Origin of the sequence: Shewanella sp. SM32 (genome assembly GCF_025654235.1) — a bacterium.
In the GTDB taxonomy this organism is placed as follows: Bacteria; Pseudomonadota; Gammaproteobacteria; order Enterobacterales; family Shewanellaceae; genus Shewanella; species Shewanella oncorhynchi.
Genome location: NZ_JAKKRO010000040.1, coordinates 1 through 45,968 on the forward strand (window position 1 = coordinate 1; position 45,968 = coordinate 45,968).

At 44.6% G+C, this 45,968-nt stretch carries 37 protein-coding genes, 1 other RNA gene, 4 pseudogenes and 1 other annotated feature; of the genes and pseudogenes, 20 read left to right on the plus strand and 22 right to left on the minus strand.

The genetic code is table 11. The annotated features are described in order from the left end of the window. The coding region (locus L5M10_RS15575; RefSeq protein ID WP_263179589.1) for a transposase at positions 1-238 on the plus strand (238 nt) is incomplete at its 5' end. Here the strand turns inward: L5M10_RS15575 and L5M10_RS15580 are convergent. Genes L5M10_RS15580 through L5M10_RS15590 form a run of 3 tightly spaced genes read right to left on the minus strand, consistent with a single transcriptional unit; the run spans position 230 to position 1,646 of the window. Further along, on the minus strand, positions 230-577 hold the full coding sequence (locus tag L5M10_RS15580; RefSeq protein ID WP_263255539.1) for a hypothetical protein: 348 nt from the start codon (positions 575-577) through the stop codon (positions 230-232). The two genes, L5M10_RS15575 and L5M10_RS15580, sit on opposite strands and share 9 nt — an antisense overlap. A gap of 6 nt (positions 578-583) precedes the next feature. Further along, positions 584-796, minus strand: a complete 213-nt coding sequence (locus L5M10_RS15585) for a hypothetical protein (protein WP_105249796.1) — start codon at positions 794-796, stop codon at positions 584-586. 58 nt (positions 797-854) lie between these two features. Next, positions 855-1,646, minus strand: coding sequence for an SAM-dependent methyltransferase (locus L5M10_RS15590; protein ID WP_028760726.1), 792 nt, complete (start codon positions 1,644-1,646; stop codon positions 855-857). A gap of 430 nt (positions 1,647-2,076) precedes the next feature. On the opposite strand from L5M10_RS15590, the gene L5M10_RS15595 reads away from it, so the two are divergent. Further along, positions 2,077-2,568, plus strand: coding sequence for an outer membrane protein assembly factor BamE (locus tag L5M10_RS15595; protein ID WP_028760727.1), 492 nt, complete (start codon positions 2,077-2,079; stop codon positions 2,566-2,568). A gap of 89 nt (positions 2,569-2,657) precedes the next feature. On the opposite strand, the gene L5M10_RS15600 is transcribed toward L5M10_RS15595, so the two are convergent. Both L5M10_RS15600 and L5M10_RS15605 read right to left on the minus strand, forming a co-directional pair. Then, on the minus strand, positions 2,658-2,990 hold the full coding sequence (locus tag L5M10_RS15600) for an RnfH family protein (protein ID WP_106651167.1): 333 nt from the start codon (positions 2,988-2,990) through the stop codon (positions 2,658-2,660). Continuing rightward, positions 2,980-3,417 carry a type II toxin-antitoxin system RatA family toxin gene (locus L5M10_RS15605; protein ID WP_028760728.1) on the minus strand — a complete coding sequence of 146 codons (438 nt, stop codon included), beginning with the start codon at positions 3,415-3,417 and terminating at the stop codon, positions 2,980-2,982. The genes L5M10_RS15600 and L5M10_RS15605 overlap by 11 nt, the downstream gene beginning before the upstream one ends. 278 nt (positions 3,418-3,695) lie before the next feature. Between L5M10_RS15605 and smpB the strand changes: the two genes are divergently transcribed. Both smpB and ssrA read left to right on the plus strand, forming a co-directional pair. Further along, a complete protein-coding gene (gene smpB / locus L5M10_RS15610; protein WP_006080832.1) occupies positions 3,696-4,187 on the plus strand; it encodes an SsrA-binding protein SmpB in 492 nt (163 codons plus the stop codon). Between the two features lie 71 nt (positions 4,188-4,258). Then, positions 4,259-4,614, plus strand: a transfer-messenger RNA (tmRNA) gene (gene ssrA, locus L5M10_RS15615). A gap of 185 nt (positions 4,615-4,799) precedes the next feature. Here the strand turns inward: ssrA and L5M10_RS15620 are convergent. Continuing rightward, positions 4,800-6,038: a DEAD/DEAH box helicase gene (locus L5M10_RS15620; protein ID WP_263255540.1), complete on the minus strand. Its 1,239-nt coding sequence runs from the start codon at positions 6,036-6,038 to the stop codon at positions 4,800-4,802. 99 nt (positions 6,039-6,137) lie between these two features. After that, entirely contained in the window at positions 6,138-8,621 is a 2,484-nt protein-coding gene (locus L5M10_RS15625) for a putative bifunctional diguanylate cyclase/phosphodiesterase (protein ID WP_411569343.1), read from the minus strand. A gap of 744 nt (positions 8,622-9,365) precedes the next feature. On the opposite strand from L5M10_RS15625, the gene L5M10_RS15630 reads away from it, so the two are divergent. Next, positions 9,366-11,783 (plus strand): Lon protease family protein, encoded by a 2,418-nt coding sequence (locus tag L5M10_RS15630; protein ID WP_131523009.1) that lies wholly within the window; start codon positions 9,366-9,368, stop codon positions 11,781-11,783. Between the two features lie 76 nt (positions 11,784-11,859). Here the strand turns inward: L5M10_RS15630 and L5M10_RS15635 are convergent, their stop codons facing one another. Further along, a complete protein-coding gene (locus tag L5M10_RS15635; RefSeq protein ID WP_263160782.1) occupies positions 11,860-12,927 on the minus strand; it encodes an alkene reductase in 1,068 nt (355 codons plus the stop codon). 133 nt (positions 12,928-13,060) lie between these two features. On the opposite strand from L5M10_RS15635, the gene L5M10_RS15640 reads away from it, so the two are divergent. Beyond that, positions 13,061-13,642 carry a TetR/AcrR family transcriptional regulator gene (locus tag L5M10_RS15640; protein WP_263222420.1) on the plus strand — a complete coding sequence of 194 codons (582 nt, stop codon included), beginning with the start codon at positions 13,061-13,063 and terminating at the stop codon, positions 13,640-13,642. Between the two features lie 176 nt (positions 13,643-13,818). On the opposite strand, the gene L5M10_RS15645 is transcribed toward L5M10_RS15640, so the two are convergent. Both L5M10_RS15645 and L5M10_RS15650 read right to left on the minus strand, forming a co-directional pair. Next, positions 13,819-14,043: a TIGR02922 family protein gene (locus L5M10_RS15645; RefSeq protein WP_028760777.1), complete on the minus strand. Its 225-nt coding sequence runs from the start codon at positions 14,041-14,043 to the stop codon at positions 13,819-13,821. Positions 14,044-14,375: 332 nt separating this feature from the next. After that, the gene (locus L5M10_RS15650) at positions 14,376-15,944 is read right to left on the minus strand and encodes a methyl-accepting chemotaxis protein (protein WP_263255542.1); all 1,569 of its coding nucleotides are present in this window, start codon (positions 15,942-15,944) and stop codon (positions 14,376-14,378) included. Positions 15,945-16,379: 435 nt separating this feature from the next. On the opposite strand from L5M10_RS15650, the gene L5M10_RS15655 reads away from it, so the two are divergent. After that, complete coding sequence (locus L5M10_RS15655; RefSeq protein ID WP_028760779.1) at positions 16,380-17,102, plus strand: YebC/PmpR family DNA-binding transcriptional regulator; 723 nt, start codon at positions 16,380-16,382, stop codon at positions 17,100-17,102. A gap of 65 nt (positions 17,103-17,167) precedes the next feature. On the opposite strand, the pseudogene L5M10_RS15660 reads toward L5M10_RS15655, so the two are convergent. Continuing rightward, positions 17,168-18,379 (minus strand): annotated as a pseudogene (locus L5M10_RS15660) (carotenoid oxygenase family protein); the annotation flags it as partial. Here L5M10_RS15660 and L5M10_RS15665 point away from each other — a divergent pair. Continuing rightward, positions 18,379-18,834, plus strand: a pseudogene (locus L5M10_RS15665) (sensor histidine kinase); the annotation flags it as partial. The pseudogenes L5M10_RS15660 and L5M10_RS15665 overlap by 1 nt on opposite strands. Before the next feature lie 29 nt (positions 18,835-18,863). Next, positions 18,864-19,514 carry a response regulator gene (locus L5M10_RS15670; RefSeq protein ID WP_263180823.1) on the plus strand — a complete coding sequence of 217 codons (651 nt, stop codon included), beginning with the start codon at positions 18,864-18,866 and terminating at the stop codon, positions 19,512-19,514. 93 nt (positions 19,515-19,607) lie between these two features. Here L5M10_RS15670 and hpf (L5M10_RS15675) read toward each other — a convergent pair whose 3' ends face one another. Then, entirely contained in the window at positions 19,608-19,964 is a 357-nt protein-coding gene (hpf, locus tag L5M10_RS15675; protein ID WP_028760784.1) for a ribosome hibernation-promoting factor, HPF/YfiA family, read from the minus strand. A gap of 248 nt (positions 19,965-20,212) precedes the next feature. Continuing rightward, positions 20,213-21,781 (minus strand): methyl-accepting chemotaxis protein, encoded by a 1,569-nt coding sequence (locus tag L5M10_RS15680; RefSeq protein WP_263255545.1) that lies wholly within the window; start codon positions 21,779-21,781, stop codon positions 20,213-20,215. 428 nt (positions 21,782-22,209) lie between these two features. Between L5M10_RS15680 and L5M10_RS15685 the strand changes: the two genes are divergently transcribed. The 5 genes from L5M10_RS15685 (at position 22,210) to L5M10_RS15705 (ending at position 25,792) form a co-directional block, all read left to right on the plus strand. Beyond that, on the plus strand, positions 22,210-22,584 hold the full coding sequence (locus L5M10_RS15685; RefSeq protein ID WP_263255546.1) for a DUF3649 domain-containing protein: 375 nt from the start codon (positions 22,210-22,212) through the stop codon (positions 22,582-22,584). Position 22,585: 1 nt separating this feature from the next. Then, positions 22,586-24,256 (plus strand): PepSY-associated TM helix domain-containing protein, encoded by a 1,671-nt coding sequence (locus tag L5M10_RS15690; protein WP_263255547.1) that lies wholly within the window; start codon positions 22,586-22,588, stop codon positions 24,254-24,256. Continuing rightward, positions 24,253-24,603 carry a DUF3325 domain-containing protein gene (locus tag L5M10_RS15695; protein ID WP_113940646.1) on the plus strand — a complete coding sequence of 117 codons (351 nt, stop codon included), beginning with the start codon at positions 24,253-24,255 and terminating at the stop codon, positions 24,601-24,603. The genes L5M10_RS15690 and L5M10_RS15695 overlap by 4 nt, the downstream gene beginning before the upstream one ends. A gap of 87 nt (positions 24,604-24,690) precedes the next feature. Continuing rightward, entirely contained in the window at positions 24,691-25,128 is a 438-nt protein-coding gene (locus tag L5M10_RS15700; protein ID WP_028760789.1) for an OsmC family protein, read from the plus strand. A gap of 223 nt (positions 25,129-25,351) precedes the next feature. After that, positions 25,352-25,792 (plus strand): hypothetical protein, encoded by a 441-nt coding sequence (locus L5M10_RS15705; protein WP_263255548.1) that lies wholly within the window; start codon positions 25,352-25,354, stop codon positions 25,790-25,792. A 106-nt stretch (positions 25,793-25,898) separates the two neighbouring features. On the opposite strand, the gene L5M10_RS15710 is transcribed toward L5M10_RS15705, so the two are convergent. The 6 genes and pseudogenes from L5M10_RS15710 to thrA form a co-directional block, all read right to left on the minus strand. Next, positions 25,899-29,183, minus strand: a complete 3,285-nt coding sequence (locus L5M10_RS15710; protein ID WP_263255549.1) for a S41 family peptidase — start codon at positions 29,181-29,183, stop codon at positions 25,899-25,901. A gap of 346 nt (positions 29,184-29,529) precedes the next feature. Then, entirely contained in the window at positions 29,530-30,387 is an 858-nt protein-coding gene (locus L5M10_RS15715; protein ID WP_263211185.1) for a substrate-binding periplasmic protein, read from the minus strand. A 280-nt stretch (positions 30,388-30,667) separates the two neighbouring features. Then, positions 30,668-30,962, minus strand: a pseudogene (locus L5M10_RS15720) (hypothetical protein). Positions 30,963-31,246: 284 nt separating this feature from the next. After that, positions 31,247-32,530, minus strand: a complete 1,284-nt coding sequence (gene thrC, locus L5M10_RS15725) for a threonine synthase (protein WP_263255551.1) — start codon at positions 32,528-32,530, stop codon at positions 31,247-31,249. A gap of 70 nt (positions 32,531-32,600) precedes the next feature. Further along, positions 32,601-33,563: a homoserine kinase gene (gene thrB / locus L5M10_RS15730; RefSeq protein ID WP_263255552.1), complete on the minus strand. Its 963-nt coding sequence runs from the start codon at positions 33,561-33,563 to the stop codon at positions 32,601-32,603. Beyond that, positions 33,560-36,028, minus strand: coding sequence for a bifunctional aspartate kinase/homoserine dehydrogenase I (gene thrA / locus L5M10_RS15735; protein ID WP_263211179.1), 2,469 nt, complete (start codon positions 36,026-36,028; stop codon positions 33,560-33,562). The genes thrB and thrA overlap by 4 nt, the downstream gene beginning before the upstream one ends. 641 nt (positions 36,029-36,669) lie before the next feature. Between thrA and slyD the strand changes: the two genes are divergently transcribed. Together slyD and L5M10_RS15745 are read left to right on the plus strand one after the other, a co-directional pair. Next, on the plus strand, positions 36,670-37,326 hold the full coding sequence (gene slyD, locus L5M10_RS15740; protein WP_028760797.1) for a peptidylprolyl isomerase: 657 nt from the start codon (positions 36,670-36,672) through the stop codon (positions 37,324-37,326). A gap of 237 nt (positions 37,327-37,563) precedes the next feature. After that, positions 37,564-37,935: a hypothetical protein gene (locus tag L5M10_RS15745; RefSeq protein WP_028760798.1), complete on the plus strand. Its 372-nt coding sequence runs from the start codon at positions 37,564-37,566 to the stop codon at positions 37,933-37,935. Positions 37,936-37,999: 64 nt separating this feature from the next. Here the strand turns inward: L5M10_RS15745 and trpR are convergent, their stop codons facing one another. Beyond that, on the minus strand, positions 38,000-38,275 hold the full coding sequence (trpR, locus tag L5M10_RS15750) for a trp operon repressor (protein ID WP_028760799.1): 276 nt from the start codon (positions 38,273-38,275) through the stop codon (positions 38,000-38,002). Positions 38,276-38,465: 190 nt separating this feature from the next. On the opposite strand from trpR, the gene L5M10_RS15755 reads away from it, so the two are divergent. Further along, the gene (locus L5M10_RS15755) at positions 38,466-38,915 is read left to right on the plus strand and encodes a c-type cytochrome (protein WP_028760800.1); all 450 of its coding nucleotides are present in this window, start codon (positions 38,466-38,468) and stop codon (positions 38,913-38,915) included. A 73-nt stretch (positions 38,916-38,988) separates the two neighbouring features. Here L5M10_RS15755 and L5M10_RS15760 read toward each other — a convergent pair whose 3' ends face one another. After that, the gene (locus tag L5M10_RS15760; protein WP_263211177.1) at positions 38,989-39,681 is read right to left on the minus strand and encodes a cytochrome b/b6 domain-containing protein; all 693 of its coding nucleotides are present in this window, start codon (positions 39,679-39,681) and stop codon (positions 38,989-38,991) included. Between the two features lie 299 nt (positions 39,682-39,980). On the opposite strand from L5M10_RS15760, the gene hpf (L5M10_RS15765) reads away from it, so the two are divergent. Both hpf (L5M10_RS15765) and L5M10_RS15770 read left to right on the plus strand, forming a co-directional pair. Next, positions 39,981-40,337 (plus strand): ribosome hibernation-promoting factor, HPF/YfiA family, encoded by a 357-nt coding sequence (hpf, locus tag L5M10_RS15765; RefSeq protein WP_028760802.1) that lies wholly within the window; start codon positions 39,981-39,983, stop codon positions 40,335-40,337. Between the two features lie 1,650 nt (positions 40,338-41,987). Beyond that, positions 41,988-42,104 (plus strand) — a sequence feature (Phe leader region). A gap of 41 nt (positions 42,105-42,145) precedes the next feature. Then, positions 42,146-44,140: a chorismate mutase gene (locus L5M10_RS15770; protein WP_263255553.1), complete on the plus strand. Its 1,995-nt coding sequence runs from the start codon at positions 42,146-42,148 to the stop codon at positions 44,138-44,140. Between the two features lie 174 nt (positions 44,141-44,314). Here L5M10_RS15770 and L5M10_RS15775 read toward each other — a convergent pair whose 3' ends face one another. Further along, complete coding sequence (locus L5M10_RS15775) at positions 44,315-45,685, minus strand: cation:proton antiporter (protein WP_411569344.1); 1,371 nt, start codon at positions 45,683-45,685, stop codon at positions 44,315-44,317. On the opposite strand from L5M10_RS15775, the pseudogene L5M10_RS15780 reads away from it, so the two are divergent. Next, positions 45,603-45,968, plus strand: a pseudogene (locus tag L5M10_RS15780) (transposase); the annotation flags it as partial. The gene L5M10_RS15775 and the pseudogene L5M10_RS15780 overlap by 83 nt on opposite strands.

Consider the following 45,968-nt stretch of genomic DNA (forward strand, 5'->3'; position numbering starts at 1 on the left):
TTCGCACAATATTGAGTTGCATTATTTACCGCCTTACAGCCCGAACCTCAATCCGATAGAAAGACTGTGGAAGGTCATGAATGAGCACGCGAGGAACAGCGTGTACTTCAAAAATAAGCGAGATTTCAGGTCCGCACTGGATAAATTTTTCAAAGAAACATTACCCGATATTGGTGAAAGTTTAGCGTCGCGGATCAATGATAATTTTCAGCTCTTTACCCACGCATCTTCAGGTTGATTGGGTATATACCGTGGCTTTGTAACTATAAACTGACGCCAATAAATCAGTATTTGGCACTAAGGTTTCGGCTTGGTGTAGATCATCTAACGCTTTAGTGTATTCACCAGTGAAAAAATAACCTATCGCTCTATCTATCCTCAGTCGTCCTTGTTGTATTGTAGTTAAACGACTGAATTCTTTCTCATATTCGGCAAGTTTTTTCTGCGCAGCACTAAGATCAGATTGCAGTAATACATCAAGCTCATTGAGTGCCTGATCAAAATAGAGAGAGTTAGCCATCAAAGCTGTCGAACACAAGGCGAAGATGGCTAATAGGGCACAACGTAACCGTTTCAAGATGAGTTAATTATTACCATGATTGACTAAAACAAATGTTTGATAATTTTGGTCGCCACTCAAAACTTTTAGTTTTGTCATATCCCCTGTCATTACAGCGCTAATTTCTTCATCAGTTAACCCATGGGCGCGCATTACGGCCTCCGGGTCCTGTTGATACGCTTCCATCAGTTGTGCATCTTGACCTAACTGGGTAAAAAAATCCGATAATGCAGACATACCTTTCCTTATTTATATGATGACTCCCGAATTCAGCTCAGAAGTACAGCACTCACAATTAGCCTAAATCTTCAGGTCTAATGCCTAATTTAGTTAAAATAGCATAGTTGTATTCGAGTTTTTTTGCTGGCGGGATCAGTAAAGTACTGATCGGAGACAAGTTTGCCTCGGGCAGCTTACTCAACGGCAAATACTCAATTCTAGGGGCTTGAACTGGCAGATTAGCAGCTTCGTAGATCACCACTTGATGATCTCGCGGATACCATTGATTCAGTTGTTCAACCAAAATCTGCAGCCTGTCACTCGTAGTATGAAACTGAGTTAAGGTATGTTCACCAGCAATCGCAATTTGCCATAACAATAAATGGGTTGTCGGATCGGGCACATGATTAAAAAACATAAACTGGCTAGCTTCAAAGCTTTGATGCCCAGAGCTGCCGGGGTCAATACCCAGATCAGCCCATAAACACGCCTCGGCCGAAATCCCCGGCTCCATCTTCGCTGAAAACCCTTCTGCCCTCGCCCGTGTAATCGCCATATGGGAAACACAGGCAAAGACTCCAGGATGACCATAGAGCGCACAAACGGTTTTTTTGCCAGCCCTTACGGCCTCCAATATAGAATTAACCATTTGTTCGTAGGTTTCTCGGCGATTTTTAACTTCACCATTTTGTGCATAAAACGGCTGTAAATTGATGACATTGGGATTAATGTTCTGGATCCAACGCTGCGAAAAACCATCGGGCAAGAGTGAAAACACGACATCAGCGTGCTCAATATAACTACGACTCATCACACTGATCTGTCCGGCCAGTTGTAAACCCGTACCTACGCAAACTAAAGAACCCAATGCATCTATCCCACTATTTTATTTCGAACACTGCAAACTTACGGCAAAAAAGCCACAGTACAAGAACACAATAAAAACATATCGGTAACTTTAATCTGATTTTAATGAGATTACTATGTTTATCGCCACACATACTGTCTATCGACTTACTAACTAATTGCTTGGCTTTAAAGAAGAAATCGCTCACATTTACTCTTTTCCCAATCCAGCCAACAGTAAACCTGTACGGCTCTAGAAGCCGAAAATCATACTCATAGCCCCATATGACTTTAGCGAATAAATATCCTTAAAGATTGAGAACTAAAGCCAACATACTGGGTCGAAAAGTCACACAATTCGATCTATGACGGTTGCAAAGCCCGATTGCCCTTGTCATGAGGGGGAATGCTTGGGTATTATGGCCGCCAGATTTTCAGAAGTAGCGCATACAATGATCAATAAAAAGCAAAGTCTTACCCTACTGGGCGCTGTGGCGCTCTCTGTTTCGCTCAGTGCCTGTAGCGTGTTCGATTGGTTGATTTATAAGCCTGACATTCCACAGGGCAACTACATGGAACCGCAACAAGTTGAAAAGTTGCGCATTGACATGACCAAAGAACAAGCCGAATACATTCTCGGCCGTCCGGTATTACGAGATAGTTTTGCCGACGATACTTGGTACTATGTGTATCACTACAAGAGTGGGCGTGATGCCAGCATTACGCATAAAGAACTCATACTGCACTTTACGGGCGATAAACTTACCTCAGTGAAAGGCGATTATGAACTGAGCAAAGAATTTAGTACGCCGCTAGAACAAAGCAGCTTGCCAACAGGTAATAAAACTGAGCTAGTGCCACAAATTCCAGCACAGCGCGCCGATGAAAAGCCATTAGTGAAAGAAAATCAAGCTGAAGCGCAAGTTCAAAAACCAATTAAGTAATATCCTAAACTTTGCTTATGCTCTTCTCAGTCAATCAAATACAAAAAAGCGCCCAAGGGCGCTTTTTTATTGAGCAATGATGTCAGTATTTAAGCCCGTCCGCCCGTCACTTTATTCGCGCGGCCTTCATCTTTAGCTTTATCTGCTCGGCGACGACGCACATCCTTAGGATCAGCAATCAAAGGACGATAAATCTCAACCCTTTGCCCCGGTAAAATCACTTGGTCATGCTTAACCACATTACTAAACACACCGAGCTTAACCGTCTCTAAATCGATCTCAGGAAAAAAACTCACTATGTTACTTAAACGCACCACCTCAATCGCTGACGTGCCGGGATTCACATTCACCGAAATCACTTTTTGCTGTGTAGGCAAGGCATAAACCACATCAACTACAAACTTATCTGTCTCATTTGTCACTGTAAATCACCTTAGCGCGACTCGTAAATGCCGTCACCATTGATACCATAAGATCATTAAACACTTTACCAAAGGCCATATCGGCTAACGAACTTGAAAACTCAAAACTCAGCTCGAATTCTACCTTGCAGGCCTCTTCAGTCAGCTCAGTAAAACGCCACTGCCCCAATAAATGCTTAAAGGGCCCATTTTCCAATGTTAAATCAATACTCTTACCAGGAACCACTTGGTTGCGAGTCGTAAATGTCTTACGGATCCCCGCTTTACTCACATCAACAGATGCCAGCATAGTCTTGCCATCAAATTCTAAGACTTTGCCACCCACACAACCGGGTAAAAACTCCTTATACGACTCGACATCATTCACTAAGTCATACATTTGCATCGCACTAAAACGGACTAACACACTTCGAGAAATTTGCGGCATAGGACTTAGTACTCTTCACTAACGTATTCACAGCGACCTAAGCAAACTCAAACGCACGAAAAGAACGCACGTGCAATAAACAACTTAGGCCAGCAATCAAAATTTGCACGGATTTTATCACGATACGTAAAAAACGCACCCCTTGTGCACTTAAGCTGATACTCAACACCCTAATCACGTTCAAAAAAACAGCAACAACACGATAGAGGCTTGAAATTAACTAAATAAACCCTTATATCAATACCAAATTGATTCACCGTGCGTATAATGGCGCCACTATGGTAAAGAAAAATTCAAGCAAAGCCGCGCCTGCGACTATCGCACGTAATAAGCGCGCAACCTTCGAATACCGTTTCGAAGAGAAAATGGAAGCCGGCCTATCCCTCATGGGATGGGAAGTGAAATCTATCCGTATGGGTAAGGTCAACTTGTCCGACTGTTACGTATTCCTGAAAAATGGCGAAGCCTTTATGCATGGCTGCACCATTATTCCCTTGAATACGGCATCGACACACGTTGTCTGCGATCCCCTACGTTTGAAAAAACTGCTACTCAGCCGTAAAGAGCTAGATAAACTAGCGGGCTTAGTTGAGCGCCAAGGCTACTCTATTATTCCTATCTCAATGTACTGGCGTAAAGGTGCATGGGTAAAAGTGGAAATTGGCCTAGGTAAAGGTAAGAAAGATCACGATAAGCGCGAAGATACTAAAGCGCGTGAATGGGAAGTTGAAAAAGCCCGCGTGATGAAAAAAGAAAAAACGCACGGATAATGAACAAACGATTGAACTTGAAGCAAATGATGCTAGGTGATCATAGTGCTACGGGTTACAATCAAATTCTTGGGGGCGATTCTGGATTCGACAGGATTCACGAAACCCTGGGAGCATGCCGAGGGGCGGTTGGCCTCGTAAAAAGCCGCACAGTTATAGTTGCAAACGACGATAACTACGCTCTAGCAGCTTAGGCTAGCTAGCCATCTGACACAGGTCTCTCAAATGGGCGGTGTATACAGATGGTCATCTTACATTTGATAGCGAGGGAACTCCGTCCGGGGGTGAACCGCGAAATAGTACCGGACTCGCCCGATGAAATCCTGTCTTTCGGAGTTTATTCGGGTTAATTAAAAGAGAGACTAAGCATGTAGTGCCTTGGATGTAGGTGTTCTGGACGCGGGTTCAAGTCCCGCCGCCTCCACCAATTTTACCAGAAGGGCTTAACCGCAAGGTTAAGCCCTTTTTGTTTGAACTTTCATGCGATTACTTATTTCGAGTTATCGATTCAAATGCGGCGGCGGGAACTGAACTGGCGTCGATAAATGAATCATGTCGCCACTTGATCTAATCTCTATTAGATTCAGCCATTCAGATGCCGCACCTAAAAAACTACCTTTTTCCCTTTCCACCCAAAGCGCGCTTTTTAGCACGTTGTTTTTGCGCCGCTTTGCCGTTACGTCTAGGTTCGGTATCCATCTTATTAAAGTCGGGTTCAAAGCCAAGTAACCATTGTTGTGGTAGACGCTTGTCGAGCACAACTTCAACTTCTTCCAATAATAGGGCGTCCTCTTGACTAAAGAGGGTGATAGCAAGCCCTGCACTACCCGCTCGACCTGTGCGACCAATACGATGAATATAATCTTCAGCAATAAAGGGTAGCTCAAAGTTGATCACATATTTAAGCTCGACGATATCTAGGCCTCTGGCGGCGACATCCGTTGCCACTAGCACTTGAATTTTGCCTTGTTTAAATTCCTGCAAAACTTTCTCGCGCGCGCCTTGAGACAAGTCACCGTGAAACGCCTGAGTGATAATATCGGCTTTATTGAGTTGCTGAACCAGTTTATCGACGCCTTGCTTGGTGCGGCTAAAAATCAACACTTGATGCCAGTTTTTACTGCGTACCAGATGGCTGACGAGTTCGGTTTTACGGTCGGCGTCGACGGCATAAACCACTTGTTCAATTTCGGCAGCGGTCGTGTTGCGCTTGGCAACTTCAATCAACTTGGGATCGCGCAGTAAGGTTTTACTTAAGCTGAAGATAGCGGCATCTAAAGTGGCAGAAAATAACAGGGTTTGCCTATCACTCGGTACTTGCTTGAGCACGGCTTGAATTTCATCCATAAACCCCATGTCGAGCATACGGTCGGCTTCATCGAAAACAAGCACACTCAATTGCTTAAGATTTAATGCACCTTGCCTAAGGTGGTCAAGTAAGCGGCCCGGTGTTGCGATTAACACATCAATCCCTGCATTAAACACGGCGACCTGCGCATCGATACTCACGCCGCCGTAGGCGATGCCGATACGAATATCAGTCCCTTTAGCGTACTTAACAAAACTCTGCTGTACCTGCACCGCCAGTTCACGTGTCGGCACTAAGACTAATGCGCGTACGGGTCTCACAGCCGTTAACTCTTGCGAAAGGCTGAATGACATCAAATGATGCAAGATAGGCAAGGCGAACGCAGCGGTTTTGCCTGTACCCGTTTGGGCGCCAGCCATCACATCCCGTTTAGCTAAGATGGCAGGGATCGCTTCTAACTGGATTGGCGTTGGCGATTCATAGCCAAGAACCGCTAAGGTATTCACTAACGTGGAGTTTAAGGATAAGGCACTAAAAGACATTGCGGTTAACCACTGAAAATAATGGCTAGAATTTTAGCAGACACAACCCTAAGCGACTAGCGGCATAGCGCTAGTCCTATTGTTATATGCAAACTTGTTTTACGATAGAAATGTGTCGAGATCTTCAGCTAGCTGCGGACGACTAAAGAGATAACCTTGGGCTTGATCGCACTGGTTTTGTTGCAGAAAATCAGCTTGCTCTTTAGTTTCAACCCCTTCGGCGATAATTTCCAGCTTCAACGCATGTCCAAGAGCAATCACAGCCTTAGCGATAGCGGTATTGTTGGTATCGAAGGGAATGTCCCGCACAAAAGATTGATCAATTTTCAATTTATGAATAGGCAGTTTTTTCAAATAGTTGAGCGATGAATAGCCAGTACCAAAATCATCAACCGATAATTCGATACCCAGATCGCCAAGTCGCTTTAAGTCACGGATAGCAAGATCAGGATTCTGCATCATCACACTTTCGGTCACTTCAAGCTCTAAATGCTTTGGGGGCAAACCCGTTTCAGCTAAGACACGTTTCACATCATCCACAAAGGAACTGCGCTGTAACTGTTGTCCTGCCACGTTCACCGCAATGCGGCCAAAATGTTTGCCTTCACCAAGCCAACGCATGCCTTGACGACAGGCAGTTTCTAACACCCATAAGCCAATTTCATGGATAAGACCAATTTTTTCCGCCACGGGTATAAATACCGCAGGCGAAATCAACCCCAGTTGAGGATCGTGCCAACGCAGTAATGCTTCAAATCCCACGGTTTGTCGAGTCACTAAATCGAGTTTTGGCTGGTACATTAAGTACAAAGCATTTTGCTCAATCGCGCCATAGAGGGCACTTTGCAGCTTAAGATGCTCAAAAGATTGTTGAGTTAAGGACTCTGTATAAAAAGCATAATTATTGCGGCCATCATTTTTGGCACGATACATGGCCGCATCGGCGTTACGCAGTAAAGTGTCCGCATCGGTTCCATCATTCGGATACAAAGAAACGCCCATACTCGCCGTTAAACGTAAGTGGTCGCCCGTGCTCACAATAAAAGGTTGCTCAAACACTTGGCGCAATTGATTTATGGCAACTGCGGCATCTGCACTATTGTCGATCCCTGAAATCAATGCCACAAACTCATCGCCACCAATCCGTGATAACACATCCTGATCACCCACTTGACTGCGTAAACGCTTGGCAAGCTCGACCAACATCTCATCGCCTATACTGTGGCCAAAACTGTCGTTGATATGCTTGAACAGATCGACATCAATCATCACAGTCGCTAATTGCAAATTCAGCCGCTTAGCTTGTCGCACTTCTTGCTTAAGCTGCATCATGAACTTCATGCGATTGGGCAAATGCGTTAGCGGGTCAAAATACGCTAAGTGCGTGAGTTGCGCTTCATTCTCTTTCTGGGCTGAAATATCGGCAAACACAGCGACAAAATAACGCACATCTCCAACGTCATCATAAATAGTGCTTATGGTGATATTTTGCGGAAAAATCGTGCCGTTCTTGCGCCGATTCCAAATTTCGCCATTCCATTTACCTTGAGTAAACAAGGTATTCCAGAGTTTATCGAAAAAATCTTTATCATGCCGACCCGAACTAAAAATCCGAGGATTCTGGCCGAGTAACTCTTCCCTCACATAACCTGTGATCTCAAAAAATGCACCGTTAACGTCGGTAATATTGCCATGCCGGTCGGTCACAACGACACCTTCAACCGAGTTTTTAAACACATTGGTCGCCAGTGTCAGTTGTTCTTCAACTGCTTTATGCTTGGAGATGTTGCGAGTCATACCGATAACGCCCACGAGCTCACCCTGGGCATTGAGTGTTGGGAGTTTTAGCGTTTCTAGCCAAAGATGATTTTTAGCTTCACTGCCATCTAAACACTCAGCAACAATGATAGGCGTACCAGACTCGATAGCGAGCCTATCACCCTCTAGAAAAATCTCTGCAATATCAGCACCAAAGAGTTCAACATCGGATTTACCAACAATCTCACTGCGGGGCATTTCCCACGCATTCTCAACACTACGATTGCAAAGAGTGTAAATGCCTGCGGCATTTTTCATCCAAATATGTTCGTCAAAACTATCGATAAAAGTTTGTAAATCGACCGTATCGACACGACTCGGTGAACCTCGGCTTAATGCTTCAGCCGCATTATGTTGGCTCAATATCTCGCCTAACTGGTGTTGAATGCTATCGCTGATAAGCTTAGCGAGTTGTAGCGTTTTTGAATCTACGCCGTGAGCCTTGTTATGATAGAAGCATAAAAAGCCAAAATTAGCCCCAGATGGCCAAGCGAGAGACAAACAAATCACGCTGCCGATTGCGCTACAAGTGTGCCAATCTGAGTGCTGCCGAGTATCCATAATTAACAGAGGCTCACGTACCTGCTCAGTTAGCTGTGATACAGATAATGCAGCCGTGATTTGATGACTGCCTAATCGGGGCAATGCTGAAATTGGCTCACTCAGGCTGGACAACTTAGCATTGTTTAGAGGGGGAATAGTAGATTTATCAATAATATCAAAGGGATTGGAAACGATTTCTGATGGTGTGAGCATTGAGGGCATCACAACGGACTGGCTTATCACAGGCTGGGGGTTGCCACTTAGGTGGCTAAGTATTGCCTGTATTTCACTTTCAGCCGCAGAGTCTGAACTTAACATGCAGCTAAGTTCACCCGCAGCATTCCATGCTAATAACATTGCTTTACTGCTTGATATCTCAGCGACTAAATTTCAGTCACTCAACCAGTTATCCAGCTGTTGCTGCGTAATAGGTACATCTATCATCATCTTGCCAACTCAGATCTCGTTACTGCTCAATCGGCCTACGGCGAGAATACCGTAAGACCTTAAACACATGCCCAATATTGCTACAGAGGGAAAACGCTAACCAAGCAGTAAAATCTCATAAAATTTTACGTTTAACATCAAATCAATACATCTCAATTGGCACTATGGTTGGATCTAAAACTTACTCCATCATATCCACCTTTTAGGGTGGTAGAGGTCAAACCATCAAAATTCACACTAACTTACTCACACTCAGCAGACTGCTTGCACGGGTAAATCCAACTAACATTGCATTTGCTACTTTAGCACAAAATTTTAGTGTCAGTATCGTGATAAGTTTATTGAGTAACAATTAGTTAGACTTAATCAATTAAGTCTTCCCCCGATAATTCAGCACTTTCTTAGCGAGAGAAAACCATCCCTAAAGACATATATCAGCAATAACAGGGTTTTGATTGACAAAAATGCTATCTTATTGTCTACAATGGAAATAATAAGGCTGAAAAACCAAGGATATTTATGCCCACTGACGTCGTATCAAGCCAAGCTACCCTGCTCAACAGTAAACAATTATATCGCATTTGCGAACTCGACCAATTAAGCACAGATTGCCAATCGACAGCAGAACTCACACCTCTCAATGATATTGTCGGCCAAGAACGCGCCCAGCAAGCGGTAGAGTTTGCAATGGGAATTAAAGAAAAGGGTTACAACATCTACGCCATAGGTCAGAACGGCCTCGGCAAACGGACCATGATGCTGCGTTACCTAAGCCGTCACGAGCCAAACGACCATACCCTGTACGATTGGTGCTATGTGGTTAATTTCGATGATACCCGTTGCCCTAAAGTGCTGAAACTGAGCGCAGGGACGGGGCTTGAATTTAAAAAAGCCGTCGAAAAGTTGATGCTTAAACTTGTCAAAGCTATGCCTTTAGCCTTTGATAATGAAATGTATTATGCCCGGACTGAAAAGCTCAAAAGCCAATTATCACAGAAACAAGAAGTCGCACTCACTGAATTAACCGAAGAAGCAAAACAAAAAGGCATCAGCCTCAGTTTAACCATGCAGGGTGACTATCAAATGGTAGCGCTCAATGGTGAAGAACCCCATGACGAAGCTTCATTCGAAGCATTGACAGAGACTGAACGTAGTCAATTTGAAAGTAATATCAATGGCCTAGAAGTTAAACTGCGCGGTATTATTCGCCAAATCACTGAATGGGAAGAAGAATTCAGCGACAAGCAGCAAGAGCATGACGAACAAGTCGCCAAAGAAGTGTTAATTCATTTTATTAAGCCACTCAAAGATAAGTTCAAGCACCAGCCCGAAGCGCGGACTTTCTTAACCGGTATGCAGGCGGATATCTTAGACAATTTAGATATCTTTTTAGAAGAAAGTGAAGAACAACTGGGCCTAGCCTACGCTTCCCTTGAAAAGAAAATGCCCCGCCGCTACCAAGTTAACGTTTTGGTCGCTCAAGGGACTCAAAAATTCCCTATTGTCGTAGAAGAAAGCCCAAGTTATCACAGCCTATTTGGTTATGTGGAAAACGCTACCTTCAGGGGGACAGTGTTCACCGACTTCTCACTTATCCGCTCCGGCAGTCTGCACAAAGCTAACGGCGGCGTGTTATTGATGGATGCGGTAAAAGTGTTAGAACGCCCTTACGTGTGGGACGGGTTAAAACGCGCCCTGCGTTCACGCAAACTCGATTTAAGTTCGCTCGAGCGTGAAGTGTCACTGTCGGGCACGATTTCATTGGCGCCTGAGCCTATCCCCTTAGATGTGAAAATTATTCTGTTTGGCGATCACGAAACTTATCAGCTGTTACAGCACTATGATCCTGACTTCAGTGAGTTATTCCGCGTTACCGCCGATTTTGAAGATGTGATGGACAGAACCTCAACTTCTGAGGCGCACTATGCCCGCTTTATTTCGAGCATAGTTCACGACAACAACATGCTACATTGCGACCGTGCGGCTATAGCACGCATCATCGAATACAGCTCGCGGGAGGCCGAAGATCAACAAAAACTGTCGCTACACTCAGCCAATATTGCCAACCTACTGCGGGAATCAAACTACTGCGCTAAATCGGCAGGCAGTCAGCAAATTTTAGTGCCGCACGTTGAGCAAGCACTGCGAAATCAAGAGCAAAGAGTCTCGCGTCTGCACGACAACATTATGCAAAGCTTTACCAACGGCACGACCTTGATTAGCACTCAGGGCAAAGTGGTTGGGCAAATCAATGCCTTATCCGTCATCTCGACCTCAGATCATCAGTTTGGTATGCCCAATCGCATCACAGCAACCACTGCGTTTGGTAAGGGTGAAGTGATGGATATCGAGCACAGAGTCAAACTTGGAGGCCGGATCCATTCTAAGGGCGTGTTGATCTTAACCGCTTATTTAGCCTCAGTTTTAGGTAAGACGGCGCAAATCCCGCTCACCACTTACCTCACCTTTGAGCAATCATACAGCGGAGTGGACGGTGACAGCGCATCCATGGCCGAATGCTGCGCCATTATCTCGGCTATTAGCGAGCAAGCAATTAGGCAAGATATTGCCATCACAGGTTCGATGAACCAATTTGGTGAGGCTCAGCCGATTGGCGGCGTGAATGAAAAAATTGAAGGCTTCTTCGATGTCTGCAAAATAAAAGGCCGTACGCCAGAGCAAGGGGTGATTATTCCTGCCTCGAACATGGCCAACCTTATGCTGCGCAAAGATATTGTCGATGCAGTGGCACAGGGGGAATTCCATATTTGGGCTATTACCCATGTGACTCAAGCCATGGAATTACTACTCGGTAAAACCGCAGGAAGTTTGCCGCAAACGGCCGCACCTAGCCAAGGGCAATATTCTCCCGAGAGTATTTTTGGCATCGCTCAGCAAAAGCTCACCGCACTCAGATCCTTAGTTAAAACGGATTAAATAAAAGGCACGAGATAAAATAAACAAAAAGGGTTAGCCAATGCTAACCCTTTCTTTATAAAGCTATTAAGCGAAATTACACTAAACTTGCTAGCATTTCATCGCTGTAAGGAACAAGTGCAACGCCATCACGCACGCGAGCGACATAGTCAGGATTGGCAATAAATGGGCGACCGATAGCAATCAAATCAAACTTATTCGCTGCAATCGCTTCACTGGCGGTTTCAGCGCTGTAGCTTCCAACTCCCACTAAGGTTTTGCCATAGTGTGCGCGCACATAGCTTGAAGCTCTGCCGCCTAGATAGTCGAATTCCATACTGTCATCGAAAATCCCAATATGCACAAAAGCGATATCGCGGGATTCCAGCTCTGGCAAGAAGTAATCGAATACTTCGCGGTCACGACTATCTGCCGCCATATTGAAATAAGCCCCTGGAGAAATCCGTAAACCGGTTCTGTCTTTGCCGATACGAGCCACAACAGCATCGACAACTTCAAGCGCAAAACGGGACATATTGGCAGGTGTTCCACCGTATTCATCGGTGCGGCGATTGCTGTCATGGTGTAAGAAAGTATCAATCAAATAACCATTTGCACCATGTATTTCGACGCCATCGAACCCAGCTTCAATGGCATTTTCCGCCGCTTTGGCGTAATCACGCACTAGGCCTTGAATATCCTCAAGTGTGGCAGGTTTTGGTGTGACATAAGTCAGTTCGCGCATTCTTGGCACGCTGCCTTCAATTTTCTGCGCTGATGCCGCAAGCACATCGCCACCACCGAAAAAGTGTGGATGAGCGACGCGGCCCGTATGCCATAACTGCACAAAAATCTTACCGCCATTGGCATGTACCGCATCGGTCACTTTACGCCAGCCAGCAATTTGCGCTTGAGTAAAAATACCAGGGGTATTTGGGTAACCTTGAGCATCGGGACGAATAATCGTCGCCTCTGTGATGATCAAACCCGCTTCGGCGCGGCGTGCATAATAGGCAACCATATCATCAGTCGGCACTAAATCGGCATCCGCCATACAACGGGTTAAAGGTGCCATTAAAATACGATTATTTAAGGTAATAGTGTCATTAAGTGAGTAGGTATCGAACAGATTTACCAATGAATTTGGCGTGGTTTGTGTGGTCATTTTCTCAGTTCCATTCTTGAATATGCATTCAAGATATTATTGTTTGAACGATCATTCAAGTTCATTTTTGAATGTTTGTTCAAATTTAGGTAGAATCTGGCCTAAGCGTTTCTATACAAGTGAATTAAATTCGATGCGTAATGCAGAGTTCGACCGAGAACAGGTACTTCGCGGCGCTATGGCCGCCTTCATGCACAAGGGTTACACCAAAACGAGCATGCAAGATCTTACTCAAGCCACGGGATTACATCCGGGGTCGATTTACTGTGCCTTCACCAATAAACGCGGGTTATTAATCGCGGCCATTGAGCAATATCAACTCGACAGAAACGAGCAATTCAACAATCTATTCGGCAATGGCGAGAATGTGCTGACTAATTTGAAAACCTACTTAGATCATCTCGTTATTGAATGTCTGAGTTGCGATAGCGCCCAAGCTTGCTTACTGACAAAAGCGTTAAATGAAATTGCAGAGCAAGATGTTGAGATCCGAGACATCATCAATCAGTATCTACAATCTTGGCAGCAAGCACTCACGCTACAATTTGCCACTGCAACGTTACAAGGACTCCTCCAAGGCAATCGCAGCTGCGAGCAAAGAGCCCAATATTTAATGATGGGAATTTATGGTTTAAGAACCTTCGCCCACACCCATCCTAATGCCGAAACCTTACAGTACCTTGCAGACCAATTAATGGCAGAAGTCTGCCATTAAAGTGCGTTAATTTGTGGGACAGTAAATATCTGAATGACTAACCGAATATGATTAGGCGAACAAGCGCTAACATTAATAGAAATAAATGGATTGAATAGAATTTTTGCAGAAGATGTCGGGACGATAATTTAGCAAAGCGAATTATTCGTCCCAAGAATGACGATTAGTTTAAAATGTTAACCTATATTAGCTTGAGCAAACACTCGCTCGCCTAATGAATTCAATATCTTACACTCACCTTCAAGTACAGCAATGATAGATTTTCCCTTGCGGAAACTTGCAGGTATCATCACACGCCCAGCTTCACTCACTGGCAAATTACCTAATACGGCGTTGTGCATAATTAACCCTACGGGCGCATCATAATATAAAACAGTTACAGTCGCTTGATTTGCTTGCATCACATTTAACTCACATTAAGCAGCATCTACTGCGTTATATTTACGTCGCAAGAGAGCTCCCTGTCCTCAACATTTTAAAATATCCAGGAAGATATTTTAAACATATTAAATCAATTACTTAAGGTCTTATTCAAATTTTATGATTTTTTATTGGATACAATACTGTCTTATACTGTACACCTTGGGCTATTTAAGCACTTCGGCAAAAAGATGCCAATCTATTTCTATTATGTTAATCAATTACCCACTATCGATCACATATAAGACACAAATAAAGATGCGTTTTTATGCATTTTTTAGAGTAAATAACCTAAATTTGAGTTATCAGTAATCTACTTAGCTTTAAATCCCACTCGAAATCCGCCCCAATGTTTACCGTTTACAAAAATGGGTACCGACAAGTCGTGCATCACTTCGCCCGTATCGCGTTTATAAGTTTGCAATAGCACAGGTTCAGTATGGGCGCCGCAGCGGATCCCTGTCGGATCATTAAACAAGCGTTTGGTTCGATTGTGCACCATATCAACCTCAACTTTGCCTGTCAGTGCTTGGCTAAAGCGTTTATTATGGGTCGGAAAATAACCTTTCCTATCAACGGCTCCCGCATAAATAATTTCGCTGTGTTTTGCCAGAATGGGCTCTTGAATTGTTGGAAAATGCTGATCGGTATAACGATCGAAAGCCGTGCTGTATTTCTGCGGCTGAGTATTGGTAATAGGTTGGTATTTAGGATTAAACAAATCAGCCTCGCTAAAACTGCCACTGGCTAAACCTTGTGCTAACTTGTCACCGCACGCTTTAGCTGCAACATTCGCCAATTGCAGAACCTGCTGATCGAAGGTTTGTGTATCCCATTTAGACAGCGCTTTAAAAATACCCTCAGTGGTCAAGGATAAAGTAAAGGCCTGCTCGGATACGCTATGACTCTGTTTACCCGTCGAATTTAACGAGTCACGTATTTGAGTCACCGAGCGGCTAATGTCGTTAGTAGTGTTGTTATATTGTTTGAGTGAATCTTCCATATCACCTAAGGCATGGGCCGATTGGGTCACAGAAGCCGAAATCTCAGTGAAGTGCGCGTCTAACTCGCCCATAGCCGCGACCACATCGGCGGTTTGCGTTACGACCTTTTCCATCAGCCCAGAAGTTTTATCCGTTTCACTGCGGATTTCTAATAGCATTTTGCCAATATCTTGGGTTGCACCTGCGGTTTTACCCGCAAGGCTGCGTACTTCGTCAGCCACTACCGCAAAACCTCGACCCTGCTCTCCCGCACGAGCCGCTTCGATGGCCGCATTTAACGCCAAAAGATTCGTTTGTTCGGCAACGGAGTTAATCACTTCGGTAATTTTTTGGATTTCTTCGGCTCTTGATTTAAGCGCCTGCACTTGCTCAGCGGCAGTATCAATATCCGTACTCAGTGAACGAATGGCTGCAACACCTTTCTGAGCTTGACTTCGTCCCTGCACGCTAACGCGCTCAGCCTCTTGAGCTTGGCCTAAAATATCTGCCGCATTATCGCCAAGTTGGGCCGTAGTGTGACTCAATTGCCCCGCGGCAACCGCAATGGCGCTGGCATGCTCGCCATTTGATTCAATTGATTTATTCAGTAAATCAATAAAATGCGACACTTCAGCCGAACCGATAGCCATTTTGCTGGTTTGCACACTAATGTCGTGGGCGGGAATGCTTTGCTCTTGTAATACCTTAATGTTTGCCTCATCGGTGTCGAGCTTAGCCTTAGATGCGTGAAAACACACCCACACCACTAAGCCACAGGCAAGAACGCCCAAGATCACCGCCTGCACAATACTCGGAAGATGCAGTCCCTCAAGTAATAAACTCCCCAGAGTGACCAGCGTAAAACTGATGAAAATTAAAATTTTGTGCTGTATTTCCATATACTTCCCGTAACTGCGCAAGGTAAAAATGAAAGGGAAATGCTAAGAGTCGAATCATTAGCCTTCGTTCAGTTGGTATCAATTACAGCGGCTATCGATTACAACTGACTAGGGAGGACTAACTATGATAGCGCTCAAGATTTATAGTTTTAGTCTATTTCTCTGAATAAGCTAGATAATTTATCTCGCTAAATAAACAAAGTACAAGTTAGCTATCATCAACAGTCTCACGAGCGTATGGCATTAGACATTAGTATTAATCTATCGCGATATAGTCCTAGCCTATCTAAAAGCGGATCTTCCTTGATAAAACCAACTTTGCCCTGAAATGCGTGCCCCGTCGCCTTCTAGGTAATAAATCACATAGGGACGACTGCACTTATGCCAAGAAAACTGCTAATATCGGCGCAATTTTTTTGAGCTAACGAGATCAAGATGGGCAGAGCATATCAAAACAAGAAAGAATCCATGGCGAAAACAGCCGGTCAAAAAACCCGCATTTATTCACGCTACGGTAAAGAGATTTACGTTGTCGCTAAGCAAGGCGGCGTTGAGCCCGATGGAAACTTATCACTGCGTCGCTTAATTGAACGCGCTAAGAAAGACCAAGTGCCCGCGCATGTTATTGAACGCGCAATTGAAAAAGCCAAAGGCGGCGGTGGTGAAGATTACGATACCGCCCGTTACGAAGGCTTTGGTCCTGGCAACTGCATGGTCATTGTTGACTGCTTAACCGATAACGTAAAACGTACCTTCACCGAAGTGCGTCAAGCCTTCGTGAAAAACGATGCCAAACTCGGCGGCCCAGGTACAGTTGGCCACATGTTTGATCATCAAGCCGTGTTCGTGTTTGCGGGTGATGACGAAGATGCGATTTTAGAACTGCTGATGATGGCTGACGTTGATGTAAGCGATGTTGAGCTGGAAGATGGCTTAATCACAGTTTACGCGCCGCACACTGAGTACTTTAAAGTCAAAACTGCGCTGACCGAAGCGATGCCAGAGGTTAACTTTGAATTTGACAATATCACCTTCGTACCGCAGGACATGACTAAAGTTGAAGGTGAAGATGTCGTTATGTTTGAAAAGTTTATTGCCGCACTTGAAGATTGTGACGACGTACAAAACGTCTATCACAATGCGGAAATTGATGACTAAACGTTTCTTTCGCCTGAAACAAAAACGCAGCTAATAGCTGCGTTTTTTATTTATAGATCAAAATATTAAGCTTCAATAAAGCAGCCATGAAACCCTAGTGGCAATACCCTGTTCATTTGAGCCGAAGCGATGGGGCCCGCACTGATATCACTGGCACGAAACAAAGACAAACCAGACTGTGCATTATGGTAATCGAGCCAAGTCATCAGTAAATAGGCTTCGTGCTGCTCAGTGGCGGGGATATAGAGCGGCTCTTCGGCAATTTTGCCTTTGCCAAGATAAAACTCGCTATAGCTCGCGTCGCCAAGTGTATCCGCACTGTGCTTGCTGCTGTCTTTTGCATTATGAATACAATACAGAGTGTTACTTAGCCCTGATTCAGATTCGGCTTCTGCTTCATATTTAAAGTTAGAGCTGGAGCCAGAGTTAACAGCTGAATCTGATCTTGCTCCAACGCCAAATAACGGAGCAAACGCCGAAGCCCCGCCTGTTTTCTCTGCAAACGCTTTTTCACCGCTAGTTTGTTTTTTACCCATAATGTGCTGCGAAAACTGGGGAAACTCCATCATCACGCCGCTGCGGTTAATACGTGCAGAGGAAGACAAGGTCTCCGCAAACTGCGCTTTGCTAGTTGCTGTAAGTGCTACTGTGAGCGGTACTGTGAGCGGTACTGTGATAGTCACTAACTCTGCATGGGGTGTCTTAGTTTTACGCTCCCCCGTCAGTAACCCCTTCATCCCTTGGGTTAAAATAGCTGAATTGGGATAGAGGCAAAGCTGCACCGAAAGTTCGTCATTCTTCTCAATGGCTTGACCAAAGTGAAACACAAATCCTGCAGGTAGCCGGTGTAACTGGCGCACGCTAAAATCGGCTTTGTCAATAACTAGTAATTGCGATGGCAATTCGGGGCGCCATTTAAAGGCATCAACATAGGTTTCGCCCTCTTCATACACGCAGGATGAAATGTAAAACACCAGCTTATTCTCACTCTGCGCGAAGGCATGTAAGTAACTCGCCTGTGGTAATTCAATCACTTCCATTCTGGCTATGCTGTCATCGGACGCCACTTGATACACAAGTAATTGCTTCTCACCGCCGACATACCAGACGCCAAAATTCCATAGTCCACCTTGTCCGTCATCGAGCGGGTGAGCAGAAAAGGGCAAGCCCTTAAATTTGTCACCAAAGTTTTTCACGCCAAGCGTGGTTAAGGTCTGGGCATCAAGTCGATAGGGTGAACCCGCCTCCCATAAGGCGAGCAACTTGCCGTGGCGCGGCTCAAAGAGTGCAAGTGGGATTGGATTTAGTCCCACCTTTAGAGGCACTGATGACCAGCTTACCCAGCGTGACTCTTCACTGCAAAGGGATGAAGCCACTGCAATCAGCCGAACTGACTCAGGCACTGCTGTTAGTGCTGCAGGAAGGCATCAGCAACGCCGTACGTCACGGCAAGGCGAATCAACTGCAATTGAGCATGCAAGACTCTCAAAGCGCGCTGGTATTGCAACTAAGCGACAACGGCGTGGGGCTAACACGGGGAGCCGCGCGAAACGCATCAGCTAAAAGCGGCACAGAGCTAAACGGTCCAGGACAGTTCGGCACTAGGCAGTTCGGTACTGGGCTCGGCGGCATGCAGGAAAGGCTACAACCCTTTAATGGCACCTTGGAGTTAAGAGCAAATGACTCGGCGCCCGGCTGCCAACTCACCCTCACACTCCCTGCACTCGCTTAACTTTTTATTAAAAACGCTTTGGGATCTCTATGGATACGCAAAACAACATTATCAGTGTCGGTTTAGTAGAAGATCAACAATTGGTTCGCCAAGGTATCGCCAGCCTGCTCGCCATTTCCGACAACATTCACGTGTTGTGGCTGGCCGAAGACGGCCAAGATGCACTCAAAAAGCTTGCCAGCAATCCCGTCGATGTACTGCTCAGTGATATCCGTATGCCAAATCTTGATGGTATCACCATGCTCAAACAAATACGGCAAAGTGCCAATCGCTTACCTGTCATCATGTTAACCACCTTCGACGACAGTGAGTTATTCCTCAATAGTTTACAGGCGGGAGCCAACGGCTTTTTGCTCAAGGACGTGTCACTCGACAAGTTACTGCACGCCATCGAAACCGTCGCCAAAGGCGGCTACTTGATAGAGCCTTCGGTGCTCAAACAGATGAGAGAGCCTAAGCCCACACCTAGCGTTGGGGTAACTAGAAATGAATTATTGTCGGAACGGGAGCGGGAAATTCTCAGTTTTATGGCGGGTGGCTTCTCCAATAAAGAAATCGCCAATGCGGTATTTTTAGCCGAGGGAACAGTAAAGAATCATGTCTCTAACATACTCACTAAACTCGATTGCCGAGACCGTACCCAAGCTGTGCTCAAGGGATTGCAACTGGCATTGATCTAACCTAATAGCATTCTGCAAAAGCCAATTGCCAACAAAAAGGGCCATTTAAGGCCCTTTTTGTGCTCATCTAAAGCGATGAGTTATAGCTAAAACCTAACGAAGATCCATCTCTTGGATAATTTCATGGGCAATAGCTGGCGTTGTACAGCTCGGGGTTTCATGCAAATCCGCTTTTAACTGACCTTTACGGTGCTTAAGTGCTGCATCTAATTTTTTCGATGCGGCTTTGATTGCTGGGTACATAACCTCATCGGTACCTGAAGCAGAAATACGGCTTCCTTCATAATTCGTACGAAGCTCAACCTGATACTCGCCATGCTCTTTCGCAATAATAATGTCCAGTGCGATCAGAGAGGGGAAATGGGTGGCGATTTTTGCAAATTTTTCGTTAACATCTTCTCTAATAGAATCAGTAACATCGACGTGGTGACCAGAAATATTTATTTTCATAGGTTGTCCCTTTTAGTGTCATTACTTTTATTTTTGCTTCACTAATAGAGCTTGGGGCATGCAGGATAAAACACAAGGGTTATTGGCAAATATTTCGGTCAACTCAGGTATTAGCATCTCCTAAATGTGACCTCCATCAAGAAGTCAAAAATAAAACAGCGAGAAAAACATGATTAAGTGATTGATTTATAAACAGGCATTAATAATAAATCAATCACAAAATGCAATACGACATAAGGTAAATACGCTTAATATTTACGTTGCACACTCTGCTGCCAAAACTGTTGGGACAAATGATGCGTCTTGGTCGATAAACGCGACACTTGATCACCCCGCGCTGCCGCATCGAGCGTCTGCTCTAAACTCTGTTGAGCCAAGTCGCTGATCACATGGATAGCTCGGCTAATTTCTGCGGCCACGGAAGTCTGCTGCGTCATCGCCGCCGCATTATCATCGCTCAAAGAATTAATTCGCGAAATAGATGAAAGCAACTCGCCAAAAGCCACACTCGCATCTTGCGCTAAGCTTACCGAACGTTTTACCTGTTCCTGCCCTGCCATCATGGTCGAGGTTGCCCTTTGAGTGCTTTCCCTAAAACGACTAACAATTAACTCAATTTGTGAGGTTGATTGGCTAGTACGGCTCGATAATTGTCTGACCTCATCGGCCACCACGGCAAAACCACGACCACTCTCCCCAGCCCGCGCCGCTTCAATTGCCGCATTTAAGGCTAATAAGTTAGTTTGGTCGGCAATGGCACGTATGACTTCGAGCACTTGGTGAATCGCACTGCTATCTTGTTCAATAGCTTGTACAACATCGGAAAAGTGGCTCACTTGTACACTTAACTGATGTATCGCATCAATAACCGTTTCTAAACGAGAATGCCCGCGTTGAGCCGCCTCATGGCTCGACACCATTTCCGAGGCAGTGCGATGAATGTTTCCCGTTACTTCAGCAAAACTGGCACTCATCTGCTCCATCGCAGTCGCAGCTTGCGTGGTTTGTTCACTCTGACTATCAGCGTGCTCCCAAGTGTTTGTAATGGTTTGTTTAAGGCTGACACTTTGTGCTTGGATCTCACTGGCAGAATCAGCCATACGGCCAACAACGCCACCAATTTCAGTGATCAAAAAACGTAGGGCGAGGTCTAATTTACCGATCTCATCTTGGCGGCCGGTGTACACGCCCGTAGCGACGGGATCGTCAATAATGTTGGTTGCCATAGACACAAGCTTTTGCAGCGGCTGCATCAAGTAATACCATGCTAGGCACGTGAGACTCATTCCCACCATCGCGGCAACTATGGGGGAATAACTGGCAATCATCGCCGTAGCCGTAATCGAAACCAACATGGCCAGCAGTATTTTACCACTGAAACCTAACCTATCTTTACGCAATACTTTAGGTTGCTTGCCCTGATTAATATCACTGTAAATACTCTCAGCGGCTTTAATCTGCTCAGGGGTAGCTTGGCGACGAACAGATTGATACTCATGAACTTTACCATCTTCATACACAGGCGCGACGTAGGCATTCACCCAATAATAGCCGCCCGTTTTGGTGCGATTTTTAACTATCCCCATCCAAGGCTTGCCCTGCTTAATTCGCTCCCAGAGGATCTTAAATGCAGCCGCAGGCATATCTTGATGGCGCACTATGTTATGTGGATTCCCTTGCAACTCAGCAACACTAAACCCACTGATCTGCGAAAAGGTCTGATTCACATATTTAATATTTCCCTTCAGATCCGTCGTTGATAGTAAAATCGCATTATCTGACAGGTGTGTTTCACCATTTGTAGAATTTTTATGCATAGGGTTATCAGGCTAGGTCTCGGTAAAAAAGATAACGCATTCTGCCAAAACCGTCGTCTATCAAAATTGATAAAGCTCACATTGGCAGCATAAAAATTAACCTAATACTAAACAAGCAGTAACCACTAAACACATATCAACAAATAAAAACAAACAATTGTGACAGGGCGCTCGTTACGCTACATACGTTAAACTCGTCACCCTACACTCGCTAAAGCAGATCAGCTTAAGATCACAAATTCACATTCGAATCTAAATGATATCGTTTATCATTTGAATTAACTAAGTTATACTTCTCGCGGTTAGCTATCTACTGCTATAGAAATGCATTCGTCGTTAAGCCAAAAAGCTCAAGCACACTTTGCAGAATCAACAGTAACAGATAGCCATAACAGACCCATATTGGCTCGAAATGAGAAGTGGCACTTATGTCTAATACACCCGCGTTTGAAACCTCAACGCAATCTTCTACAACCCAAATGCGCTCGTTCTCGCTGATTTCGCGGGGAATTGTGCAATGGTTTAAGCTTGAGCAATCGCAGTTTGCCTTCAAAGTCTTTGCCCGTGCGAGTGCCGCTCTACTGGCGGGTTATGTTGCGGCAGCAACCTTGGCTTGCCTGCTGACATTAGTGCTACCTATGCCGCGCTTTGAAAGCACGATAACGGCCAATATGTTAGCTTTCCTGTTTTATGCCATTGCTATTATTTATGCCTTTTGTGTGCGTAAAACCTGGCATGCGTGGCGAGATTTAGGCTTAGTGAGTTTGTTATGTTTTGGATTGATCAAGGTATGTGGGCAATAAGATGAAAGAGACATTTTTTAGAACTTTATCTTGGCTACATACCTGGGCAGGCTTGCTGGTATGTTGGGTATTATTGTTGATCTTTTTTGCGGGTAGCTTGAGCTATTTTCGCCATGAGATCAGCCTTTGGAATGAACCCGAATTACACAAAGGGGTTTATCAAAACTACCGAGCCGATACACTCGAAAACCAATTAGATAAAGGTCAAAGTTACATAGAAGCGCATTCGCCGGCAACAGCGCAGCGCTGGATGATAGGTTTTCCAACTGAACGAACCCCCTTTCAAAGCGTTAGCTGGCAACTGCCACCAGAAAAAGGTCAGCGTCGTGGCAAGACTGAAGAACATGTAGCCTTAGCAGATGGCAGCGGCATGATCTCTGAAGTGCGTGAGAGTCGCGGCGGTGATTTCTTCTATCGTCTGCACTTTGACTTGCACTATATGTCCGCTATTACAGCCCGCTATATCGTCGGCGTTTGCACTATGTTTATGCTGATCGCCCTTATCAGTGGCATAGTGATCCACAAACGGATCTTCAAAGATTTGTTCAGTTTTAGACGGGATAAAGGCGCTCGCTCTTGGCTAGACGCGCACAATGTGAGCTCTGTCATCGCCCTACCCTACCATTTGATGATCACTTATACAGGGCTTATTACCCTAATGCTTATCTATATCCCATGGACGGTTAATACCGCCTATTCGGGTGATAACCAAGCTTTTTTAAAAGAACTTAATCCCGCCAGACAAACCGAGAAAGCTGCAGGGATTAGTGCGCCACAGGTGCAACTAAGCCAATTACTACCTCAAGTGAAAGCCGCATGGGGCGATGCGCCAATTAAGCAAGTGATAGTGTCATACCCTAAAGATCAAAATAGCCAAGTGACCTTTTACCAAAACACAGGTAAAGATGTGACCGATGAAGCCAATATTTTGATATTCAACGGGGTAAATGGTGAGCTTAAATATGCCAGCCCGCACGAAACCTCAGGAGCCTCCGCGACTTACGATACTATGATGTCGCTGCACACGGCACGTTTTGCCGCCCCGCTGCTAAGATTTTTATTCTTTTTCTGCGGTTTATTAGGCTGCGCTATGATCGCGACAGGCACTTTGATGTGGGCCATTCGTCTACGTCAAAAACAGCAAAAATTGATCGATAAAGGCGAGAAACCAAGCTTTGGATTACGTTTAGTTGAAGGGTTAAACTTCATGTTTATCTTAGGATTACCCTTAGGCACTGTAGCCTTCTTTTACGCCAATCGTCTCTTATCAACAAGTTTTGCAAGCCGCTCTGAATGGGAAGTTCACAGTTTCTTTATCGCGTTAGCGGTAATGGGTGTTTGGGCTTTCTTGGGTCGTTCACGTCGCCAGTGGCAAACCGCATTACGACTCACAGGGACTTTGTGCTGTGCGCTGCCCGTGCTCAATGCCTTCACATCACCAAGCAATATCATCGACAATATCCAATCCCATCAATGGGCTTTAGTCGGATTTGACGTGCTCGCAGTGCTACTTGGTGGCGCTATGCTATTTGCCAGTAAAAGAGTGACTTTGATTGCTAAGGCCCCCACTAAACGCCCAGCAAAAACAAAAAATGCACGTAGAAGCGAATCCCAAACATCCCTTGCCAGCGACCTTAGTTCGTCACCTTCATTGGAGGAAGCCAAATCATGATGCCAGAATTTATTCCCCTACTTGGGATCTTAGGTTTGAGTTATCTTTCCCTCGCCCTGTTTGCCTTAGCTAAATTTGGTCACTTCAAGGATGTGTTCAATCGTCCACCAGCACAATGGCAAAGTCGTTTACTAACCTTGTTTGCTTGGTTACTACTAGCATTTAGCTTAAGTGCCTGCGCGAGCGATCAAGGCTGGGCCTACGGGAGCATTTTGTTTATGGGAATAATTTCCCTCGCGGCAATGCTGGTCATCCTAACGTTAAGCTACAGCCCGCGCCATTTACCGATAGGAATCGTCACTGGCAGCGTGCTCACTGGCACTCTATTACTGAGTGCTGGGATCTAATGTCCAGCTAACACTGGCATGGCGATCATGGCTAAGTGAGCACCGCTAGGCTATAGTGCCCTGATGTCCTTCAGATAGGAGAAAATAATGGGCTTTAACTTAACGGTTAACTGGCAAACCTCGCCCGCCGAAGAAGGCGAATTTTGTCGAGACCACAGTATTACCTTTGGCAGCGGCCAGACGATTCAAGCCTCGTCGGCACCGGAATACAAAGGCAATGGGCAAAATGTCAATCCAGAGGAAAGCCTGTTGGCTGCATTATCCTCATGCCATATGTTGACCTTTCTAGCAATTGCGCATCTTAAGCGCTTACCTGTAACCTCCTATGTGGATAATGCCACTGCAGAGCTGGGTAAAAACGAGGCGGGCAAGTTGGCCGTGACAAAGATGGTGCTCAATCCTAAGGTCATTTTCGCTGAAGGGGTCGAAGTCAGCCAAGAAACCCTTGAGAAAATTCACGAGAAAGCACATGCAAATTGCTTTATCGCTAATAGTTTAGCAACAGATATTCAAATCAAGTTTTAGGATTTGAGCAGATCTTTATGGCCCGCTGATGGTTTTCCTAAGCGGGCTTTTTATTGCCACACCGTAACTCAATACCTGTCTGAATCATTGCTATCATCGAATTATCCGCGCCACCTAACCATCCACATAGTTTAACTTTTCACCATTATTCAGCTCAGGTCCAGCTTTTAAACAGTACGATAGAAGCCAATCTTAGCTTGGTATCATCTGTTGGAGTTAAAAGATGCACATTCAACCACTGCGAAATTCCCCGTCTGTCAGCCCACAAAAAAATGTCTCCACTGCTGAATTTGCACAGGTTAAAAATCCAGTTCAAACCAGCGCACCCGCGTCAACTGATACAGTAACGCTTTCTAGCGATGCAAAAAAATTGGCGGCGAATGCGCAAAAACCAGCAGAAATGCCAGCACTGATGGATAACATAGAAACCTTAGTCGAATTGAAACACGCGAAGATGAAGTATCAAGTGATCGCCGACATGACCAATTTAGCGACAGGAACGAGCCAAGGGATTTCAGCGCCAACGGCCTATTATCTAAGCCATAACGAAGACGCGAGAGCAATGACAGTTAATCACCTTGCCCAACAACAGCAAGTGAACACTATGCAAACCTATGCGGAAACAAGTAAAAATGGGAATAGAAGTATTAATGAATGGGCATAAAAATGGGTGTTGTCTCGGGAACCAAGAGACAACACCCTAACTTTGTACGCGGACATGCTAGCCGAGATACCTTAAATTTCGGTTAAATACTGAATTTAAATATCAATTACTTAGCTTTCATATCCTGTGCCATACCTTTTACAGGCAAAGGTTGCACTTTTAAGGCTGGGATTGGCTGTTTAACCAACTCATCCTTTAAATAACTTATTGCAGTTTCAAGCTGCGCATCTTTTCCATTAAAGGTAGCAAAAGGTAAGTTATCGACTTCAATATCCGGCGTTACGCCATGGCCTTCAAGCACCCAGCGGCCATCCATTGCATACTGTGGATACTCGGCCACCCGCGCCATCCCTTTATCGGTCAACGCATTTCGCCCAGATAACCACACACCCGCACCTGCCGTTTGCTTACCAATTAAGGGCGCAATACCGAGTGCTTTAATCCCTGCGGAGAAGGTTTCGCCGTCGGAATAGGTCAGTTCATCGGTTAACACCACTAAATGACCGCGGAAGGTTTGTTGCATATTGGTGTTTGGCGTGCCGTGGGTCGGTTGCCAAAACGCCCAAGCGCGACGCAATAACTTCTCGATAATCCAACTGTCAATATTGCCACCGCGGTTACGGCGAACATCGATAATCAAACCCTCTTTATTGTAGTTGGCATAAAACTCACGGGCGAAACTTTCAATATCACCACCACCCATGGCATATAAGTGCAAATAACCCATCTTGCCCTGACTTGCATCCTCGACCACAGCCGCGTTATGGCTCACCCAATCTAAGTAACGTAATTGACTGTCCACCACAGCGCTAACGGGCATGACGATAGTTTTATGGGTTTGGCTACCACGCTTAAGCTGTAGTAATACTTGCTTATCCTGTTGATTGCGCAGAAGACGCGTGACGTCGGCCACATTCACCACTGGCGTGCCATTAATAGCCAACAGCATATCGCCTTCTTTAGCATCGACTTCGATACGATTTAACGGTGAAGCATTAGCCGGTAACTCAGGATCGTTACTGTAAATGTGCGCGATTTTAACGCCATCTGCAGTTTGTTGTAGGCGCGCGCCAAGGCTTGCCGCTTTAGCCGCATCGGGATCTTGAGGTAAATCACCACCGCGCACCTGTGAGTGCAAAGAATCTAACTCGCCCATCATTTGCATGAAAATGTCGTTCAGTTCGTTACGATCGGTCAAACGGTCGAGCAAAGGCTGATACTTAGCCTTAGTGGCTTGCCAATCGAGGCCGCGCATTTTTTTGTCGAAGAAAGATTCTCGGTGCATCAACCACGCATCTTCAAACATTTGTTGCCATTCAAGCTGGGGAGAAATCGCTAACTGCCATTGTTCCGTTTGCACTTTAGCGTTCGCCGTGTCACCAAGTTTGTCGCCGCCGTCGACGATCAGTAACGCCTTATCATCGCTGTGTTTGCGTAACATCAGCTTTTTACCATCGGCAGCAACCGCATACTGACCCACATCCTCAGCAAAAACCTCGGCTTTAGGGCTTAATCGGTCAAATTTGATGGTCATTAAATTAGGTGCGACATCGTCGCCAATAGCTTGATCTAACAAATAAAGTCTATCATCGACGACGCGCAGCTTACTGTAATTGCCTGAATCGACAGGCACTTGCCATAAACGCTGGGAGATCCCTGCCCAATCGATTTTCACTGGACTCGGTTTATCCTTAGCATCGGTTTTTTCAACTTGATTCGATTCGAGTTCATTGGGTTTACTAAAGGGGAATTTGGCATTTTTGACCAGTGCGATGGCAAAAATTTGGCTGCGTTTATCAAACACAGGGCCCATGTTTCTATCGCCCCAAGGTGAACTTGGTGTTGCGCTGAATTGGCGGTTTGACAGGAAATATAGCCACTGGCCGTCACTGCTAAAAGTTGGCGAATAGGACTCGTATTTGTCGCTGGTGATCGTCTCGGCCTTATTTTCATCCACAGAATACAGGACGATTTGCGGACGTTGTTTACCGATTTCCGACTTAGTTAATGCAATAAAACGGCTGTCACCGGACCAGCGGATATCGGCGTAAGGCCCAAGTCCCTCGCCATTAGTGATGATTTTTTGATTGGTATTTTTCTTTAAGTCGAGCAGCCAAACGTTACCATCGTTATCGTCATGGGCGATAAATCGACCGTCACTGGACAAATTAAGACTCATTCTTAAAGTATGACCGTCTTTGGTTAACTGTTTAGCGCCACTGCTGCCATCAGCAGGGAATTGCCAAATTTCCTGCTGACCTGCCATGTCGCTAATCGCATAAACCGACTTGCCATCTTGGCTCAACACAGCTTCCCTAACGCGATAAGTCCCCGGCAGTGCAACTTGAACTAAACGCGAGCCATCAATACCCGCGATCGCCACGTGGCTGCGGGCGGTGATCACTACTTTATCGCCAGCGGGGGCCAAATTAGTTGAAGAAGCGTAATCCATAGGATCTTTTACCCAATGCTCGCGGCGCTCGGCAAAATCGGAAATGAGTTCAATATTGAGTAACGAGTCTTTAGCGGCCGCAATATCAAACACATGGATATCCGCACCCAACTGGAATACCACTTTGCCTTGGTCCATCCGCGCACCGCGGACCTGCCAATCTTTAAATTGAGTTAACTGTTTTGCACCTGAACCATCGAGTGCACTCGACCAGAGGTTGTCGTTGCCATCGCTGTCGCTAATAAAATAGAGTCTGTCCTGCCATAGCATAGGTTGGCGCACTGAGCCGTCGTGTTGGCCGCTGAGCAACTGTGCTTCGGTTTTGCTGCCGAGTTTAAAGCGCCATAATTCACCTTTTGCGCCGCCACGGTACACTTTGGCATTATCGCCAGTCACTTGCAGACCAAAGCGGGTGAAGTACACGTATTCGTTGCGATCATCAATCACACCTTCAACTGCATCGGCTAAGGGTAAATCTGTGGTGGTGAGGGTTTGAGGATCGACGCTGCGCAGCATCCAATTATTAGCAGGACCAAAGCCCGTGTCGGTAGAATATAAAATCTCGCCTTTGGCAGTCCAGCCCTGAACTCGTACACGGCTATTCTCAAAAGTCACCCGTTTAGCAACACCGCCCGTAATGGGGATCACATACACTTCGCTCGCGCCTTCATAGTTGGCAACATAAGCAACCCACTTACCGTCGGCCGAAATAGTCGCCCCTAGCTCTTCCGCAGGTAAACTCGTTAAGCGAGTAGCCGCTTTTTGACCTAAGGTCTGAGTCCATAAATCCCCTTCTGCAGTAAAGACTAAGGTTTGATCGTGCAACGCGGGCGCACGGTAATACCCTTGATTGCTCACCGCATCGGCAGCGATGGTTTGGAACGCTCTTAATGTGCCAAGGGCAAGCATACAGCAGGCGACAGAATGGCGAAGTTTCATGTATGACCTCTATCCTATTGTTATTTTTAGCAATAGACTCTTTACTACGAGATTTTGCTAGCAGATTTAGCGAAGAAATTCTTGCCATGGGCTTTTATAAAAAACCACAATCAAGTCCAAAGCATGACAATTGAGCCCAACAAGCTAGCAGAATTTGATAGAGAGTTCAGTAACTTCAAGTCAGAGAAGTTTTAGCAAATGTGTCACATCTTAAATCGCGGAGGAACAACTGAATAAAAGACAAGATTCTTTAAAGGAAAACATCAAAGATCATAACGTTACCGTATTACACTCGGATAAAAACATACCAGAGTCGGACATGAGTGGCTAACGTGAAGGGCTAATGTTAAGGGCTGACATACAGCGTCTTTAGCGGACTGTTTAGACGGCTCATATTAGACTGTTTCGCCAGTGTCATTTGTTGCCATTTATTGATCACTCGTGCAATTTCACCGTTATCCATCAATGCCTTAATCGCATGATTAAACTGCTCTAACTGGCTTTTCTCGATACTCGCTTTACTGAACATTAAATGAATATGGTTTTGATCTAACACTAACTTAAGTGGTACTAGCTTGATGCGTTGATGCTGGCTGGCGATATAGGGCATAGCTAAGGTATCTCCGACGATCATATCTCCCCTACCGTAGATAAGCATTTGCACAGACTTATCTGAGTCGGGACTTAATACTAACAAGTGCTCCTGCTCTAATCGATATTGAGATTCTTGATAATCTGCACCATACCAACCGCTAGAAGGGACAAGTAGACGCAATTTTTTGGTAAAAATGTCCTCCCATTTATCGATATTAATCTGATCTTTTTGCTCATCGAGTACAAATAAGCGCAACTCTTCATCTCGGTAATAGGTTGAAAAAAGAGCATAGTTTTGACGTTCATCCGTCATAGTCGCTCCCATCAACACATCTAACTGTCCTGCTCGCAACATCTGATGCGAGCGCTTAGCGGGCACATTAATAAAATGAACTTCACAACCAAGGTACACTGCAAATGCCCGCATCAGATCCACATCTAAGCCTTGTGCTTCTCCTTGAGGATCTTGCCAAGCATAGGGAGGCCAATCGTTGTAACCGACTTTAATCGTGTTCTTACAAGGTAAAGGGCTATTGACCTGCGACGCACTTACAGCGGGCAAGACTAAAAAAAACATAAATAAGACAGGAACGTATTTAAACCATGGCATAGGCTAAGTTACTTGCCTCTTAAGTTGATGATCCTCTCTTGATTAAGATGAAGTATAACGATTCAGTGTCAGACTTCCGCGAGGGGGTTCTACCTCAGTAAGCGTAGTTGTCACTTAGATAGCGCGCCATAAACACCGGCGAGATCACAGTAATTAGCCTAAAAAAGGACGGGGGATAATAACAAAAAAGCACAACAGCCAAGAGTGAGATCTAAACGACTCACTATGCTGCGATAAAGGCTAAGCCTGAACGCAGGAAATAAAATAAAGTTTTATAAATTTAAATCAGACACTTATAAATAATAGCAACAACTTTAGTGGGATCCCCCATATCGACTTGTAACCAAACTATGTGTGTTCCCCCCCAATTCCTCACCCTGAGCCGTGGCGGACTCTTTAGCTTCATCAAGCCGGTTTTCATGGCGGCTCACCCCAGTGACTAAAGCAAAACTATCGCAGTGGGTGACTTCAAAATCGTAGGCCACGTTAATGCGACGATATAGTTCATGCTGCTTGGTCGCACATCCAGATATTAAAACGCAAAAACATGTACTTAACAGAAAAAATTTAGACAAATCAATTAACCCACAGATTAAACACGCGGGTGAACATAACTAATTGCAATAGATAAAATTGTGAACAATGTCACATATAAGAAACCAAGGATAATACAGAAAGTTACAAATATTAATTAAATATCATGTAGTTAACTAAGGGTTGTTTTATGTTCACTGGTAACACAAGCTCATCAATTCCTCACCATAAAACTCACACTTGTAAAAAAAGGGAGCCAAGCTCCCTTCCTGCTTTTACGCCATGTTATTCCACTGCTAGGCAGACATCAGTAGGGCTAAAGCCCTTAAGCTAATATTTTGAATAAATGCACTTTTAATGCAGCAAAATCTGCCGCTAATTCCGCAGATAAGATGGGCTTACTCGCAACAGCTTCAAGCTCAGGCGGCAAGGGTAAGTTAAGCGTTAACTCTCTATCCACAACATCCTTAAATTTAGCGGGATGCGCCGTCCCCAAAAATATACCCACTTCATCGGGCACTAAGGTTAAAGATAAGGCCTTAGCCGCAATCGCCGCGTGGGGCTCAGACACATAACCCTGTGCATGCAACTCAGCTAATGCCTGTGACGTTTGATCCTCCGATAAGCGAATACCCACTAAGCTACTCAGTGGCCAGCCTAATTTCTCACAAATGGCTTCCACACGCGGCCAGTTACTGGGTTCACTCACATCCATGGCATTGGACATTGTCGCTTGAGTCGGATTGGGCTGCCATTGGCCATTGTCTAAATAACGCGGCACAGTATCGTTGGCATTGGTCGCGGCAATAAAGCGTTTAACCGGTAATCCCATTGCTTTAGCGAATAAACCTGCGGTGAGGTTGCCAAAGTTACCACTTGGCACTGAAATCACAGGATCGGCTTCATGGCGTTGTTTAGATTGGGCAACTGCTTCAAAGTAATAGCAAATTTGCGCGAGTAAGCGGCTGATGTTGATAGAATTTGCCGAGTTTAAGCTCAACCCATCGCGGACTTCGGGATCATCAAAGGCGCGCTTAACGAGATCTTGGCAGGCATCGAAATCGGACGAGACGGCGACTGTATGGATATTCTTGCCCAACGTAGTGAACATCTTTTCCTGTAGTTCACTGATCTTACCCTTAGGATAGAGCACCACCACATTGACTTTCTCAAGCCCATAGAAGGCATCGGCAACCGCTGCGCCAGTGTCGCCCGAGGTCGCAGTCAAAATGGTTAAGCGCGTGTCGCCCACAAAAGCATTAACGCATTGCGCCATAAAACGCGCCCCAAAATCTTTAAACGCCAGTGTTGGACCGTGGAATAATTCGAGGCAAGCGCGCTGCTCATCGACGGCAACCAAAGGTAAATCAAAGTTAAAGGCACGCTCAACTAATTTATCGACCGCATCTTGACCTAACTCAGAGGCAAGCCATGCGCCGAGTACTTTTTTACTGCGCTCAACGAATGGCAACGCCAGCAGCCCTTCAATATCGTCTAATACGGGTATTTGACTAGGAAAGAACAAACCTCTGTCTTTACCTAACCCCAGCTGTACCGCCTCTTTAAAGCTCACTTTCTGCGAAGGGTGTTTTAAATTATATAGTTCCATGCTCACTCAACCTTTTGATGCTAAAACTTAAATGCTAATTTTGGGTACTTAGTCTTAGCTAAATTAACTATTAATCGACTCTACGCGTACCTTGCTCATCGAGGCGACACACGTGGGCAAAGCCACCCACCTCGGTGAGATAATGCTGTTCTAACCAGGCTTTAGCGGTATTTGCCGTGGCTAAATCATCGGTAATCGAAAACAGCGTTGGGCCGCTGCCAGAAATCCCCGTAGTCAACATGCCTAAATCGGCTAAAGCGGCTCTGGCCTTGTCGTAACCCGGAATCGCGGCGGCGCGATAGGGCTCGGCTAACACATCCTTTAATACGCTGATCGCAAGCTTGGCATTCTGCTGGTAAGACGCATGAACAAAGGCGCTTAAATAACGGCCAAAATCGATAGTGACACTTTTATCATACTGATCTGGCATGAGTTTGCGCATCATTGCCGTTGAAAGTGAAATCCCTGGATAGGCCACAACCCAATACCATTCTTTAAAGCTGGGTATAGCTTCACAGACATTGCCCGGCACATTGAGCATCAATTGCATGCCGCCCAAATAACAGGGGGCAACGTTGTCATAGTGCACACTACCGCTGATCTTCCCTTCAAACTCGCCCATCAGTTCCAGCAGTGATTGCTCGTTATAGGGTCTATCAAAATGTTCATTCAGGGCATATAACGCCGCCACGACTGAGCTGGCACTCGAACCTAAACCACTGCCGACGGGCAGGTTCTTTTCCAGTGTGAGTGCCACGCCTTTATCTGCTTTACCCAGCGCAGTTAAAAACTCCTTACTCATGGCTGTTAAGAAGAATTCGGCACATTGGTACACAATATTGTCTTGCGGATTATCAGGTAGTTTATGGGCCCAAGCGCCGGTCTGTATCAGACTCACACCCGACGCTGCCGCGGCGATAGTCACTCTATCGCCCAGTAAACTGCCATCAATCGGCGCTAATGCAGCGCCCAGTAAATCAAATCCGACTCCTACGTTACCCATAGAGGCTGGAGCGTAAACGGTCAAACTCATACACTCACCTCACGAGTCCAATTCAAGGTTCTTAATACATCGGCAAAGGCACCAGCAGCGGTCACTTCAGTCCCTGCGCCATAGCCGCGTAGCACAAAGGGAATGGGCTGATAATAGCGGCTATAGAACGCCAAGGCATTTTCACCACCTTTAACGCTATAAAGCGGATCCTGTGCATCCACTTCGGCGATACGCACACGGCACACACCATCCTCAATTTGCCCCACATAACGCAGCACTTTACCTTGGGCTTTGGCCTGCGCCACTTTTGCGGCAATTGCAGCATCAACTTGCGGTAATCGTGCCATAAAGCTTTCAACATCACCTGAATCATCAAACTCGGCTGGCAATACAGATTCAACCTGCACGTCACTGAGCTCTAACTTTAGTCCCACTTCACGGGCAAGAATGAGCACTTTACGCGCCACATCCATACCACTCAAATCATCACGGGGATCGGGCTCAGTAAAACATTTTTCCCGCGCCAGACCAGTCGCCTCGGAAAGCGTCATACCTTCATCGAGCATACCGAAGATAAAGGATAAAGAGCCCGATAAAATACCGTTAAACTTATGCAGTTTATCACCCGCAAATAACAGTTTTTTCAGGTTATCGATCACAGGTAAACCCGCACCAACTGTGGTTTCGTATAAGAATTGGCGACGCTGTTTTAATGCCGTTTGGCGCAGTGCTTGATAATAAGCATAATCGCGAGTGTTCGACTTTTTGTTCGGCGTGACAACATGCAAACCTGAGTTCATCACATCCAAATACAGATCCGATACTTGCTCGCTCGAGGTGCAATCCACCAGCACTGGATTAAGCAATTGTTGCTCTTTTGCCCATGCGAGTAATGCTGGGATATCACAAGCTTGCTGACTATCGGAAAGCAAACTAGACCAGTTGCTTAAATCGATGCCCGCACTGTCGAGTAACATCTTGTTCGAATTCACTATACCGCAAACACGGATACTGATGTGCTGCTCTTTAAGCATGGCGGACTGTTGTTTTATCTGCTCAAGCAGGCCTGCCCCCACATTGCCGCAACCCACTAAAAACACATCTAAATACTGCTGCACATCGAAAAAGCCTTGATGACAAGCCGCCACCGCATGCTTAGTCTTACGCTGCTCGATCACAGTCGAAATCGAGCGCTCGGACGAACCTTGGGCGATGGCGATAATGTTCACGCTCGCCTGCGCTAACGCTTGGAAGAAACGCGCTGCCACGCCTTTGTGGGTGCGCATGCCATCACCAATCAAAGAAACGATAGCGAGCTCATGACGCATAGCAATAGGTTCAAGCAAGTCACTTTTTATTTCTAATTCAAACTCTTGCTCTAAGGCCCATTTCACTTTGGCCGAGTCAGACGTCGCCACACAGAAGCTAATACTGTATTCAGAGGAGCTTTGGGTGATTAAGGACACAGACACGCCGCTGCGGGAAATCGCCGCAAGGGTACGGCTCGCCATGCCAACCATGCCTTTCATGCCTGGGCCTGATATATCGAACATGGTCTGGTTATCTAAATTGGAGATAGCTTTAACCTGCAAGCCGGTTTCATCGGCTTGGTTTGATACCAGAGTGCCGGGCGCATCGGGGTTAAAACTGTTTTTGATATAACAGGGAATATGGAACTGGGCGATAGGCGCAATCGTCTTAGGATGCAGCACCTTAGCGCCAAAATAGGAGAGTTCCATCGCCTCTTGATAGCTGAGTTGTGATAACAGCTTAGCATCGGCAACCACACGGGGATCGGTATTATAAACACCGTCAACATCGGTCCAGATTTCACAACTTGACGCATCTAAACAGGCGGCGAGCACGGCAGCAGAATAGTCAGAACCATTACGGCCTAACGTCACCACTTTGCCCTGTTCATCGGCGGCGGTGAATCCCGGCATTACCCATACGCGCTTTTCACCTAATGCCAACGCACGAAACCTTGGCTTACTCACAGCGATATCGACCACGGATTCTAACGGCCGACCACGACCCAGAAACAAGGCGCGCGGATCGAGTTGAGCAGACGTGATCCCCTTAGATAGCATCACTTGTTCCATCAAGGCTGCAGATAAACGCTCACCTGCCACCACGATTTCAGCACGTATGCCATCGGGACACTCTTGCAGTAAGCTAATGCCACGTAATCTATCCTGCCAAATCACCAGCTGCGCATTAAGTCCAGAAAAGAGCTGTTCACTCTGCTCACTCGACAACATTGAAGTAACAGCATCTTGGTATAGCGAGGTAAATACCCGCTCAACATGCTGCAGCACAGACGAATAATCTTCACCTTTAACGGCTACATCAACCATTTCTAGTAACGCATTTGTCACAGTCGCCGGGGCCGATAGCACAGTGGCTATGGGTTCAAGCTTAGATGACTTAGCAACGATATCCGCCGCCATCGAGAATCGCTGCCAATTTGCAAGCGAGGTACCACCAAATTTCATTACTTTCATCTTGTTCTCCTGTACCGCGCCCGACTTAGAAATAAGAGCTAGAAACAAAAAAGCCCGCTTCTTTGTGGGAAGCGGGCTCATCGTTAAAATTCTTTAGGGTGTATCAGCCCGCCCCCACTGTTGTTGTAGTGGTGGTTGTAATAATGGTAGTTACTACGAAACCTAGGCTATGCATGTGTTTGGGCTAATCCATGTTAATTTCTTGATAAACAGAATTGCTTTTTTTACCCGCGCTTGTCAACCCCTAAAATGGATTATTTATAGGCAAATATTAACGCTCGATAAAATACTGCATCAAGATTCGTTAATATGAAGTTTTCTAGGGGTAAAAATGCGATTTACGCAATAGATAACTGTTAACGTCAACGTAATGCGGCACGAAAACCATTAGATAATCACTTGTTTTTAATATAATTATTTATAATACACTTTCAAATAATGCGTTATTTGTTCTAACTCATCACTCAGGCTAAATTGACAGGCTAACGAGCAAAAATCACATTACTCATCCTTTCTACCGTAAAGCACCGACAAATTTGCCTAAAAAAAACCTGTGCGATATCTAACATAAGCCACTTCAAATTATCGCCAGCACTAAAAAAGCACGTTATTATGCGCGCACATTACGAATTGGAGGCGATATGAAGATCACTCAACACAGCGCGGTAACCATTCATTACCGTTTATCAGATCAAGAAGGCAGACTATTAGAAGACTCTTTCGACTCTGAACCTATGCTATATCTACACGGCACTGAAAACCTGATCCCAGGTTTAGAAGCCGCATTAGATGGTAAAAGCAAAGGCGAAAAACTCGATGTCACTATTAGCGCCGAAGAAGCCTATGGGCCTTATCACGATGGCCTACGTCAAGCCGTGCCATTAGAAGCCTTTGGTGATATCGAAGATATCGTCCCAGGTATGCGCTTCATCGCTGAAACTGAAATGGGTCAACGCCCTGTTCAAGTCATGGAAGTGAAAGACGATGTGGTTATCGTCGATGGCAACCATCCTTTAGCGGGCCAATCGCTCAATTTCAGCGTCGAAATCGTTGACGTTCGTGAAGCCTCTGCCGAAGAAATCGCTCATGGCCACATTCATGCCCAAGGCGGTTGTGGAAGCCATGGACATGATCACGACCACGGCGGTGGATGCTGTGGCGGTTCAGGTAAACAAGAAGCGGGCGGATGTTGTGGTGGTTCAGACCACGATCATGGACACCACCATGAAGAACACGAAGCCTGCGACACACCTAAAACAGGCTGTGACGGCAATGGCGGCTGTGGTTGCCGCGGCTAAACAAAGCCTGATACCAGAAGTTAAACGAGAAGTTGTTTATCCGTAAGTGATTAAACTGCCATGGTTTAACCTTTTAAAATGCACGCCCTTAATTTAAGGTCGTGCATTTTTTATACACAAGCGTTTATAATATTCGTAATAGATAAATAACTGACTGGTAAATTGAAGTATTCAAATTTTATATGAATATTTTCAATTAGATATTGATATCAACCTAAGTTAAGCGACGGAGTGCTTATGTTAACCAAACCACTTTACGAAATTTTGCCTTTTGGCTACATGGCGCTCGGTAGTTCGAGTTTTATTGCACTCGACATCAACTATGCCTTGATAGCGGCAACTGTGGTATTTGTATTAGGTGCGAGGATCTACGTTATGCGTTCTCAAAACCGTCGAACAGACTCGGCCAAACGACGTAAATCGGGTTATCTTCCCGAGATAATTTATAACTTTCTACCTTTTATCTATCTCTTAGCGGCGCTGGCAATCTTTAAATTCCTTCCCAAGGATCTTTACCCAATTTTGGCTATCTGTTTACTCAGCTACGGCTTATACATTCTGGTTCGTCGTTCCCTCTATCGTCGTCATAAGCTTCCCATCACGCCTTAAGACTTAGTTCTATTCACCACAATAGGAGCAGATGATATTCATAAGAGTTGTATCCAGGTGAACACTAACCAATTAGTTTTTGAACTTTCGCCCTATGCTCAGAAGACATATTCTTCAAATAATTAGAACAACGTGTAATCGTTGCAATACTGACTTCATATTCCGCAGCGATATGCCTTTGACTCATTTCCCCGTCTAGCAGCAATTGAAAGACCTTCAAACGTCCGGCAACGGCACTACGTTCTTCTTCGGTTAACAGTAAATGAAACAACACAGAAAGATCTTCATAATTGCTGTGGCTCAAAATTTTTTCTAATACTAGATCCCAGTTAGCTCGCATAATCACCCTCATAAGTACTGTTCAAGCATTACATTAGCAGTCTAACAGATTTCGCCTACTTACAAATAAATTGTTACGTTTAGCAGTCTGATCCAGACAAAAACTGACAAAATTGCTTCTAGTACATCAAGTTAATTTGTGTACAATAGGCGTGCAATGTCACACTTCGACGCTAATTTGTGAGAATACGATGAAAAAATTACTACTTACTCTCGTTGCCAGTACCTTATTGGCTTCAACTGCACAAGCACACAATTTCGAAGACTCTAAAGATGCAATTGAATACCGCCAATCTGCATTTGGTCTTATTGCTTATAACTTCGGCGATATGGCTGCCATGATGAAAGGTAAAAAACCTTTCGAAGCAGAAACCTTCGCAATGCGCGCAACGAATGTTGCTGCATTATCCAAAATTCCTTTCGAAGGTTTTATTGATGGCTCAGACAAAGGTGATACCGAAGCCCTAGCCAAAGTTTGGCAAGACAGAGCTGATTTTGATGCAAAAATGAAAACCTTCCAAGAGAATGCTGCCATTCTGGCTACTGTAGCTCAAAAAGGTAATCAAGCTGAAATCAAACAAGCCTTTATGGACACTGGAAAAAGCTGTAAAAGTTGTCACGACATTTATAAGAAAGATTAATTTGACGTTGTTTTTCCCATCAAAAAGCCTGCTAAATAGCAGGCTTTTTGATGTTCCCAAACTGAGTATAAATCTACAGAACTTGCACTATTGGCCACATTAAATAGCCAAAGACCACAGCAGCGCATACTGTGAACAGCACTAAAGCAAGCCACTCAGACTTGAATCGAAGCTCGCTCTTCGCACTTGATGAAAAAGCAACCTTCGAGACTTTCTTGTAACCACTGATCATAGCACCAACTAACTTATCCCCTTTCATGGCATGAATAATCACAGCCAGTATATGAATGGCACTCAGTAAAAGAATAAAGTTAAAGTTCGTTTTGTGTAACCAAGTCAAAAATCCACTGGTATCTGAACTGACATAGCTATATAGCGGACCTTCGGTAAAAATATCATCTGTCGCAAAAAGGCCTGTAACTAATTGAAGGCTAATGATCCCAATCAACGCGATGACCATATAGCCACCGATAGGATTGTGTCCAAGTACCACAGACATCCCTTTAGTTCGAATCGATCTCAAGTAGTCGAGTACAACTTTGGGGTGATGAACAAAGTGGCTAAATCTTGCCGTATCGCTACCAATGAGCCCCCAGAGGATCCTAAATCCAATAAGGATCAGCAAACTATAAGCAAAAATTTGATGCCACTGCATTTCGCCCGCATCGGCACTCCACCATAAAAGAGCCAACAGACACACCATGCCCCAATGGAAAATTCGCGTGGGTAAATCCCAGACCTTAATTTTAACGTGTTCAGTATTCATAAAATGGGCAAACTCAAAGTGACCGAATGGAATAAGTAGAGGTATTTTATCGGGATTCGGGATGAAACTTAAAGTAAATATAAGTAAATAAGGGCAAAGACTGCGGAGTTATCCTATCGAATATGACCCCATTTAGCTGGCAATACAAGGCTTTTGGGCCAAGAATTATTGATATTTGTCTAAGTGATCAAATATCCAACGAACAGTATCTAATGGGCACAAAAACGTGATCTACATCTCGTTTTATAGTGCGAACCTTGGTAATCTGAAATCCAAGGAAACAACAGAAGGTTCGAAATATGCTAAAGATTACTAGCAAGCAACTTGAAGTCACATCTCCTATTCGCGAACGCATTGAAAGCCGTTTTGAAAAACTTTCAAGGCATGATGTGCAAATGATAAATCCCCATGTAATCATTACGGAGGAGAAACCTGGTTTCAAAATTGAAGCATCGGTTGGCATCCCAAATGGAGAACTCTTCGCTCAAGCAAAACATGAAAATTTATATACTGCGATTAACGCTATGGGCCAAAAATTAGAGAAGCAGCTCAATCGCATAACACACAAACCTGAAGCTCAACGCTCCACATCACTAACACCGACTAATAATGTTATTGAAATTGACGACGAGTACGAGGAGGAAGATGCGGCATAATTTAAATCTGGTGAGTGCGAGAAACGCATCACTTTGAGAGCAATAAAGTAGAAATATTTAATCAGATCACAGTTTTTACAAAAGCTTAGTGCAATCATTTTAATGATGAAAAAAACAGTTCTTTTGACTAAATACCTACTACACTTTACAAAGTGACAGCAAGAATCGAAGTGGTGCGGATTTAAATCGTTTCAAATGTTGATTTACTTTAAATTTTGATTTACAAATATTGATTAACAGATCTTAAGTTCTAAGTAACGTTACTGGATATAACTAAGGAGCACTACTAATCTAAGCTATATAGTTTTAAGTACTAAGGTTTACTGTTAATGATTAATTTTACTTATAATTTCTACGTTTAAAAGTTCAATTTTTATTTTCAACTAGGTTCCACTTTCAATAGCAAGTTTGGAAAGGAGGCAACACAAGAGCGAACAATTTGATTTTAGAAACAATCAAGTATGTTGGCATTCACTAAAAGCAGTACTCAATTTTGACCCAATATCAGGATGACCACCAGAAACAGGCGGCATTGCTGAATACCAGAGTTAACATAAGGAGCCGAGTACAGTACAACGAGTACATTAGCAAAATCTTTAACTATCAAATTGTTTATATTCACAATGGAGGCTCAGGTAAACATAAACAAAAATCACATTTACAAAAGCTACATGAATAAAAGCGTTTATTGTAAAATGGGCCGGCACCAATGACTGCTAAACACTGAGATAAATGAGGTAACAACTGTCACGTTTAGTTAGATGTAGAGATGTAGATTAGTTATATGAAGAGAGTCATATTTACACTGATATATTAGTTAGCGTTTTTAGCGTGTGATTTAATGTAAGTGTTTAATGTAAGTACAATACGTTGGTTTAATTAAAAGTCATTAGTTTACTTAGTGTTATCTTTATAGTAAAAACTGTAAAATGTATAAATGTTTATTTATGTAATGTGTTAACATTTACCATTAGTTGAGTTTTGATATTTATAGACACCTTAAATAATGTTTACTTATCAACTAAAAAGGAGGAAATCTAGACTTGACGAAAATTGTAATAACAGTAAATGAGAGCTTTTTATACGCTCCATGTATTAACATGTTAGGTTTTAAAGTAAAAAGTAATAATGGTAATAATGGTAATAATGGTAATAATGTAAGTAGCAAGACCTAAACGCGTGACAAGGCTAAGCTGTTCTTACAGCAAAATGTACCTAGTACAACTAATGAGCCGTAAATCGTTTATTTTTAAATGTTCGTTTTGTTAGTGTTAGTTTTTAATGTTATAGCTCCATGCAAGTGTTAATTGTTAAAATATAAGTGCAAGACATGTCAACGTAAGTTCGCTGGTACTGCAAACTGCATAGTTTCAAGGTTATACGCTATGCCGCATAAAGTACTTGTTAATGTTCATTGTAAATGCAAGTCGTTATCTAGTGAGTTGTCAACGTTTTACTGTTACACGTAAATGTAAGATAAACGAATGTGTTAACTTGTCCCACACTGACCATAAGGAGGATAAACTCGCTTGACCATATATACATACTTGAACCAAACCAGCGCACCCTCGGGTGCGCTTTTTTTAGATTACCTTTAAGAAAGTTTTGATTGACAGCTAAGCCCTAGCCCTTTAGTTTTAAAGCCATGAAAATGATAACAGCAGCTTTTTTTACTTTCTTTTTTACACCCCCACTCTAGGAGGCGGATTTACTGTGTAAAAACGAAAGTAAAAATCCAAAGCCTCCCAACTGGGAGGCTTTTTTGTCTTAAACGATTGATAAAATACATGGCGGCAATTGAGGTCAGAATGCATACACCACAGCCTTTAAATCAAACCCGAGAGCAGATCACCCATCTGGATAATGAACTGCTGGCATTACTCGCTGAGCGCCGTCGCTTAAGTTTAGAAGTAGCCCGTAGCAAAGAAGTAGATGTCAGACCCATCAGAGATACTCAAAGGGAAAAAGAACTGCTCGCTCGCCTCGTGAAAGAAGGCAGAGAGAAAGGATTAGATGCCCACTATGTTATGTCCCTTTACCAGAGCATCATTGAAGATTCAGTATTGAATCAACAAGCTTACCTTCACGGCCGCGCCAATCCAGAGACACAAAAACAACAGTATTGTATCGCTTACCTCGGTGCTAGAGGTTCATACTCTTATCTCGCAGCTACACGCTATTGCCAACGTCGCCAAGTTGAAATGCTGGACTTAGGTTGCCAAAGTTTCGATGAAATAGTGCAAGCCGTTGAGTCTGGACATGCTGATTATGGTTTCCTGCCGATTGAGAACACATCTTCAGGTTCAATCAACGAAGTCTACGACGTGCTACAGCACACCAGTCTGTCGATTGTTGGCGAAACGACGATTGAAGTCAGCCATTGCCTACTAGGAAAAGCTGGCAGTAAATTAGCTGATATCAAAACTGTCTATGCCCACCCTCAGCCTATTAGCCAATGCAGCAGATATTTAACTCAACACAAAGACTTGAGACTGGAATACTGCTCAAGCAGCGCAGAAGCAATGGAAAAGGTAAACCAAAGTCCAGATAACAGTGCCGCAGCGATTGGCAGCGCCGAAGGTGGTGCACTCTATCAACTTGAGTCCATAGAAGCAGGTTTAGCGAATCAGAAGATCAACCAAAGTCGCTTTATCGTTGTTGCACGCAAAGCCGTTGCCGTACCAGAGCAGTTACCCGCTAAGACTACATTGATCATGGCAACAGGCCAAAAAGCCGGTGCTTTAGTGGAAGCCTTACTGGTTCTAAAAGCGCATCAGTTAAACATGAGTAAATTAGAGTCACGCCCGATTCCAGGAACACCTTGGGAAGAAATGTTCTATTTAGATATCGACGCGAATATCTCCAGTGAATCTATGCAGGCAGGTTTAAAGCAACTAGAGCGGATCACCCGTTTTATCAAAGTATTAGGCTGTTATCCTTGTGAAACAGTCAAGCCCACACAGCTGAGCAACAGCCAGCTACTGATTGAGCCCAGCACCTCTAAGGATCAAGTCATCAGCGAAAATGGTGCTAATGCCAGTCCAGTTCGATATAGCAAAGCCTATAAAGAGCAAGCCAGTGAAATCAACTGCGGCGCAATGACAATCGGTGCAGGGCATGTCGGTGCCATAGCGCAAATCACGCTGAATAATGACATTTCACACTTAGCGTTATCGGCTTTCGAGCAGCAAGTGAAACAGCTTAAAGAAGCGGGATTCCAAGCCGTTTTGCTCAGCGCTGTTAATCAACTGACTATGGCAGAAGTTACTCTCGCTAAACTACGCCAAATCCTGCATCAATATGGTCTAGTATGCATTATTGCCATAGCGCAAGAAGCTGATATGCCATTAGCAGTCCAGCACGCCGATATGTTATTCCTCGCAGGCAAGCAGATGTTTAACCAAACTTTACTGACTCAAGTAGGAACCCTACCGATACCTTTAATACTTGAGCGTAACGATATGGCAAGTTTTGAAGAATTACTCACGGCAACAGAAGTCATTTTAAGCCAAGGCAATCAGCAACTGGTTCTGTGTGACTCAGGCATTAGAACCTTAAATAACGCCAATCTACCTTCACTCGATTTAGCGAGTCTGATCCAGATTAAAGCCACGAGCCATTTGCCGATTTTGATCAACCCAAGTTATGCCGTATCAGATGATGCACTATTGGTTCAAACACAAGGTATTAAACAGCTTAAAGTGGATGGATTGATACTCAATTGTCCACTAGCTAGCAGTGATGACCATGAGTCGCTTAACTTAATAAGCGCTGTGGTACGGGAATTATATCGGGCGAACTAAAGCTTTGATCTTGATTGATTTAATTTAAAGTGAAATGTGGTTAGTTCGAAGTGTGTTAAGGGAAAAATAAGACATCTTTTATCCCTAATTGACTCAGACAAGCCTGCTAGCCAGTGTGATGACTAGCAGGCTTAATATTGTTTAGTATTGCAGCGCAGTGAGCCTTTATGCATTTTAAGAAGAGCCAACAGCACTCGATGGTTCAGTAACGGCATTACTCCTACGGATAAGCCCTGTCATAGTTGAACCCTGCACTAGAATCGAAAATACGACGACGGCATATGTCATCACTAACAACAACTCCCGCAGCTCTACACCACCAATAGCATCTATGACGATACCCTCAGGCAAACTCATCGCCATAGCGAGGGCTAATCCTCCCCTTAAACCACCCCAAATCAAAATCGTCTCTGCATAGGGGTTGTATGACTTAAACAATCGAAAGCCCAAATAAGGTAATAACACACTCATTGCACGCGCCAACAAGACTATTGGTATAGCCACAAACATAAACCACCATAATGGTGCTTTGAAAGTGACTAACAAAAGCAATAAACCAAGCAATAGGAAGAGTAAGGCATTAAAGAAGGATTCAATCAGCGACCAAAAAGTAAATAGTTTCACTCGCTCGTTACGAGCAAAAAACTTAGGCACGCTGAAATTTCCTATGATCATCCCCGCACTCACCATAGCTAAAGGACCTGAAACACCAAGCACATCCGCCATGACATATCCCGCGGTTGGGATCAGCAGGGTAACCAGCATTAATTGCGTTTCTTCCTCGCAGTAGCGGAAAAAATGATGCAGCAGAAAACCAAGCACGCCACCGTAAATAACCCCACCTACCGCCTCACGAATAAATAACTCAGAGATATGGATAAACGTCAGTGGCTCGGTGGAGAAAGCCAATTGCGATATTGCCACAAAAATCACTAACCCTATGCCATCGTTAAATAAAGATTCACCTTCTACTTGAATCGCAATATCTTCCGGCGCACCCATTTTCTTTAAAATAGCCAAAACAGCGATAGGATCGGTGGGCGAAATCAAGGCGCCGAACAGTAAGCAGTGGCTGAATTGTAGCGGGAGACCCAGCATAGGCGCGAACCAAAATAACAGCCCACCTATAATAAATGTCGACAATAAGGTGCTTATAAAAGCAAGGATTAGGATCTCCCACTTTTGATGCCTCAGTATTTTTAAGCGGATTTGTAATGCGCCGGCAAAGAGTAAAAAACCGAGCATGCCATTGAGCAGTAAAGCTTGAAAATCGAGTTTCTCTAAGCCAGAGACAAAATACACATAAACGTCCCCACCTAAGGCCTTTCCCCCAAAGAGCAACAACAAACTCATTCCTAGGGCAATAGCAGTAATGGCCACAGTTTCCTTGTAGTGGCACACTAATTTTGGCCACCTAAATAGAGGTGATATTATTACCTCGTAGATGACTTTAGGTGAACACATGAGATCGACAACCAGAAAAACATTTAGTGCTGAATTCAAACTTGAAGCAGCCCAATTAGTCCTCGATAAAAACCATAGCATCATCGAAGCTGCAAAGGCGATGAACGTWGGTAAGTCCACTATGGATAAATGGGTGAGACAGTTAAAACTAGAACGCCAGGGTGGCACACCAAAAGCATCTCCGATTACCCCTGAACAAATTGAAATCCGTGAGCTGAAGAAGCAAATAGCTCGTCTTGAGGAGCACAATCTTATCCTAAAAAAGGCTACCGCTCTCTTGATGTCAGACTCGATGAACAATTTACGCTAATCAGCGCACTCAAGCAGAGCCACTCTATTCTCACAATTTGTAATGCATTCAAAG

Excerpts from the sequence above, each read along its gene's own strand:
- L5M10_RS15585 (WP_105249796.1), bottom strand. The coding sequence starts at position 796 with ATGTCTGCATTATCGGATTTTTTTACCCAGTTAGGTCAAGATGCACAA.
- L5M10_RS15595 (WP_028760727.1), top strand. The coding sequence starts at position 2,077 with ATGATCAATAAAAAGCAAAGTCTTACCCTACTGGGCGCTGTGGCGCTC.
- L5M10_RS15605 (WP_028760728.1), bottom strand. The coding sequence starts at position 3,417 with ATGCCGCAAATTTCTCGAAGTGTGTTAGTCCGTTTTAGTGCGATGCAA.
- smpB (WP_006080832.1), top strand. The coding sequence starts at position 3,696 with ATGGTAAAGAAAAATTCAAGCAAAGCCGCGCCTGCGACTATCGCACGT.
- L5M10_RS15620 (WP_263255540.1), bottom strand. The coding sequence starts at position 6,038 with ATGTCTTTTAGTGCCTTATCCTTAAACTCCACGTTAGTGAATACCTTA.
- L5M10_RS15625 (WP_411569343.1), bottom strand. The coding sequence starts at position 8,621 with ATGCCCTCAATGCTCACACCATCAGAAATCGTTTCCAATCCCTTTGAT.
- L5M10_RS15630 (WP_131523009.1), top strand. The coding sequence starts at position 9,366 with ATGCCCACTGACGTCGTATCAAGCCAAGCTACCCTGCTCAACAGTAAA.
- L5M10_RS15635 (WP_263160782.1), bottom strand. The coding sequence starts at position 12,927 with ATGACCACACAAACCACGCCAAATTCATTGGTAAATCTGTTCGATACC.
- L5M10_RS15640 (WP_263222420.1), top strand. The coding sequence starts at position 13,061 with ATGCGTAATGCAGAGTTCGACCGAGAACAGGTACTTCGCGGCGCTATG.
- L5M10_RS15645 (WP_028760777.1), bottom strand. The coding sequence starts at position 14,043 with ATGCAAGCAAATCAAGCGACTGTAACTGTTTTATATTATGATGCGCCC.
- L5M10_RS15650 (WP_263255542.1), bottom strand. The coding sequence starts at position 15,944 with ATGGAAATACAGCACAAAATTTTAATTTTCATCAGTTTTACGCTGGTC.
- L5M10_RS15655 (WP_028760779.1), top strand. The coding sequence starts at position 16,380 with ATGGGCAGAGCATATCAAAACAAGAAAGAATCCATGGCGAAAACAGCC.
- L5M10_RS15670 (WP_263180823.1), top strand. The coding sequence starts at position 18,864 with ATGGATACGCAAAACAACATTATCAGTGTCGGTTTAGTAGAAGATCAA.
- hpf (WP_028760784.1), bottom strand. The coding sequence starts at position 19,964 with ATGAAAATAAATATTTCTGGTCACCACGTCGATGTTACTGATTCTATT.
- L5M10_RS15680 (WP_263255545.1), bottom strand. The coding sequence starts at position 21,781 with ATGCATAAAAATTCTACAAATGGTGAAACACACCTGTCAGATAATGCG.
- L5M10_RS15685 (WP_263255546.1), top strand. The coding sequence starts at position 22,210 with ATGTCTAATACACCCGCGTTTGAAACCTCAACGCAATCTTCTACAACC.
- L5M10_RS15690 (WP_263255547.1), top strand. The coding sequence starts at position 22,586 with ATGAAAGAGACATTTTTTAGAACTTTATCTTGGCTACATACCTGGGCA.
- L5M10_RS15695 (WP_113940646.1), top strand. The coding sequence starts at position 24,253 with ATGATGCCAGAATTTATTCCCCTACTTGGGATCTTAGGTTTGAGTTAT.
- L5M10_RS15700 (WP_028760789.1), top strand. The coding sequence starts at position 24,691 with ATGGGCTTTAACTTAACGGTTAACTGGCAAACCTCGCCCGCCGAAGAA.
- L5M10_RS15705 (WP_263255548.1), top strand. The coding sequence starts at position 25,352 with ATGCACATTCAACCACTGCGAAATTCCCCGTCTGTCAGCCCACAAAAA.
- L5M10_RS15710 (WP_263255549.1), bottom strand. The coding sequence starts at position 29,183 with ATGAAACTTCGCCATTCTGTCGCCTGCTGTATGCTTGCCCTTGGCACA.
- L5M10_RS15715 (WP_263211185.1), bottom strand. The coding sequence starts at position 30,387 with ATGCCATGGTTTAAATACGTTCCTGTCTTATTTATGTTTTTTTTAGTC.
- thrC (WP_263255551.1), bottom strand. The coding sequence starts at position 32,530 with ATGGAACTATATAATTTAAAACACCCTTCGCAGAAAGTGAGCTTTAAA.
- thrB (WP_263255552.1), bottom strand. The coding sequence starts at position 33,563 with ATGAGTTTGACCGTTTACGCTCCAGCCTCTATGGGTAACGTAGGAGTC.
- thrA (WP_263211179.1), bottom strand. The coding sequence starts at position 36,028 with ATGAAAGTAATGAAATTTGGTGGTACCTCGCTTGCAAATTGGCAGCGA.
- slyD (WP_028760797.1), top strand. The coding sequence starts at position 36,670 with ATGAAGATCACTCAACACAGCGCGGTAACCATTCATTACCGTTTATCA.
- L5M10_RS15745 (WP_028760798.1), top strand. The coding sequence starts at position 37,564 with ATGTTAACCAAACCACTTTACGAAATTTTGCCTTTTGGCTACATGGCG.
- trpR (WP_028760799.1), bottom strand. The coding sequence starts at position 38,275 with ATGCGAGCTAACTGGGATCTAGTATTAGAAAAAATTTTGAGCCACAGC.
- L5M10_RS15755 (WP_028760800.1), top strand. The coding sequence starts at position 38,466 with ATGAAAAAATTACTACTTACTCTCGTTGCCAGTACCTTATTGGCTTCA.
- L5M10_RS15760 (WP_263211177.1), bottom strand. The coding sequence starts at position 39,681 with ATGAATACTGAACACGTTAAAATTAAGGTCTGGGATTTACCCACGCGA.
- hpf (WP_028760802.1), top strand. The coding sequence starts at position 39,981 with ATGCTAAAGATTACTAGCAAGCAACTTGAAGTCACATCTCCTATTCGC.
- L5M10_RS15770 (WP_263255553.1), top strand. The coding sequence starts at position 42,146 with ATGCATACACCACAGCCTTTAAATCAAACCCGAGAGCAGATCACCCAT.
- L5M10_RS15775 (WP_411569344.1), bottom strand. The coding sequence starts at position 45,685 with ATGCTATGGTTTTTATCGAGGACTAATTGGGCTGCTTCAAGTTTGAAT.